This window comes from Enterococcus sp. AZ128 (assembly GCF_051714485.1).
Taxonomy (GTDB): domain Bacteria; phylum Bacillota; class Bacilli; order Lactobacillales; family Enterococcaceae; genus Enterococcus_A.
Genome location: NZ_JBIORZ010000003.1, coordinates 346029 through 403699 on the forward strand (window position 1 = coordinate 346029; position 57671 = coordinate 403699).

Below are 57671 nucleotides of genomic sequence, written 5' to 3' on the forward strand. Positions count from 1 at the left end.
TGTCCCGCACTTTTTGGCTTTTTATATTCTTTAAAACTGGGATTTCCGGTTGTGAAAAGAGCCATTGGTCTTGGTTCAGAGGCCTTTTTAGTTGGTGCCTTTGGTGCTTCTTTTACTTCTTCTTTTATTGCAGAAACAGTGCCTTCGCTGATTGGTTCGGCTGCTTGTGGTGTTACAACGGAACTTTCAGTACGCTCTGGAGCTTCAGATTTAAGCGCATTCATTCGTGTATCGGTCAGAACCACCCCTTCTGGTAATAACAATTTCACTAATTTCAGTTTTTCATCTTCCGTCATCGTACCGAAGTCAACGCTTGATACCACGTCGGTTTTTGGTTGAACTGGTTTGCGTGGTTCGGTCTCCTCCACGATCTCGCCTTTTTTGACTTTGGGATGGCGGGTGCAGTTTTGGATATCAGAGTTTTCTAGTTTAACAAAGCGGCGAATGCCGTCCCTCTCGAAGATCGTTAAGGAACTCAGCAGCTCTAAAACCGCGTCGATTTTCATTCCTGACGAATGAAGATCCGCATCCCGCAAGCTCCATGTGTGAATTTTCCCTACCGCGTCCTCAAAGGTCGACATTAGTTTATATTGCTGGCCATCGGTTTCTTCTACTGGCGTTGTTTCGGTGAATAAATACTTCTTGCAATCACTCAAACGATTATTGAAGCGGTGGTATTCGTTTTTATTCTTATATAAACGACGAAAAACCTGTTCCCATTCTTTTCCACCTTGAAAAGAATCACGGAACAAGGGACAAAGTTTACGCAGCACATCTGACGGCTCCGCAAAAAGGAAGATTTCCTTCACCAACTCACTGCAGAAATCAGAAAAATCACTGATACATAACGAGTGCCGGATCAGCACTGCCACAATGTATTGGATAACAGAATCCGCATCTGAGGAATCTGCGTATACCTTCGATATTCGACGCTCCAGATTTTCTTTTCCCATGGTAAATAGAGTGATTTGTGACACTGGTTTTGTTGGCATAAGTGTTCTCTCCCTTTAATTTATGAATTCTTATCTTCCTTCGATTGTTACCTTAGCTTCTTTATTATATAACAATGATAGCGTTCCAAATTGGTCAAGCTTTTTAATTTTTTTAAAGGATTTGAATATTTTATATCTAAAACAGATCTGCAGCCCCTTGCACAAAAGACTTTCCAGCCACTACACGACACCGGAAAATCAGCTCATTTTTTCTTGGAGCGCTAGTCATTATGTATGAAATAACTTTGTACAAAATAAAAAAACGAGAAATCTATAATACGCCTCCTAATACTTATCAATAAAAAATAAAAAAAATCACTCTTTTATTATTTAATTAATTTATCAGAAGAAATATAGTATTATTTAAGTACACATATATTCATTGATCTTTATTTCTAAACATTGGAAAGATGGAGGGGTTTTAATGAAAAAAAGTATTGGGGTAAAGCTGGGGGTTACATTTGCTGTCTTATTTAGCTTCTTATTTACGACACCGACACAACAGTATCAGGCAGAAGCGGCAAAAACAAAGACTGAGAAAAAGGTCAAAATCAAACGAACAGCGAACAAGAAAGTCACTGTTAAAGTTAAAAAGTACATTAACGGAGACACTACCCGATTCAAATTGAAGAATGGCAAGACAATCACCGCGAAATATTTATTGATCAACACTCCTGAAATCAAAAAGGACAATCCTTATGCACAAGAGGCCAAGGATCGAACAAGAGAACTGCTGAAGAACGCAGAAAAAATCCAGATTGAATACGATAAAGGGGCAAAGCGCGATAGTAAAAAGCGCGAATTGGTTTATATCTGGGCAGATGGCAAATTAGTGCAGGAAACGCTGGCCGATGAAGGACTGGCAGTTGTTCACAGCACAAAAGGAAAAAATACGAAATACCTCGATAAAATAAAAAAAGCAGAAAAACAGGCGCAAGATCAAAAACGAAATATTTGGAGTATCGAAAACTATGCGCACTCCAATAAGGGATACAACCAAACAGCCGCGGACGAGTACAAAAAGGCTCGCGTAGAAGCACTAGCCGCAAAAGCTGCGGAAGAAGAACGACAACAAAAAGAACAAGAAGCCAAAAAAGCGGAAGAGAAGCGAGCAGCTGAACAGGCCGAGGCAGCTCGAATAGCCGAAGAAAAACGGGCAGCCGAAGAAGCCGCAGCAGCAAAAAAAGCGGAAGAGGAACGGATCGCACAAGAGGCGGCAGCTCAACAAGCTGCTGCGGCACAGGCACAAGCCGAGGCAGAAGCACAGCAGCAGGCACAAGCAGACCAGCCAGCACAAGGGCAGACTGTCTATGTCACGCCAACAGGAAGCAAGTATCATACCCATAAATGCGGTAATGGTACCTATTCTCCTGCTACATTGGAACAAGCACAGGCAAGCGGATTAACACCCTGCGCGAAGTGCTACTAATAGAAAAAGGGATGCCGACATGGCATCCCTTTTTCTATGCATCGCCACCATCAACGGTCTCGAAGTTTTCAGCCCCTCCTAGATTATCGATCTGGAAGACGGATTCGTCTTCGTCATAGCGCAGCGTAGCTTTCTTGTAACGGAAAACTTGGTTCACATCGTCAGTCTCATCGGCGTAGACCGTATCGTAATAAATCAAGTATTGAACAGTATACGTATCCTTACCCGTCATACTGATAGACTCCACCTTCGCTTTGGCATTGATCCGCGATTTTTTATCACTGGTGCGAAATTCATTGATAAATTTCTCGAAATCCTTTTCATCTGTATTGCTCAATCCATTGACAAAATACTCCGCTAAATCGCTCTTTTCAGCTGCGCCAAAATCGCTGTATTTAGACGAATAGCCTGACAAATCACTGTACAAATTATCCAGGAAATTCTGCACATCCGTTTTTGATTGGACACTATCAAAGTTTAAATTAATCTCTGAAGCATAACTGTCCGCCTTGTAGTCAGCGGCTGAAAATTCACTCGCCGCGATTTGATACGTCTCGCTGTTTAGCTGATCACTGGCTGTTTTAAAGGTCAGCTGAACCTCCATTCCTTGATGCCAAACAACGTCTTTAACCTCTGCTTGTCCATTTTCGATCGTTCCGACTGTTTTGTCATTCAGTAAAACCTTCGCTCCATCAATATTCGATGTGACTTTGAAAGAAATCTTGTGCAGATTGATCGCTACGTGGCTATTCGTCTCGAATTCAGGATTATGATAGCGGATCAACGCTTGTTTAGAAGCGGATTTTTCACTGTCTAACTTTCCTTCGACCTGATAGCTCCCAGGTGTCAAAGGGCCCCATGTTGTCTGATAGTTGGTGCCTTTGGAGGTGGCCAATTTCTTATCATCCAATGACAGCTCCATCCCCGCTTGATCCGTCGTCACCGTCAGATAGACCGGCTGGATCACTAGTTGATAACGTGGAAATAGGCCCAGATGTTTTCCCTTTGTTTGGATCGAGAAGTCCTCTAACTCACTCGGATTGTTTTTTAAATCAGTCAAAAAATCAGTGAAATCAGCTTTATGATTGCCTTCTTGATAATAGCTGACAAATTTTTTCAGATTTGCGGCGGACACTTTATAATTCGGATCTTCTGATGTAACGACGGCCGCGATTTTTTCGGGATCTTGTGTTTTGAAGGTTCGTTCCCAACGACTTAATTGTTGCGGATAACTGTAATAATAGCGGCCAAACATCAAACCGCCGATCAGCAGTACAACTGCAGCCAGACCAGCACCCAGCCCGATTTTCTGTTTCTTTGATAGCGGTTTTCTCATAGGTGCTTTCGGTTTCATCGCTGTTTTTAACCGCTGACCGCAATTCGGACAGAATTCTGCATCAGCCGGGAGCGCTTCTCCGCAATTCGGACAAAAACGTTTATTTTCTGGTCTCTCATTCTTTTCCTCTTCTGCCAAAATTTCCGGTTCTTCAGAAATTTCCATCATAAAAGAATGCCCGCATTCTTCGCAAAAACGAGCCTCTGCCAAATTTTCATGACCACAATTCGGACAATTTTTCATTTGTATCCTTCCTGTTCTATCAGCGTTGATACTGATTCATAAGTCTTTATTCTCTATTGATTGTAGCAAAAATAACAATAAAAAAGGACAGTAATAAAAAAATCAGCGGTAAAAAACAAAAAGCACTTCCTCAAATTGAGAAAGTGCCATGAACGTTTCTGCTTAAACGATTGACATTCCGCCGTCAACGACGATAAATTGACCATTCGTGTAGCTTGATGCGTCACTTGAGAAATAAAGGATCGTTCCATTCAATTCCCCGTGTTTTCCTGGACGGCTCATTGGATTCAAACCTTGATATAGATTTAAGAAATCTTCTGATTTGAACAAGGTATCTTCTGTCATTTCAGATTCGAACAAGCCTGGTCCAATCGCGTTGGTCGTAATATTGTATTTTCCATAGCTGGCTGCCATCCCTTTTGTCAATCCTAAAACCGCCGCTTTGCTGGCATTGTATGAATGACGGATAAATACATCTTCTTTATCAGCCATGACCGCATTGATTGAAGCCACATTGACGATTCGGCCATAATTATTGTCCATCATGTGTTTTACCACATATTTACTAACGAGGAAGATTCCTTTCACATTAACATCCATCGATTTATCGAAGTCTTCTACTGTTAAGGAGTCGACACCGCCGCGTACAGCGATTCCCGCGTTGTTCAATAAAATATCCAGATGACCAAAGTGATCATAGGCTTGTTGGATTCCAGCTTTGACATTCGCTTCATCCGTCACATCCATTTTGATCGCTAAGACATCACGGCCCATTTTCTTGATCTCTTCAGCTACTTCCTCTAACCGTTCCAAACGTCTAGCCAATAAGACCACGTCTGCACCGGCTTCCGCATAGGCGAGTGCTGCATCCCGGCCCAACCCGCTGCTGGCACCTGTTACTACTGCTACTTTTCCATTTAAATCAAACATTGTACATATCTCCTCCTTTTTTTGTTAGCGCATTCACTGTTGCTATACTAACGGTACCTAAGTTGGTAGGGGGATGTCAATAGCTTGTGTAAAATGACAACTAAAACTATGCGCTTCTCGTGGAAAAAACCTCTTTGGCTATCGCAATCGCGTTTAAGACTTTGGGGAAGCCGACATATGGGATACAGTGGGTAAACACCTCGATGATCTCTTTTTCTGTGATCCCAACATTCAGCGACCCATTAATATGGACGATCAACTGATTTTGAGTATCTCCTTGCGTCAGCAGACTAGTGATGGTGATGATCTCCCGTTCCCTAAAAGACAACGTATCCTTATTGTAAATATTACCAAAGGCAAACTCCAAGATGTACGTTCCAACATCTGGCGCAATGTCTTGGAGAGACTCGATTACCCGTTCTCCCGCTTTCCCATCAATTTCCTTCAAATTCTTGATCCCTTGTTCCATTCTTTTATCACTCATAGCAGTTCCTGCCTCCTTTATGGTAAAGTACTATAAACTATCAAGTGGGCTTTACAGCAAGGAGATTTATAAAAAAACCGACGCCAATAAGGAGCGAGACAATGTATAGAATCAGTGAAGTCGCCAAAATGACTGGCTTCAGCATCCCAACACTGCGTTATTATGAAGAATTAGGGATCAGCGCCCCTGCTAAAAACAAAAGCGGTTATCGTGAATACAGCGATGCGGATATTGACTGGCTGCAATTCATCCATCGCTTAAAACAAACCGGCATGCCTTTAGAAACGATCAAGAAGTATTCGAAGCTGAGAAGCCAAGGTGACCAAACGATTGAAAAACGAATGAAGCTTTTGGCTACTCAAAGAAATCGTTTATTAACAGAAAAAAGAACAATCGATGAGCACCTGACCTTTTTAGAAAACAAACAACAGACCTATAAGGAGCTTCTGGCTGACAGAGATGACTGATCTGCTGGAAACTATAGTTTCTCTTTTACTGAAGAAACAGGTTCGAACCTGCCTTCTTGGCTTTTTTTGAAACAATCATTTCAAATTTGACGCTCAGCCCTTTTATCATTCTATAATGATAAAAAAGGAGGAGTTAAACTATGTGGACATACCGAAGTGAAGTTTTAGAAACATCCGTGAAATGGTTTAAGGATAGTGCCAGTGTGGATGATTTGGAGCAGTTAGATGATTTAATCAATAGTCGTACAAACGAAGGCTGGGAGTTCGTGACCCATTCTTATATGCCGAATGTCATTGCCTCAAGAAGCGCGATTCTAGTTACATTTAGAAAAGAAAAATAACATACTTTATTTAAAGACTGGGAAAAACTTCCTAGTCTTTTTTGTTTGGCAGCTAAATTCATCCTTACACAATTGTTCAATATAAAATCTATCATAAATCTCCTCAATACAAACCCCATGATAGTAAGTTAATTTATCCATCCCCTGTTGAATGTTGTCATTTTTAATAAAAAAAACGTTTAAAAATAACTTGCATTTGTTTTACTTTTCACCTAAACTTTATAATCAGGAAGAATGAGAATCATTATCAATTAACAGAGGAGTGAGTAATTGAAAAGGAAGGGAATTGTTCTTGTTTTAATTTTGTTAAGCGCTCTCTCTCTTTTTATCGGAGTAAAAGATTTGATGTTGCAAGCTTTATTTCAAGGAGATTCAGAACAGTGGCTGATCCTTGCCGCTACACGTGTACCACGTACCGTCAGCTTGATATTGGCTGGCGCAACGATGAGTATCTGCGGTCTGATCATGCAGCACCTCACACAAAATAAATTCGTTTCACCAACAACCGCCGGCACAATGGATAGTGCTCGTTTAGGAATTTTGTTGGTCATGCTCTTTTTGCCTAACGCCCCTACCGCCATTCGAACCTTGGCCGCCTTTATTTTTGCTTTTATCGGGACGATGGTTTTCTTGGGGATAAGCCGGCTGCTTCCAACAAAAGATCCGATATTTTTACCCTTATTGGGGGTAATGTTCGGGAATATCGTCGGATCGGTCGCTACTTTTTTTGCTTATCAGTTTCAATTGATCCAAAATATGTCCTCTTGGCTGCAAGGCAATTTTTCATTAGTGGCTAAAGGAAGCTACGAGCTGCTCTATCTGACGATTCCATTATTTTTTATTATTTATTTATTTGCCTATTACTTCACGATTGTTGGCTTAGGTGAAGATGTCGCCGTCAATCTTGGAATCAATTATCGTTTAACCCAGATGCTGGGGATCGGCTTAGTTGCAGCCGCCAGCGGATTGGTTTTGATCATGGTAGGCACAGTACCTTTCTTAGGAGTGATCGTCCCGAATATTGTTTCGCTGATTTACGGCGATCATGTAAAGCAGAATCTATGGATTACCGCATTGAGCGGCAGTCTATTTTTAATGGCCTGCGATATTCTTTCACGAGTCGTTATCGCACCTTACGAGGTCCCGGTCAGCTTGACTGTTGGGATTTTAGGCAGTCTGATTTTTATTTACTTACTGGTTAGGAGGAAATGTGCATGAACTTCTCTCTGCCAAAAAAGGAGCTGCTGCTGGTCGGACTCACGGTCCTCGCATTGCTCTTATGCGGGCTTTATTTGACCTATAATACCTATGGAAATTTCCAGTTTGCCTTGATACTGAGGGGGAAGAAGGTTGCGGCCTTTTTACTTGTCACCCTCGCAACTGGAATGGCGACCGTCAGTTTTCAAACCCTGACTCAAAACCAGTTTTTAACGCCGAATATTCTAGGTTTAGATTCCTTGTATGTGTTGATCCAAACTTTGCTGTTCTTTATCGTGGGCGGTGTCAACATGCTGTCACAGGAACAGACCTCTACCTTTTTGATTAGTATTCTTTTGATGGCACTATTGAGTCTGCTACTGGCTAATGTCTTGCTAAAGCGGCAGCAAAACGATTTATTCATTCTGCTGATGCTGGGAATGATCTTCGGCACCTTATTCAGCAGCACAAGCAATTTCCTGCAAGTGATGATGGACCCAAATGAATATGACTTGCTGCAAGGCCGGCTTTTTGCCAGCTTTGGCAATGTCAATACGACTCACTTGGGTCTAGCAGCGGGAATCATCCTGCTAGGTTCTTTCGTTTTGTTGGCGGTCAACCGTTATCTGGATGTCCTTCATTTAGGAGGCGATCAAGCTACGAACCTTGGAATCTCACTAAATAAATTTCAGATTCTGATTTTATTTTTAGTCAGCCTCTTAACTGGAACAGCTACCGCATTAGTCGGTCCGATCACCTTCTTAGGATTTATCGTCGCCAACATCAGCTACCAGTTGATGCCGACTTATCGTCACAGCTATCTCTTTCCTACCGCAATTTTGTTAGGAATCATCTTTTTAGTCGGAAGTCAGTTTTTAGTGGAGCACGTTTTTCAATTAAAGACAACAGTCAGTGTGGTGACCCAGTTCATCGGCGGCGTGTACTTCATTTGGAAAATTATTTATGAGAGGAGACGGCAAAGATGATCGATATCAGAGAAGTATCAAAAAATTACGGCGCGAAAAAAGTCATCTCCGAGGTCTGCCTGCCTATCGCGGAAGAAAAAATGACGGCTTTTATCGGACCAAACGGCGCTGGAAAAAGTACCTTACTATCCATGATCAGCCGCTTGATTTCCATCGATGCAGGGCAAATTTATCTTGATCACAATGAGGTCAAGGCTTGGCGCTCCAATGAATTATCGAAAAAATTATCGATCCTAAAACAAAGCAACGGCGTTAATCTGCGAATCACGGTCCGCGAACTTGTCAGCTTTGGCCGCTTTCCCTATTCAAAAGGCCGGCTGACTGGCGATGATCAAGACTTGATCGATTACGCCTTAGAAAAACTCGGTCTAGACGAAATGGCCGACGATAGGATCGATACCTTATCCGGCGGTCAGCTGCAGCGGGCCTATATCGCGATGATCTTAGCGCAGGATACCGAATATATTCTCTTGGACGAACCCTTGAATAATCTGGACATGAATCATTCTGTCCAATTAATGAAGACCCTGCGGCGCTTAGTCGAAGAAGAACACAAGACTATCCTGCTGGTGATTCACGATATTAACTTCGCGGCGACTTATGCTGATGAGATCGTTGCGATGAAAAATGGCGCGATCTTCGCCCACGGAACGATGGAGGAAATGATTCAGCCCCATGTATTGAACGCGTTATACGAAATGGATATAAAAATCTGCGAATTAGACGGTAAACGATTTTGTATGTATTTCAACTAAAAATGGTGTTTAGACTCATTTAACAAATGAGGTCTTTAATTATAAATTAGGAGGAAACAGAAATGAAAAAATATATTGTTGGCTTATCAATGGTAGTACTTGGTTTAGGCTTAGCCGGCTGCGGTTCGACAAATAATGAAGGAAGCAGTGATTCGACGAGCAAAGCCGCGACAAGCAGCGTTGCCAAAGAGGAAACACTTGAAGTGAAGGATTCTAACGGAAAAGTGACTGTGCCAAAAAATCCTAAAAAGGTTGTCGTTTTCGATAATGGGTCTTTAGACACCTTGGATGCTTTAGGCGTAGGCGATAAAGTCATAGGTGCAGCAACGGATAATTTGCCTGCTTACTTAGAGGACTATAAAAAGGTCGATTCAGCTGGCGGAATCAAGGAACCAGATTTAGAAAAAATCAATCAAATGAAACCAGATTTGATCATTATTTCTGGTCGTCAAAGCGACTTTTTAGAACAGCTAAAAGAAATCGCCCCAACAATGTATCTAGCAGTAGACACTTCTGATACCTGGAATTCGATTAAGCAAAATGTTGAGACCTTAGGACAAATCTTCGGCAAAGAAAAAGCTGCCGAAAAACAATTAGCAGCACTTGAAACCAGCATCAAAGAAACCAAAGACAAAGCAACCGAAAGCAAAGATAAAGCACTGACTGTTCTAGTTAACGAAGGACAATTATCTACTTATGGAAAAGATTCACGCTTCGGGATCATTTACGATACTTTCGGTTTTGCGGAAGCCGACGATGCCATCAAAGCATCTACTCATGGGCAAAGCGTCTCTTATGAATATGTCCTAGACAAAAATCCAGATGTATTATTTGTCGTTGACCGGACAAAAGCAATCGGCGGCGACGACAGCAATAATAATGTTGCTGACAACGAACTAGTTGCTCAAACAACTGCCGGCAAAGACAAAAAAGTCATTTCATTACAGCCAGATGTTTGGTACCTAAGCGGCGGCGGATTAGAATCCGTTAAAATGATGCTGGAAGATGTCAACAAAGCATTTGAATAAACACGGAAAGGACCTGTGACAAAAGTCTTGTCACAGGTCCTTTTTCCGAACAAGATGAAAGTGATCGCTGTTTTATGTCCTATTATTTTTTTCTGATACATCATTTTTCTCACTCCTCTTCTTTTCATTCTCAGTTTACAAAGATCACCGTGAGAAAGAATTGATTAGTATCAAGAAGCCAAAAAAAGAGCGATCAAATTTGCGATCGCTCTTTTTTAGACCTTATTTAGTTTCTCCATCTAGCAAACGATTCTGGCCTTCGATGGCTTGGATTTCAGTGATATCCTGGGTGACTTCTAAGCAGCCCAGGTATTCACCCGCTTCGTTTTTTAGTGCAAAATAGCGGATATAGATTTTTTTACCACGCATATCAATCCAAAAATCGGCTTCTGAACGGGTCCCCGAACGGAAATCATCTAAAATCTGCTGAACGATATGCATACTCTTTGGCGGATGACAGTTTACAACTTCTCGGCCAATAACTGATTTTGTACGAGGAAAGACTCGACTTTTTCCTTCTGAGAAAAAGCGCACGCGGTCTTCCTGATCCACAAAGGTCAGATCGACTGGCAGTACTTGAAACAGTGCGATCATTTCTTCCATCTTCAATGTCCCTGTCGGCAGTACTACCGTTTCAGCGGATACCTGATTTTCCCAATCATAATGCTCCTCAACGGAAGCTTCGTCAGCTTCTGCCGCCAGCCCCGCCGCAATTCCTTCTGTCGTTTCTTTTGCCTGCTGAATCGCCAACTGGCGCGCCGGCTCACGTTCCAATTCCTTTTCTAAAGATGCCGCGCTAGGCTTCCAGGGAAGTGGTTCCGGGATAAAAGCAAAACCGATATCAAAACTATCTTCAGCAATTTTTTCCCAATCCTTTAAACTGAAAACATCTAATGTCATGGGTGCCATGATTTCTTCTTCTTTAAAAATCATTTCTTCAATTTCATTTTTCGCCGTTTCCCATTTTTCGGCAATTTGATTATAGGCGACTTTTTCCGAACGTACTAATTGAATCAAGGCTTTGACTTGATCACGGATATCATCGTCAACACCCCACATTACTTTAGGCGGTGCTGTAATCCCGTATTTTTCCATATAAGAAAAAATCAAGGTCTCTTTGCGCGCATAATGCTTATCGAGCTGCAGCAAATCTTCCAACGCATGAAGCAGACGGTCCTTTTGCGACCAATCTCCAGCCTTGATTTTGTTCAAAAGTCCGTCGACCTCATCTGTCAATAAAGACTGCACTACTTGATTTTCTAATTTCATGGTGTGGATCGGATGTCCCGGCTGCTCATGTTCTAGATTAGAGCGGTGGATTTCATTGATTGAGCCCTTGAAGACAGCGGCATGGATATTACATAATTTTTGAATCTCCTGCGGGTTCAAGCCGCTCTGGATCAGCGCTTTTTCTGCAGCTGTGATCTCTGTCACATCGACCCCTTCAAATTCTTGATTAAATAAATCTTTGGCCTCTTCAAAGGAACCGCCCTTATGCAGCAATGACAAAATTTCGACGATTCTTTCTTGGCGTTCTTCTCTCGTTCGTTCCATTATCTCGTTCCTTTCACAGTAAACCCGTTTGCTTCAAACATCTCGACTATTTGTTCCAACGGAATGTGCTTCATTTTCGCTCCCTTTGGAATCGTCATGTACCGTCCTGCGGTTTGCAGCATTCCTGGTTTTGTAATCGCGTCAAAACCTAATTTATACATCAAATCCTTGATCTCAGGATAAAGAGTGACTAATTCGAACAAGGATTTAGATAAATCTAGTTCCTTCATTTTACAGCTCTCCTTTAGTAGTTGGTGTTCAATTATTATACGTTCAAAAGAATGTTTTGACACTGCGGATGAAACATTATGATGGTTATCTAATGATTTAAAGCAACATACAAAGGAGCTAGCTCCTCCATCGTTTGAACAGTCGTTTCAACGATATTTGGGAGCGTTGCTGTTTTGAAGTACAATTTCCCCAGTTGGAAACTGCGGTCCTGCATCGCATGCATCAGCTTCTCAGGCTGTGCATTATCAGCTAGAAACGTCGATAATAGAAGATGATCCTCCAATTCATGCTCGACCTGCGGCCAGATATAATAATCCTTGATAGCTATCCCCTTGCTCCATTCGTTCAAAGTCGTCAGTAACTGATTGTACGCCGCTAGACTTCCGCTTCGTTTATCGCTTTTATAATGCTGGAACATCAAATAAACTTGAAACTGCTTTTTATTTAACAGAACGGCCAGACAGGCATTCTGATTCTCGTGCTTTGGATCACGATATGCACTCCAAAAATGAGTCCGCAAATTCCAGCCGTTGGTCCAGCTTTCAATTTTAGGTTTTTCCATATGAAACGACTCCGGCAATGATCGCGCGACTGTCTGCTGCAGCACTTTCCACTTTTGCCAGTGTTCTTTATAATTTTGCTTTATTTGTTCTAGTTCCTCGTTTGAATACACTTCCTTCAACTGCTTGAAAGTAAAGAAATCACGTTCGAATAATTGAAAATCATCCATCGTTACGTCCATCAAATCGCCTCTCTTCGTTCAATCGTCCTTATTGTAAACAGCCCTTGCCATTTATTCAAACAAAATCCATCGACAAAAAAGACACCCTCTCACGTTGAGAAAGTGTCCTGAAATATTTTTATATCATTTAGCGCGCTGAAACGTTAGTCAGTCGGCATCACCTGTGACAGCTGCTCCGCAAATTGCCACGTCTCGCCATTATCGGAAGAACGGTACAAGCAGGCAAACATTTTTCCTTGATCAATACCGCTCTTTTTCAGCAAATAAAATTTAGTCTCTAGCTGATTGGCACTGACCTGAGTCACTTCGTTAGGTGATTGAAAAAGATCGAGCCCACCAGTTTGATACTCTGCCGGAATCGTCACGACCGCTTCCTTAAAGGAACTGCCCCCATTATTTGTGTAGTACAGCTGCTCTCTTGTCGAAACGAAGCCTAATGTCGGGTTAACAAAACTGACATTTTGAACGGGTTGACCGATCGTAGTACCATTGCTTCTTGACCAAGTTTTGCCTCGATCATTCGTCTGATAGATTTCCAGACCTTCTGATGAAACCTCTGGCGATGCGCTAGAATACACTAGCACCCCGCTGCCATCAGCGAAAAACTGGGCTTTTCGATAACGCATTCTTTGAGCCATTTCAGAAATGAGCGATTGATGCCATGTCTTTCCATTATCCATAGAGAATAGGAAAAATAGCTCCTTCTCGTTCTCCGAATAGATGAACCAAGAGAACTCCTTAGAAACATCATAGCTTTTATCCATCCAATAGCCCATCGGAATCTCACCGCTAGTCAGCAAATAACTGCCGGATCGCAACCATTCAGGCTTCAATGGTACAAACGACCACGTCGTTCCGCTGTCCGTCGTCAGGTAAAGTTCATTGGTCTGTCCATTTAAATCCAACTGGTTGGTCTGATTCACCTTTTTGGTTGGAGCCTCTCCCTGTTGTGTCAGCAGTTCATCACTCGTCAACGATGCTGCTTCACTTGACGTCGTCGAAGGTGACGATTCTGAAGTACCACCATAAAGGGTTTGCCTTCGGATCAGCCCATCATAAGCAAAAACCCCCGCTCCGCCAAGAAAAACCAAGCTGATCATCAACAATGACCACTTTCGATTAACGCCTTGTGTCTTCGGAAACGCTACAGGTAATAGCGGTGCTTCATCATTTAGTACAAATAGTTGAATAGACGTAACTCCCCAAAACTCTTGGCAATCCCCTAAATAGATCGTTGCGCCATCAAACGTTGTGGTCAATTCAAGACACTCTGACTTCACTAGACGAAACGCCGGCTTTTGCGCTTCTTCCGCTAAGTAATAAGCCTCACAATCCTGATAAACAATCGGATACTTCAACGCTTTTCTTACATGCCGTTCCAAAAAACGTTGAAATGAACGCCGCAATAAAATTCCCTGAAGGATATTCACGAGAAAAAACAGCCCGACCACCGTTACACTCAAAATCCCCAGAACCAATGAAAAATGGTGGCTTCCCCGTAGCCATTCCCCGCTGTCGATCGAGTGTACTCGCAGCGCTAAACGTTGATAAACAAAACTTCCAACGCCGAAAAACAGCACACAGGCTCCAATCAAAAATAGAAAAGCCGAAATCATATTTTTTTGTCGATTTTTTCGTACTCGTTTATAAATCGCCTCACCAGCAGAAAGCAGGTCGATGATGAATGATTCCTGATCCATAATGTCTCCTATCAGTAAATTCTTTCACTTATTATCCACTAAAAACCAGCGAGTGAACAGATCGATTCCATTAATTTAAAAAAAGCCCTAGAGATTTCTCTCTAAGACTTCTTCAAGCTGCCTGCAACCTCGTGCATTCCTTTACGTATGTAAGTGACTCCTGAATAAAGAACCACTACAATCACGATCCAAGTTAAAACAGTCATATTTAAACCGGTAACGAAACGCGTCGCGATGATCACTCCGATAATCCCGCCGACTGTAATCCCTAAGCTGACTTTACGGGAATAATCCCCCGATTTAATAAAGTTGGTTCCCGCAACAGGCATTAGACCCGCACAAGAAGCCATCATGATTGGAAATGCGACTAATGGACTCAAACCCAGCATGTAAACCATCGCCATACACGGCGCGTACAAGCCAACACCGATCGTCATTAACGCTCCTAAAATAAAATTCCCGACGATTCCGATGATCAATTTTACTCCAGTCAAGCTGGTCAAATGATTTCCCGTTCCCAACAAATCAAGCAGACCCAATTGTTTCAACGCCATCAACGCCGCAGTAATAATCAATGCGATCCCCATATAAAATTGCACTTTTTTCTCAGGCAGCTTACTAACGGTTTTCGAACCGACGTAAGAGCCGACGATCGCTGCGATCACTAATGAGAATAATGTCAGCGGTGCTACTTTTACTACTGTGATAAAAATAAAGGCTTCAATAATTACCGGAACGGTATGAGAAACATTTAATGTTCCTGGCAATTGACGATCATTGTCTAATTGCTTCGTCGTTTCCAACAGCATCGTCGTCGGTGCGAAGCTTCCGATTCCTAACGTATCCATCGCATCTGTAATAAAACCGATCACACCAGAAACAAAGAAATTTCCGCCGCCCCAGTTCCCCCGTTCTGCAATCAAATCGCGAACAAAATAAAAAAGATAATAAACCAATAGGACACCTAGCAGTCCCAACAAAATTTGAACCATAATACTCTCCTCTAAAAAAATTAATCAATGAAAGCTCTTTTTCCTCTTAAGATAATACAACAATTCACAAGGATTTTGACTTAAATCCAGTAACAGTTTGATGATATTCATCATATAAACAATAAAGGATTCAATGAGTTTCCCCAAAAGCCAGCTCTTAACCAAGGTTGCACTTTCATACACATATCCTCTCGCTAAGCTGTTGGATCATAAACAGAGACAAATTAGTGTTGGCCCGGCTTTTCTTAAATACTGCAAAAAGCGCGACTGACAAAAAATAACCTTCAATTACTTGAAGGTTATTCACTTAAAACAAAATAATTTTCTTCAGGATCTGCAAAATTAAACAGCCGTTTGCCGCCCTGTTCCATAATAGGATTCACTTTGGGGCTAAGTTTTTGTAATCGGATATAATAATCATCTAAATTCGACACGTTCAATAGTAATGAAGGGACGTTATCAACCACCTCTGGTGAAACCTCTTCAATAAATTTGCGATCGAACAATACTAAATGCACTGACTCGAATAATTCTAGTGTGACCTGCAAAGAATCGTCTGGCATTGTTTGCTGCGAAACGATTTTTCCATCTAACCCTTCCTGCCAAAAAGCCGCTTCTCCTGCAACATCGTTGACATATAGCATAAGCTCTAGTCCTTTAAGCATTTTTCTCCACCACTTCCTTCAGACGAAAACGAACCATTTCGGTGATCAATTCAGTCGGCAGCTTCTTTGTATAGGGAATCTGCAAGGCTCCTTTTGACGTTTTATAATCTTTCAGCTGGTTCTCGAAAGCTGTCATTGCACTAGGAGTTGGATAGAATCCCAGATGCTTTTTCATGGCACCAAAGTGAACCAAATTCTCCGTTAAATAGAAGGTTGGCATGCCATAAGATAGTTTTTCTGTTGTTTCTACTGGAACCATTTCTTTGATAAGTTGATAGATTTCCTTCAACATTGGCTGCTGATCTTTTTCAGCGTCGTTGATGTATTCTTCGATCGGTGACATCGCTTCACGCCCTTTTTTTCTTTTTAGTCTAGCGGAAATAGCTGAAAAGGTATACAAACTTGCTCTATTCGTCCTTCAAGAGCTCTCTCAAAGAAAAACCATCGAAGGTCTCGCCGTCATAATATTTCAACAATTGATCCGCTGTTAATAACGATGACGTCATCTCTTCTTCTTTATCTTCCTCTTTGTTCAATGCCGCATATTCTTGATATTGCTCCGCCAGCTGACGGTATAGCACCTTTTTCGAAGGCCCTTCTCCCGTGATAAAAGGCAATTCTTTGATATGCCCTCGATACAGCGGCAACTCATCCACCCATTCGATCGGCTGCTCAACAACGGTTAAGTGAACTTCGGCAAAAATATCTTCATACATTAGTTTTCTTCCTCTCGCATTTTTCGATACTGACGCGGTGTGACTCCTTCGATCTGCTTGAAACGTTTGTAGAAAAAAGCTTTGTCCTTATAGCCCAAACGCTCCACGATCGTTTGAATGGTCAGATCGGTTTGCACCAAATAGCTTTTACAATGGTCAATTCTTCGGAACAAGACGATTTCGGTAAACGAATGTCCGGTCTTTTCCTTCAATAAACTCGACAAGTAATTCGGATGAAAATGAAATTTTTGTGCAACTTCTTCTAGAGTCACTTGTTCCAAACGGGCATCAATATAGGCTAGGATTTCCTCAGTCAACTGACCATTAGACACAAAGCTGTCTTTGGCGATTAGCCGTCTAGTATCCGCTTGACTGATCTCGACAATCAAAAGTATAAACGCCGATTTAGTAACCTTATTATTGAAATACGCCATCTTCACGACTTGTTTCAATAACAGCAAGGCGTAAAAATGCACGTCGGTCACCTCCGCAAAATCATAAACCAGAAAACGTGCGATCCCTCTATATTCGTCACTCAAAGCCTCCACAAAAAAGCGGTAAAGCAACGGTTCTTCAAAAAACTGACCCAACAGCGATTCCGTAAAGTAGCTGGGTTTGAAATAAAAGGCGATGGCCTCCGTCTCAAGATCTCCGTGATACGAAAGCTCTGCCGCCCCATTCGCAATGACCAGACCGCCCGTATCCAGCGTTTTATCTAAACCATCGATTCGAACAGCGGCAGTTCCCTTCATCACATACAACATTCGAATAAAATCAGTTGGAACCTCGATCCGTTCACTCGTTCCTTTCGTTACGAATGCCGCGATTTCCCGCTGAGAGCTATCAGAAAAACGCTGAACCTCATTAATCATTTGTCCATCATCATCCAAGTAACAGTCTAATGTTTTGAGAAATTGATAGAAGCTGACATATTGCGTTGCCGTTACATCCATTTAACCACCACCTTAGAATCAAACACTTTCTTCTTTATCTACACTATTTTAAATACATCCTATTCGGCATATAATTTCTTTATTGATTGTACCATGTTTATGAATTTTAGACATTTGATTCAAACACTTTGCAAGTTCCACTAATCGTATGCGTACGAATATGTGAGCTAACTCAATACAATAGCTGGAAAAAGGAGAATTTACTATGAAAATCGGATTTATCGGTGCCGGTAATATGGCATCTGCAATTGTTGAAGGAATGGTTCAAAAAGGATTCAGCAAACCAGAAGACATTTATCTATATGATATCTCAACAGAAAAGGTCCAAGCCTTTGCGGAAAAAGTCGGCGCACATGCATTGAATGATCCGCAAGAAGTCATTAAAACAGTCGATACTCTAATTTTGGCAGTCAAACCTAACATCATTAAAGGTGTACTGCTGGAAGCAAAAGACGCGATTCTGCAAAATGATCCATTGATCGTCTCCATCGCTGCTGGAACAAGTACCGAAGCAATCTATGATGTGTTCGAAACAGATCAGCCGATCCGAATCGTTCGGGTAATGCCGAATATGAATGCGATGGTCGGTGAAGGTGCGGCGGCTGTTTGCGGAAACCCAAGTGCCAAAAAAGAAGATATCGCGACAATCATTGATCTATTTAATGCAGTCGGTAAAGCTTGGCCGCTAGAAGAAAAGTATTTCTCGATCTTCACAGCGATCGCTGGAAGCTCACCTGCTTATACCTTCCTATTCATTGATTCAATCGCGCGTGCAGCGGTGAAAAATGGCTTGCCAAAAAATATCGCGTTAGAAATGGCGACCCAAGCTGTTTTAGGTAGTGCCGAAACCTTGGCTTACAGCAAAGAAAATCCATGGGAATTGATCGATCGCGTAAGTTCTCCCGGAGGTACGACCGTTGCTGGTATCGTTGAACTAGAGGACAACGCCTTTATCTCAACAGTCATCAAGGGAATCGATGCAACGATCCGGAAGGACGAAGAATTAGGAAAGAAATAACGCAAATAAAAAGGAACTGTGACAAAAGTCTTGTCACAGTTCCTTTTTCCGAACAAACGGTGTGTCAGAAGCAGCTTCTTCTTCGCAAGCTACGCATACAGTTACTGCTAAGTTTCACTAAGCAGAGCTAGCATTCGGAAATAAGCCGAAATTTCTTGAAGCTGACCACTTCTGTCACAACCTCATTTTAACTATACTTTGAATTGTCTTTATTGTTAGCTATAGCCTTTTTCCTACATATGAATCGGCAGCCCTAACCCAACTTCACAAGCATCCATCACCATTTCTGATAAGGTTGGATGCCCATGGATCGTCAGTGAAATATCTTCCAATGTCAGATAAGATTCAATCGCCAAAGTGATCTCAGCCACTAGATCACTTGCATTGACTCCGACGATTTGGGCACCTAAAACTAGTTCCGTCTCCGCTTCAAAAACTAACCGGACAAATCCTTCCGTCGCATTCAACGACAGTGCACGCCCGTTTGCCTGCATCGGAAAATTCGCCGTCTTGGCTTTGATCCCTTCCGCTTTTGCTTCCGCCAATGTATAACCGACTGTCGCTACTTCCGGATCAGTGAAGCAGATCGCTGGAATCGCGCGATAATCCTTCGCCACATTTTTCCCGCCAATCACTTCAGCCGCAACTTTCGCCTCATAACTTGCTTTATGGGCAAGCGCTAACCCTTCGACAATATCGCCGATAGCAAAAATGCTTTTCTGAGAAGTCCGATATTGTTCATCAACCTTGACCAAATTTCTTTCGCTTAATTGAACCCCGGCTTTTTCCAAGCTTAAGTTTTCAGTATTCGGTCTCCGGCCAACCGTCACCATTACGTAATCCCCTTCAATCGTCTGGGTCTTGCCTTTTACTTCAAACTCCACAGCAACCCCAGCAGCCGTTTCTGTCGCTTTTTTGGCTTTAGCATTCGTATAGATTTCTACGCCGTTTTGTTTGAACTTTTTCGCAACCAGCTGTTGAATGTCGCTTTCAAAATTCGGAACGATATTTTCCGCACCCTCAATGATCGTTACCTCTGAACCAAGATTGCGGTACGCACCGCCAAGCTCCGAACCAACGATCCCGCCGCCAATAATGATCAGCTTCTTCGGAATCTCCTTTAAGTTCAAGCCGCCAGTAGAATCTAATACACGTCCGCCAAAGGCAAAACCAGGAATTTCGATTGGACGACTGCCCGTTGCAACGATTGCGTGCTTGAATTCTACTTTTTCTTCGCCGTTTTTCGTTGCGATCGTCAGACTTTTCGGCCCTGTAAATTTAGCCCGGCCCATAATAACTTCTGCGCCATTCTTCTTCAAAAGCATGCCTACACCTGAAGTCAGTGTTTTAACGACTTGCTGATCTTTCCATTGCTGAGTCTTTGTAAAATCAAGCTGCGCTTCCTTGACACTCAGTCCAAGAAAATCAGAGTGCTGCGCTTCTTGATAGCGATGACCAGCAGTGATCAAAGCTTTCGAGGGAATACACCCAACATTCAAGCACACCCCGCCAATATGTTCAGCTTCTACCACGGTCACTTTTTGTCCTAATTGTGCTGCCCGAATCGCTGCTACATAACCGCCAGGTCCAGCACCAATTACGACAGTATCTGTCTTTTTCGTCATGTTCAGCCTCCTCTACAGCAACAAGCTCATTGGATTTTCCAACAGTTCAACGATCATACTTAAGAATGCTGCAGCCGGTGCGCCGTCAGCAACTCGATGATCAAAGGATAGACATAGATTTAATGCTGTGATCGTTGCGACCTGTAGCCCTTCTGGCGTATCTTCGACCACTAATTTATCATAGCTTCCGCCAACTCCTAGGATCGCGACTTCCGGCAAATTGATGATCGGATTGAACGTTTGAACCTTACTGCGCCCCAACGAGCTGATAGTAAAGGTTCCCCCACTCATTTCCGCCGGCATCAATTGACCCTCCCGTGCTTTTTTCGTCACAGTTTTCACTGCTTTCGTCAAATCACTTAATCCTTTTTGATCCGCTTGTTCTACAACCGGAACCACTAGACCATCAGCGACCGCGACCGCAACGCCAAGATTGATATGATTAAATTGTTTGATTCCCTCAGCATAAGCATGTGCATTGAATTCCGGATAAGCCTTTAACGCAACCATCGCTGCCTTCGAAATAATTTCTAAGAAAGATAACCGTTCGTCTGTACGTTCCTCCACCATCGGTAATAACTGTTTCCGCAACTCGATAACTTTAGTCAAATCAACTTCGGCATTCATTGTGACATGCGGGATCGTCTGCTTGCTCTCCGACATCTTATCTGCAATTGCTTTACGCATACCGCTCCAAGGAATCAGTTCGCCTTCATCGGCTTTTGCCGCTGGTTTTGATACCGTTGGTGCTTGATATTCCTTCACATCCAATGCTTGCACTCGGCCTTTCGGACCTGAGCCCTGAACCTTTTGTAAATCGATCCCTTTTTCCCGCGCGATTCGTCGGGCTGCAGGCGTTGCTCGAACTTTTGTTGTCGCAACGATTGTTTCTTCGACGGGTTCAACTACTGCTGGTGTTTCTTCAGCCTTTGTTTCTTCCGACGCTTCTATTTCAGCCCCAGGCATCTCCGCAGGAACGTCTTCCCCAGCCTCGCCAATGTAGGCAATCACTGAATTCACTGGTGCACTGTCACCGTCGCCGATATATTTTTTAAGTAAAATTCCTTCATCATAGGCTTCCACTTCGATCGCGATTTTATCGGTCATCACTTCAAAAATTGCTTCCCCAATCTCTACGGAATCGCCTTCATTTTTCAGCCACGTCGTGATCGTTCCAACATCCATCGTGGAACTTAACTTCGGCATCAATACTTCATTCGCCATTTTTATTTCCCCCTTATGCCATCAATCCACGACAAGCTTCAACAATATCCTCCACTTGAGGAACTGCTTTCTTCTCAAGCTCTGGATGATAAGGCATCGGGATCTCCTTGCCAGCTAGACGAATGATCGGTGCATCTAAGAAATCAAAACATTCTTCTTCTGCGATCACACTAGCTAGTTCCGCGCTGAATCCGCTGCGCTTCACTGCCTCTGTTACAACGACCGCTTTACCAGTTTTTACAACTGAATCAATGATCGTCTGCTTATCTAACGGTACCAAAGTACGCGGGTCGACGACTTCGATCTGAATACCTTCCTCCGCTAAAATGTCCGCGGCTTCCAATGATTTGTGAACCATGATTCCTGTCGCGACGACTGAAATATCCGACCCTTCTCGTTTGATATCCGCCACACCGATTGGAATCGTATATTTTCCTTCTGGCACATCCGAACTCGTCCGATAGCAAAGCTTATGTTCATAAAACATAACTGGGTTATTATCTTCGATTGCTGCATGCAGCAATCCTTTTGCATCATAAGCCGTCGCTGGTTGAATGACCTTCAGACCAGGAACGTGTGCAGTCCAGTTTTCCAAGCTTTGCGAGTGCTGTGCTGCCGCTCCTGTTCCGGAGCCGCCAGGAGTTCGCATAACCAATGGAATCTTCGCTTTTCCGCCGTACATATAACGAATTTTAGCCGCTTGGTTAACAATTTGATCTAATGCGATCGTAATGAAATCTGAAAATTGAATTTCAAAAATCGGACGCATTCCTGTCATTGCTGAACCGACAGCCGCTCCTGCAATCACTGATTCAGAGATTGGCGTAGAACGAACCCGTTCTTCACCAAATTCTTCTACCATGCCGCGACTAACACCGAAAGCGCCACCATAAACACCGATGTCTTCGCCTAACATGAAAATATCTTCATCTTCTCGCATCGCTTCGGACATTGCTTCTCTGACCGCTTCCGCGTACGTGATTTCTCTCATTTTTTTGCTCCTCCTATTTCGTATTAAAGTATTTATTTTTCTAAACGAAAAATAAGTATGGTTCTCACCACGCTTACCATTCCTCTTATGTGCTAAAGCCCATAGAGGAACTGGCATCCTATTTCGTATTAAAGTATTTATTTTTCTAAGCGAAAAATAAGTTTGGTTCTCACCACGCTTACCATTCCTCTAATCTGAATAAACGTCTTCGTACATGCTTTCTAGCGCTGGCATTGGGCTTTCTTCCGCGAAGGTCACTGCATCCTCAATCGCTTGCTTAGCCGCTAATCTGATTTCTTCCGCTTCTTCTTCCGTGAAGAGTCCTGCTGCTACAAATTTTTCGCGAGCCAATTTGATTGGATCGTGGTTCTTGCGCCAGTCTTCTTCCTCTTCCTTCGTGCGGTATTTCTTCGCATCCGATTTTGAATGGCCCTTCCAGCGATAAGTCATCGCCTCGATCAATGTCGGTCCTTCACCGCGCCGTGCTTTTTCTACTGCATCGTACGTCGTATTGATCACTTCAATAATGTCGTTTCCTTCGATGGTGATACCTTCGATGCCATAAGCTTTTGCCCGTTCAGATAAGCGATCCACATTCATCATCGTTTTAAATGGCCCGCTCATTCCATATTGATTATTTTCAATAAAGAAGACCACTGGTAAATCCCAGATAGAAGCCAAATTTAATGACTCATGGAAACTTCCCTCATTTGTCGAACCATCCCCTGCATAGGCCAATGCTACCGTGTCATTTTTCTTTAATTTTGAGGTTAATGCCGCTCCCGTAGCAATCGGGAAGCCGCCGCCAACGATACCATTTGCGCCAAGATTGCCTGTATCAAGATCGGCAATGTGCATTGAACCGCCCTTACCGTTATTCGTACCCGTTGTACGACCAAATAGTTCCGCCATCATTTCATTGATATTGGTCCCTTTAGCGATCGTCTGTCCGTGTCCGCGGTGAGTGGCAGTAATCCAGTCCGTTTTCCGTAAGACTGCACCGCTGCCTGCCGCTGTAGATTCTTGACCAACAGCCAAGTGCGTCGTACCGTGAATCAAACCTTTTGCAAATAACTGATCCACTTTCTCATCAAAGAAACGAATTTCCCACATTCTGCGATAAAGCTCTACCAAGTTTTCATCCGTCAAACCTGCTCGATTCGGAATCGAGATGTTTTTCGTTGCTGCCATCATTTATGCGCCTCCATTTTTATTTATCTTCATCTAATAATGTCTTTGCTGTTTCTTCATCGGTAATCAAAACGTTGACTAACTTTCCTTTTAGTGCTGCTCGGATTCCGCTGACTTTTTCTTTACCCCCAGAGATTCCGATACGCTTTGGAATCTGCTTTAACTCCGATAGACCGATTGCTAAGACTCGATCATTCCACGTACAATCTGTTAATTTGCCCTCCTCGTCAATAAAGTTGTAACAAATGTCTCCCGACACATTGCCGGCAGACAATTCCTTTCTCAGTGGTACCTCTTCATTCGGCAGATAAGCTTTAGTCATCGTGGAATACGCGGGCAACCCGCCGATCCCTACTAATGCGATATCCGCCTTTTTTCCTTTATCGAAAACGTTCTTGATAAAAGACTGTGCCATAAAGACTTTTTTAGCTTCAGCGGAATCTACCGTAATCGGTGCATGCAATTCTAGTACAGAACCGCCGCTTTTGCGGGCGAAAATCTCACAAACCACATTGGCTTGCAGCGCCGTATGCTCTTGCCCTAAGCCGCCAACCAAAGGGATAAAACGAACATTTTCCATTTGATTTTTTGGTAAAAAATTTTGTGCTGCCTCATGGACGACCATTCCTGCCGAAACGCCAACGGTTTCATTCCCCTTTAAAATTCGCGACAAATATTTTCCAGCTGCGATGCCGATGCGTTTATTCAACATTTCAGCTGCCGCTGGTGCTATGCAAATCACCTCTGTCAATCCAAATTTCTCAACCAATTTTTCTTCCAATAGACGATAGGGATGAACAAGATCATCATGAATAATAATTTCTACTAATCCTAAGGAACGTGCCTTCGCTAAATACTTAGAAACGAGTGAGCGGCTGATATTGAATTTTTTAGCAACTTCCGATTGTTTGGCGCCTTCTTCGTAATACATTGAAGCAATCTCCGTCAGTAATCGTGCATCGTCGGAATAACTCATTTTTTTATTCCCTCCTACGGCGAATCTTTCTTAGTTGAGTCCAGCTATTATCATATGTTCTTATATTTACCATATGTTACACTGTCATCATAAAAGCCCTCGCTCCAAGTGTCAACGCTTTCATCAAATGATTTCATTCACAAGACCATCTTTATAAAATGTTCCAACGACGCCATTTTCGGAACAAATGTTACGATGCTTCACAAATTCTTTTACCTCCTTCGCTTATCAAAGAACAGATAAAAAAATTCATAGTGAAAACCATAAATTATTGGGAGCTCATAAACAGACCAATAAGGAGGATTTTCACTATGACTTTTCTGATTTCTTTGGAACATATGATAAAAGCCGGTTCACATCTAAATTTCAAACCTGAAATCATCGATTTATCAAACAGCGAAACAATTGGCTATTTTGAGAAGGATGCTTTTAAAGATTCCGGTTCCTCCTTATCTCTCATCCTCATCATAATAAATTCCTATCCTTGTTTAAAGACATCCTTTTTTCATCATTAATCATGAAAGAACGACTTCAACAGAACGCTTGAGCCGCTTCCCTCAATTGAAGCTGTTCACGTCTTTTACATTTTCTCTAGTAATTGTTCACAGCAGGTATCCATATTAAATTTCGTAATGAACGGTGTCCCATCAATAATGGGAATATCTGTTGTAAACTGAGGCTGCCCAATGGCTACAATCGCGGAAATATCTTCCGCAACCTCCGTCACATCGTAGATGCTTTTACCTGAAACTTCGACCTCGGCCCCTTTGCTCTCCATAAACTCTGCAATATAGTTCACTGCAAAATTCCGTTTATTGTCTGACGTCCCCGTAACGACTAAAATTTTTTTCATACGCTCTCCTTTAATAAGTTCGTCCGCCGTCTGCCAACATAATCTGTCCATGAATATAAGAACTCTCCGGACTTGCTAAAAATAATGCTAGATTCGCGATATCCTCTGGCTGTCCAATTCTACGCAATGGAATCTTTTTCAGCAATTCCTCTCGACTTGCCTCGTCAGGATAAAGAGTATCTAGTATGTCGGTCTGGATCACCCTCGGAGCAATCGCATTGACATTGATCCCCCGCGGTCCAAACTCTTTCGAAGCCGCCCGCATCAATCCGTGCTGCCCTGCTTTTGATGAAGCATAATGCATCCCGCCGCCAGTTCCCGTAATTGCGGAACCAGAGGTAATAAAAATTACCTTTCCTGCGTGCTCTTCAAAATGATCGCAGAAGGCCTTTAATGTATAGAATGAACCGTCCAGATTAATCCGCAGGACACGTTGCCATTCTTCAATCGAAATTTCGTCAATCGAATGCAGATAACTGATTCCCGCATTGATCACCAAAATATCCACTCGATGAAACTGTTCCAACACTTGATCACTTGCCCGCTTCAATGACTCTGGATCAGAAACATCCGTTTGAATGAAGACGGACTCCGAGAAAGCGTCAGAAAGCTCCGCCGCCGTTTGTATGCCACTCTTTTGATCAAAATCCAAAATCACTGTATACGCACCAGCCTCCGCAAATTTTCGTGCAATCGCTTTGCCGATTCCTTTAGCCGCTCCAGTGACTACCGCAACTTTTCCTTTCATGGATCTGCTCCTATTCATATTTATTTACCTAAAAATGTGAGGAATCGTCATTCGTATACGATTCCTCTCACCTGTTAAAACAGAAAATAGAATTCAAATCGATTAACTCAAAATATCAACAATTTTTTGTACATCGGCCTCAATTCCAATTCCGGTCAGAAATGATAATGCACGGATCACCGGAATATCCTCGCTTTCATAAGCTGTTGTCGTTACTACTAAATCGGCGCCATGGATTTTCGATGGCAATTCTGCAACTTTACATTGCTCAACAGTTGCTGGAATATTGTTTTTCTCCAACTCTTCTTTCACTCGCATACAAACAACCGTCGAAGTCGCTACACCCGTTCCGCAAGCAATTAAAATATGTTTTTTATTCATTCATCTCAGCTCCTTTGGTGGTTTTATCTGAATCATTTTTACCAATAGGCAACCCATATTGTTTTTTAATGTCATTGCGTGTCCAGAACCATAACGCGCCATACATTACTAAAGCAATGGCCCCTGCCATAAAGGCTGGCAAATTCGATGGATCGATCAATTTCAGCATAATCCATAAGGTGATATGAGAGCTCATATCGATCCCCGAAATCATAGTGGCTCCTTCTGGAAAGGCAAATCCTACCGCATGGGCCATCGTAGTTGTCAACGCGCCTAAGTTCGTTGCAATGAAGAAAACAATACAAACCGACACGATCGAGTTCAGAAGTCCTCTAAAAATATTCCCTTTTGAAGCTGCGACTGACCAAATAACTGTAAATGGCAATACCGCCAAATCGGCAAATGGCAACAGACGGTTAAATGGCAGAATAGCTGCCAACAGAATCGTAATGGGTACCATCAACAACGCTACCGTAATAATCGCTGGATGCGCCGTCACGACAGCTGCATCTAATCCGATATATACTTCTTTTCCTGGGAACCGTTTTTGAATGAAAGCTTTCGCTCCCTCAGCAATCGGTGATAGACCTTCCATAAGTAAGGCCACCATTCTTGGCATCAAGATCATAACAGCTGATGTTTGAACTCCTAATTGAATAATCGCTTGCGATTCGTATCCCGCCAACAAGCCCATGCCAACTCCTAATACCAGTCCAATCATCATGGGTTCTCCGAAAATTCCTAAGCGCTCTTTTAAATTTTTAGCATTGATGTCAATTTTGTTGATGCCTGGAATTTTGTCCCAAATCCGATTTAAGGCATAGGTCAGCGGAGCAAAGTTTACCGTCTCACCATGCGGCAGCGAGATTCCCGGCAGACCAAAGAAATGCTCTACTGCTGGTGCCGTCCAATCCGCTAGTTTGAAAATGACAAACGTATTAATCAAAGAACAAATAATCGCGATCCAAATCGAGTTTGTTGCATAATAGATCATTGCTCCTGGGAAAATCAGATGCCAATAATTCCATAAATCCACATCCATTGTTTTCGTTAGGTTAAATCGCAGCAAAATCATATTAAAAATGAAAATGACTGGAATCAAGATAACTGCGATCGGTGTTGCAAAAGTAATTGCCGCTCCGATTGGCCACCCAACGTCCAAAATATCTAATTGCAAACCTAAACGTTCAATCATCGCTTGCGATGATGCTCCGATAGAATCCGAAAGCAAGCCGATAACTAGATTCAACCCAGTAAAACCAATCCCAACAGTCAACCCAGCCCGAAAAGATTTACTTAATTTTTGCCCTAAAACTAGACCAAAAACAGTTAAAATGATCGGTAACATCGCCGCTGCACCAAGATCCAAGATATAATTAACTCCCGCTTTAAGCATATCTAACATAGTTTTCTCTCCTTTTTCCTTTGTATGAATGAATTTTCTAAAAAGCAGAAAATTCTCTTAGGTTCAAGCCGTATACCATTCCTCTATACATCCCTAACTTTTTATTCCCTTTACTCTCCATCTGTGTGGTTCTAAACTCTTCTTCTGGGAAAAGAGGAACTGCCATCCTTTTTCCTTTGTATGAATGAATTTTCTAAAAAGCAGAAAATTCTCTTGTGTTCAAGCCGTATCCCCTTTTACTAACCTGCTAAAGCAAGAAGTAAGACTGGCAGCTTATCTATTGGATCGTGTTTAGTAACCGTTCCACCTCGACAACCTTCTTTTTTGATTTCAGCAACTGTAAATTTTTTTCATCCTGACACAACAACATCAATTTTTGCAGCATTACCAATTGATCTTCCGGCTGCTTAATCGCCAACATAAAAATAAGTTCTACATCAAGGAAAACATCCTTACTGGCCATCATTTCAAATGTAATCGGCTGCTCTAACACCCCCACTAAAAAACCTTCTTTTTTTACATGGATCGAATCTGTATGCGGGATCGCCACATTAATTCCCTGAGTCGGCAATCCAGTTGGAAAGACCCGTTCCCGTTCAATCACGGCATTCGTGTAGCTTTCGTGAACAAAACCCGCGTCAATTAAAACCTCGCTCATTCTAGTAAGCAGTGCCTCTTGCTCATTTTCATCGAAGGCATAATACAGAAATTTTTGATTTTCATTATTCAGTAGTTTATTCATAAGGAAACCCCATCACTTTATCTTCTAATTTTCTTAACTGAACCATTACCTCTTGTTCGGAACGACACTGATCCATTATTTCTAAAAAATTCTCCGTTGCTAAGATTTCAGTAAAATAATAAAGACAGGTTCCGATTGAAACACCTTCCGGCAAAGAGAAAGCGATTACAAATTTTACCGGATCATTTTTTTTATGATTGAAATTTATCGGCTGGGCTAACCGAACAAAACTCGCACCGATTTTCTTTGCGCCGTGAGAGAATTCCGCATGAGGAATAGCTACTCCGGGTGAAATAACGATATACGAATCATTTTCGACAACTAATTGAATCATCCCTTGAATGTAATCAGCTGTAATTAAATCATCTGCCATTAATAAATGCCCTGCCGCTTCAATCGCTGATTGCCAATTTTCACATTGCTGATCCAATTGGATTCGTTCAATGGTCAAGATCGAGGTCAGACGACTAACCTCTTGTGTCTCCGCTGTTAATCGCTCATTCAGACGATTAAACGATTCAATATCACTTAAAAAATTTTGATATTCGCCTACATCAATATATTTCTGAATAATCGGCAAAAAATTTTCAATCATCGATTCCTCTTTGGTGATCAAGTATTCTTGGTCAATGAAGTGACGCGGCTTGATTTTGTACAAGGCCTTTTGAATTCGGACAATATCTTGCTCGGTTAAAATCGGATTCACTAGAACAACAGGTGATTGATCAAACTTTAAAGGAACGGTGCTGACAATCAAATCCTGATCATCTGGTCGAACCTTTTGCAGCGCATGAGAGGAGTCCACGGAAATCACTGATATCTGAGGAAAAGCCGATAGTAATTTCACTTTGATCAATTGGGCCGTTCCACTGCCAGAATTACAAACAATTCGTAAACGTATCTGTCCTTTCGAATGAGTATTGCTTCGGTTCTCTAAAATAGCCATCGCATACATGACGATAAAGGATAGCTCATTGGGTTGAACTTCAATCTCCAGATAATTTTCAATCTTCCGCAAATTCCCTTTCACCATGTCAAACATTTCTGGATACGACTGATAAATTTCATCAAATAGAACATTCACAACACTATCATTTAAAGAAAGTCGATAAATCAACAACTTTAAATGATTTTCTAGCAGGTCAAATAGATCACTGTTCAAGTAATATTTGATATCCATTTCCTTCGCCAAATTAAAGATAAATTCATTAATCAAGATTTGGATCTCAATGGAATCGATTTTGCGTCCATTATTTTTGATGTAGCTTTTCCTGCGTAAGATTGAGATCAGGTAGCCCAACTCCCCTTCTGCAGCCTCAATCGAATACGCTTCTTCTATTTTTTTGAGGATCGCCTTGGCAAAACTCGATTTAGAACTATCCAGCATTTCATTCAAGCTTTCAGAGGATTCAATATAGTGGCTAAACTTGATTCGCTCGATCAAAATGATCAAATAGCAGATCATTTCCTGATAAGAAAAATCAGACAGTTGCAAGTTTTCTTCCTTTTCCGCCTCCATCAACAATTGACTGACCGTTTGATAACGATTGTCTGAATCAATAATGTCCAACAAGAGATTTTGAAAGATGTTGTTCTCCCATCCCAAAGCGTAATCATATCCATAATCAAACAATCCATTGAAAATAATTAGTTTGGTCATTGCTTTTCGAATCTTAATTTCATCGCCAGCAACTTTGTACCCTTTTCCAATATGCGACAGTAAAATCAAATCGTTCTTAGCAAACCACTTTTTTAGTGCCTCTATATCACTAACTAACGTATTGCGGCTAACTAAGAGGTATTCAGAGAGATAGTAAGTTGTCACATAATCATGACTAGTAATCAGAAGTAGCGCTAAGATGGTACGGCGTTCGTCGAGTGTTAAATGATAGTGTTGAAAAGATGCGTAGGTTTTGAATAACTCCTTTAGATCCACCTCCTCTGGTATTTGCAAATACCCTTCTTCTAAATAAATTCCTTTATTCTCATCGCTGCTTTCCAATTGAAAGTTAATTTCTTTGACGTCATTGCGAATCGTTTGTTCGGAAACTTTAAACAATTTTGCATAATTGGCCAATGAATCTTCTTTTTCATGCAAAATATCCAATAAAATTTTATTGATCCTTCTGTTCATCACTATCACCTCTACACATTTAATTGTATCTCCCCTCTATTATTTCACAAGACCAATCCTTTTTGTTCATTTCTCAAAAGAATTGTGATAGATGCCGAATAAGTTTCTATGCTACGCTTGGCATACTATAAAAGGTTCATTTTTAATAACAAAATTACATACATAAAAGAAGAAGGAGGACATTGAATTGAAAGCATTAAGAAAAATAGCTAGTGGTTTTGGTAATATGGAATTATGCGATTTAGACACACCTTCACCTAAAAATGATGAAGTATTAATTAAAGTAGTCTTTAGTGGGATTTGTGGTTCAGACATTCATGCATTAAAAGGAGAATATAACAAAAAAATACCACTTACACTTGGTCATGAATTCATTGGTATAGTTCATAAAAAGGGGGATAAAGTAACATCACTGACCACCGGTGATCGGGTGGTTAGTGAGACTACCTATGAAGTTTGTGAAAAATGCGTCCACTGTTTATCGCAGGAATTTAATTTATGCAGCCATAGAAAAGGTCTTGGCACACAAGTAGATGGCAGCTTCGCGACATTTGTTTTGGCTAAAGCGGAGCGCTGCCATAAACTTCCCGACAGCATTTCAAATGAGGTGGCTGCTTTAATCGAACCACTTGCTTGCTGCATCCATGCAGTTATGGAAAAAACCAATATACAGCCCCATGAAAAAATCGCAGTATTCGGTCCTGGTCCAATAGGTGTATTGCTGGCACTAGTTGCAAAATCACTACAGGCAGATGTCACACTTATCGGCATCACCAAAGATGCTCATCGTTTGGCTAAAGCAAGAGAGCTAGGACTCTCTCACGTTATCGATAGTCAAACGATTGATTGGCCGACTGTTCTTAAGGAATCAACGAATCACTTAGGCTTCGATCAAGTGTTTGAATGCTCAGGCAGCCCGCAAGCTTTGCAGCAAGCACTAGAAATCGTTAAAAAGAAAGGGATGGTCATTCAGGAAGGTTTATTCGCAAAAAATCCAGTCCCTGTTGATATGAGTTTGCTTCTAAATAAAGAGATTCAGCTCATCGGTTCACGGACACAAAAAACAAGTTCTTGGCATAAAACAATCGAATGGCTCCAAACAGCCAATGTTGATTTAACTCCAGTCGTTACAAAAATTCTTCCGCTAACTCAGTGGGAGGAAGCCTTCCGTTTAGCGATGAATGGCGACGAATTGAAGGTATTATTAAAACCCGAATAGATAGAGCTTTCTCTCTGAACACAAAAATGCCTGTCTGCCAAAAACGGCAGACATGCATTGAGAGCTTACATTATCATAAGTTATCGCTAGTTAATGATTGACCTGACCATAATCTTTAAATACTTCAACAGCAGTTTGAATCTGCTCCCCGTTTAGTTTAGCGATATCTCCTCCGTAAGAATGAGCTACATATAATGTCTTAGCAGCTTCCTCCAAGTATACGGCAGCGTATAGTGCTTCCTTCAGGTTTTTACCTACAGTTACGACCCCATGATTTTTTAGCACTACGGCTAATTGCTCTCCGATGTGATCAACCACTGCGTAACCCATATCAATACTGGCAGCCGAACTATACGGAGCCACATTGACCGGACCTTTGGCTGTATTCGCAAGTGTTGTAACATCACAATCGATCTGATCAACCACTAAGCCAATCCCAGTAGCATAGGGTTGATGTGTATGAATGACCGCATTAACAGCAGGCATCTGCTGGAAAATGTAACGAATAGCGATCGTATCAACACTCGGACGACGCACGCCTTCAATTACTTTTCCTTCAATAGTCATCACTAAAACATCTTCAGGAACCATCTCTTCATACATCATTCCGCTGGGGGTAACTAGTAAGGTTTCCTGATCCACCCGTACACTCACATTTCCACCTGACAAAGAGATCAGTCCATAACGATCCAATTTTATTCCCGCAGCGATTATTTCTGCTTTTTCTTTTTCTAACATCAGCTAGCCTCTTTTTTCTTCTTGGCAAGAGCATTATACTCCGTATTCACTCTTCTAGCGCGAGCTTTCAATGACTCCGGATGTTTTTCATACTCCATATCCAGTAATAATCGGAACAACTCTTGACCATCATTATAATTTTTCGTATTCAACCAATAGCGCCCTTTAAGTACTCCGCCGCCATCCATTCGCAGAAACATTTTTCCTGCCGTTGGAAACTCGCGAATCTTAAAACTTTTCAGCTGAGCTAAATTGTAAGCATCTCTTCGGTTAAATGAACGCAAAGTCAGCATGTCTCCATCAACATTTATTTCTCTTGGCGTAACTTTTGCCACCAGCGCGTTCCAAAAGCTGTAAAAAGCAACAATCCCAACTAAGAACATCAACGCCGGTATGTGATTGGTGATGATTGCGCCAAGCGCGATGAGGAAAACAATCAACGAGACTACTCCTGTAACAGGGACATCGATAAAGTACAATGTTTTATCATACTCAAACCGTTTCATTTGTTCTTCCCCCTTTTCATACGAAAGAATTAAGCAGCTTCTCCTCCATCATGGAGCTGCGAAGCTTCTTTTTTGATCCGATTCCGGTTCCAGATAGCCATCGCCAAAGCAACAACTGCTCCAATTCCCGTACCAATATAACCGAGACCATTTAAGCGAACAAGCGCCCAAGTCAATGGATTCGCACCATCACAAATAGATGAAATCTGCGACGCGCCTTCCGGCATTTGGAAATTCACATTGTTTGCAGCAGTCGTGATCATCGGTGCTAAATCTGTAGCGATCCATAGACCAAAAACTAAAACAATCAGCCCTACAATCAACCCTCTAAAGCCGTTCTCTTTTACGATAGGGGTGATCAAAACGAACATCCATGGAATAACAGCCAAATCAGCAAACGGCATTACTGTATTTCCTGGTAAGACAACCGCCAAGAAAATCAACAATGGTACTAAAATGAATGAGATCGCTAATGTTACCGGATGTCCCACACCGACCGCAGAATCTAAACCAATATAGATTTTCCCACGATTTTGGAATCTTCCTTGGATAAAATCACTAGCGGCATCACTAATCGGAATCAGACCTTCCATCAACAAGGCAGCCATTTTAGGAATCAAGACCAGAACCGCTCCTAATGAAACCCCTAGTGTCAATACTTGCGTCACATCATAGCCTGCAATGATCCCGATAATTATCCCTAGGAAGGTCCCTACTAAGATTGGTTCGCCAAATACACCAAATCTTCTTTGAACGGTATCCATGTTGATATCGATATTTCTTACCCCTGGAATCATATCGATCAATTTATTGATCACCATCGCAATTGGAGCATAGGCTGTTGTAAAACCGTGAGGGAGTGAAACCCCCGGAAGATCTAGTGATTTTTCTACCTCTGGAGCGGTAACGTCCCCCAGAACCATAATGATGACCATATTGACAACGGCCGCAAAAATCCCTAACCACAAAGTATCCGTGATAATGGCTACTAAAGCACCAGTAAAGGCGAAATGCCAGTAATCCCAGATATCTACATCAACCGTTTGCGTGGTATTTGTCAGCAGCATCACGATGTTTACCAATAAGCCTAACGGGATGATGATTAGTCCAACCGTTGAACCCATTGCGATCGCCGCAGATGCCGGCCATCCCACATCGATCGTTGACAAGCTCAACCCGTAACGATCAACCATCGCCTGTACAGCTGGCGAAAGACTAGTCCCTAATAACGAATTGATGACCAAGTTCAAACCAATGAAACCTACCCCTACTGTCAAACCTGCTCGAAGACTCTTACCCACACCTGTTCTAAAGGCACAACCAATAATAAAGATCACGATTGGCATTACTACGGATACACCCAAGCCCTGAATAAATTGAAACACTTTGATAATAGCATCCATGATTATTCCCCCTCTTTACTCGTACTCTTAAACACCGATTACATTTCCATCAATTCAATAATTCTATCGATTGTCGGTTGTGTATTGACCCCTGTCAAAAAGCACACGCCCGAAACAGACTCACAGTCCAAATCTTTAGGTATCACAGTTGTAGAAATTAAAAAATCATAATTCGAAGCCTTATTAGGAGCCTCTGAAATTTTACATTGAGTGATTTTATACTTTCCTTTATACCCGTTTTCATCCAAAATTTTTGAAATTTTTCCGTTTACTGCTGTTGATGTTGCAATTCCTGAACCACAAGCTAATAAAATATTTTTCATCTTTTCCACGTCCTCATTTTAAATTCTGTTTCATTTTTTTTACGGCTTCCGTTGCCGTTTTGGCTTGAATAATTGCTAAGACTTTTTCATCTGTTTGAAACATATCGATCAATGCCTGTAAAAATTCTAACTGTTTCTTAGGCTCCTTGATCGCCAGCATGAAAATGATTTTTACCGGAACTAAGACTTCCGGTGAGCCCATCATTTCAAACATCACTGGATTCTTCAGAATACCAATCGCCATCGACTGTTTAAACACATACTCCGAATCCGTATGGGGGATCGCAACCCCGACGTGTTCTAGAGGCAAGCCTGTTGAAAATTCTTTTTCTCGTTCTTGAATTGCTCGACTAAACGCCCCATTCACACACTGATTTTTTTCCAGACGATCGGCTAATACCGCCAATGAAGAAAAATTATCTGCTTCATCTATTTCTAAATCTACCAAATATTCATCTAAGTACATTTCATCCCAAAAGTCAGCCACCTAGATTGCACTCCCTTCCCCCATCACTAATTCCAAAAGTGTCTGTTTATCCGTTACTTGAATCAGCTTTTCAACATTCTCCTCCTTCTCGATAAATTCAAGTAAACCCGTGATCTTACTCTTTGCCGTATCAATGTCTGTATCCGAAATAGCGAAAAATAGAATCACATTAACATTGTTGATCCCCCAATTTATTTTCTTATCCAACGTCATGATTCCAATCGACGTTTGGTTGACCTCGCTAGGATCCGCATGGGGAATCGCAACACTGACAGAAAAACTGGTATCTCCTAATTTTTCTCGAACCCAAACAGATTCGCCAAAATGTTCTTTCGCAATTCCCAGTTCCTGATATTTTTCAATCATAAAATTCAAACACTCTTCCTTGTTCTCCACATGCTGCTGCAGGAAAATAAGATCGGGATTGATCCATTGATGCCGAACTTGAGAATTTTCTTTTGCAGATGCGTTATAACGTTTGTAGTAAGTATGGACGATTCGACTGATCTCCTCGTCCTTGATCATTGGAGAGATGTATACGACATTTCTTGCTTTTAAGGTATTATCTGTAGTCACTACAACATCATGAAAATTCAGTGCCACTTGCTCAAATTCTTTCGTAGTTAATTGAATTACTTTGTCTGTATGAGGAATGATTCGGCGAATTTTTGTATAAATCAAATCACCCGTGATTAAGCCCCGCGAAAGAACCACATAGATATTGCGAAAACTCACCCCATACTTTCGTTCCAAAGAAACTTGGAAATAAATTACCAAGAAAGAAATCTCATCACCAGTGATTTCAATCGAAAAGCGCTGCGCTAAACTGCTCGTGGCATAACACATCATGGAATATAAGAGTAGATATCGGTTTTTTATTTCCTCCATAAAAGGATTTTTGATTAAGATATTGCGACGCAAACGATAAATCATCGGAACAATATGACTCATTAACGAATCATGCAGCTCTTGGTCGCCGGAAAAATCGATGTTCAATAAATTACCTAAATCTGCCGTCAACTCTTCTACAACTTCCTGATAGCAGCCGCTATAACTTTTGGTTGATTTATAATACGGCTTGACGTTCATAGCATATAGCGTTTCAGATAAATGATAAATGTCAGGATACCAAAGCTCGATCGAACTATTCGCTGAAATGAAGGCGCAAATTTCATAGGCTTGAGTATAGAGTGCCAAGTCCTCTAATTCATTCTTCTTTTTTTCTTCGATCGTCATATGGCAGCCCATTTCTGCTCGAGTAAGTAAACATAAAAATGTAAGAAAAATTGCTGAAAAATATTTATTTGAAATATCGCTGTAAAAGATATCCGAAAACTTTTCTAACGTATCCTTGACTAACTGAATCAAGGGCTTCGGAAAGTAATTGCTCAATTGAACCAACAGCTCGTCATTGTTTACAAGCAAGGTATCGGGAAATTTCGTCATCAAAAAGTTCTGATAGGACTGTTGGATATTGGCCTCGTTTCCTTTAAGAACCGCTTTTCCTTTGTTTTGACAAATCTTCACTTCAAAGTGGCGCAGATAGCGTTGCAGATAATCTAAATCTTTTTTAAGCGTCGAATCCGAGATAAAAAAATGCTTTTCCATAGCTTCTAGAAATTCGCCTGCCGGACGCATAAGTAATTGCCGCAGGATCGCTTCTCTCCTGCCTAAGACATCATAAACATCCACATCGTTCTCCAAAGAAATATCTCTGATTTGACTGATATTTCCATCAATTCCAACTAACTTGATTCCATGTCGAGGTACTTTGACGATCTCTATCTCTTTTTTTACTAATTCCTTATTCAAAAAATTAACATCATTCAAAATTGTTCTAGTTGAAACTTCCAATTTATCACTAAAATAATCCGTCGCTCTGTAATCGCTTTCAGAAAGAAGTAATGAAAGTAATTGATTTCGACGCCGCATACTTTTTTCCATTTTCACACCTCCTCGTTTAACATAGTAACTTTCCTCAAGAGAAAAAATTAGTTTGATTCGAATGTTGAACGGACATCCTCACTATCTCTTATATTTATCATAGTGGATTTTCCTCTTTGATAAAAGGCATCCTTTTTTCATCATTAATCATGAAAATGCTAACTAATAGGAATCATTCTTCTTTGAAAATATTTTTGAAACTCTTGCTTGCTGCTAAAAAAAATGCTGATCCTTAAGGACCAGCATTTTCTGCGTAGCTTATTTTTTCCACTCATCGACTTCTTTTTGATGCTCTTTGATCCACTCTTGCGCTGCTTGTGAGGGATCTTTTCCTTCATTAATGGCCAGCATGACGCTTTCCATATCTTTTTGGCTCCAATGGAAATTATCCAAGACCTTGTATGCTTCAGGCTGATCTTCCTTCAGACCTTTGCGCGCCATTGTATGGATGGCCTCTTCCGTTCCCATCGCGCCTTTTGGATCTTCCAAATACTTCAATCCATATTTAGCAAACATCCAGTGCGGTGACCAGCCAGTAATAACGATCGGCTGTTTCTTTTTGAGCGCTTGACCAAGTGCTACGGTCATGGCACCTGAAGATGAAGTTGAGACTTTCCAATCCGCTAAGTTTGGATAAGCCTTCAATGTATTTTCAGCAGCATTGACTACGCCGGCCCCTGGTTCGATTCCGGTGATCGTTTTGTTGGCTTGATCGGTTAAATCTTCTATGGAATTCACATCCATATAATCCGGAACGACGATCCCTACTTTTGCACCCTTTAGATTGACACCTAGATCATTGACTTGATCTTTGTATTGAGCGAATTGCGACTTATGGGTATTTGGCAGCCAAGCCGCAACCATCGCGTCAGATTCCCCTTTTGCGACAGATTCCCACATGATCGCATTATCCAGCGGTGTCATATTGACATTGTAGCCCATTTCTTTTAGAACCTCGCCAATTACATGGGTAGACGCAACTTCCGTATCCCACTCTACGTAGGTCAGGTTGATCGTTCCTTTGTCTTCTTTGGATGAACCTCCGAAACCAAAAGAAGCAAGTAGGACTACAGCAGCAATGACACCTGCCGCGATCCCGATTTTTTTCTTTTTCGTTTTCGGCATTTTTTCAGCCGCTTGTTGTTTTGGCTTATTGATATTCTGAGTAAAGCGGTCAATGATGATCGCTAGAATAACTAATGCCAATCCATTTACAAAACCATTCCCGACTTGAGCACGTTGTAATGCTGACAATACGCCGCGCCCTAGACCAGGTGCTCCGATCATTGACGCGATGACAACCATTGATAAGGCCAACATCGTTGTTTGATTGATCCCGGCCAGGATTGTACTTTTGGCTAAAGGTAATTCCAGCTTAAACAGTTTCTGTTTGCCGGTTCCGCCGAATGAATCGGAAGCTTCCACCAATTCTTTAGGAATTTGACGAATCCCCAAGTTGGTAAAACGTACAGTTGGCGGCAAAGCAAAAATTACCGAGGCGAACACGCCAGGGACCATCCCGATGCCAAAGAAGGCAACAGCTGGAATCAAGTATACGAACCCAGGCATGGTCTGCATAAAGTCTAAAATCGGTGTAATGATTTTTTTTGCTGTTTCATTTTTCGCCATTAAGATTCCCAATGGCACCCCAATAATAATCGATAATAGACTAGATAGAAGCACTAGTGTGACAGTACTCATCAAATCAGTCCACAGTCCTTGATTGTAAATAAATAGTAAGCCGATCAAGGTAAAACTCGTCAACCCCCATTTTTTATTAGAGATAAAAAAGGCGGAGACTGTTAAAACGAGAATCAATAATAATGGCGGAATCATCGTTAATAGATTGGTCATACCATCCATTAAAAATTGTCCTGCATGCTGTAAAGCGGAGAACAATCCTGAAAATGTTCCTGTTAACCAATCGGTAAATCCTTCTACCCAATCTGCTACGGGTAAAGCTTGCTGTAAAATATTAAACATTCATTTCCACCTCTTCTGTCTCTGTATCTGCCAACGCTTCTAACACACTACCGCGAATGACGACGCCGACTAAACGGTCGCCTTCCACTACAGCCAGCGGAGCAGGCGAATCAAAAATCAGATTAAAGATATCGGTAACCAGCATATCTTTAGGAATGCGGCGGACATTTTTATCAATGACATCCTTCAATGTTAAATTGTTTTTACGCGCTTCTAACGCCTTGTCAGCAGTTAAGCTGCCTTTCAATTTACGTTTACGATCCACAGCTAAAAGCATGCTGACTTCTTCTTTACGCATTCGGTTCAGGGCAACACTTGGACCATCAACTTCAATATTCGTAGTTAATGCCGGCACCATGATATTCTGTGCGGTCAAGACTTTCGAACGGTCTACGTCTTCAACGAAGTCCCGTACATATTGGTTCGCAGGGTGTGTCAAGATTTCTTCTCCTGTACCAATCTGCATGATCTGCCCATCTTTCATCAAGGCGATACGATCACCGATCCGCAAAGCTTCATTCAAATCGTGGGTGATGAAGATGATTGTTTTTTGTACATTTGATTGCAGATCTAACAGTTCATCCTGCATCTCGCGGCGAATTAACGGATCTAACGCCGAAAATGCTTCGTCCATTAATAAAATCTCCGGATCATTCGCTAAAGCCCGTGCTAAACCGACCCGCTGCTGCATCCCACCGGATAATTGATTAGGAAATTGATCTTTAAAGGTCAATAAACCTGAATTTTCTAATGCTTGTTCAGCCTTTGCTTGACGCTCTGCCTTCGGAACACCTCGGACTTCAAGACCATATTCTGTATTTTCTAAAATCGTACGATGAGGAAATAGTCCAAAATTTTGAAAAACCATATTGATTTTATGACGACGTACTTCTCGCAGCGCCTCTTTATCCATTTGGGCAATATTCTCTCCATCGATATAGATCTCACCAGACGTTGGATCGATCAAACGATTTAATAAACGAATCATTGTGGATTTTCCGCTGCCGGAAAGCCCCATAATGACGAAAATCTCTCCTTCATTGACTTCAAAACTTGCATCATATACACCAACAGTTGCACCTGTTTGTTCTAAAATATCATTCTTGTCGCGATTCTCTTGAATCATCGCAAGGGCTTGTTGCTGTTTCTTGCCAAAGATTTTAGTCAGATGTTCTACCTTAACTTTACTCAAAAATATATCCTCCTCATAAAAAGTGACCATACAACACTAACACCATGTGGTCACTTTGTCAAAAAAGATGCTGAAAATTTTCAGTAAATAAAAAAGGGAAAGCCGCAGCTTTCCCTTTTTCGAAAATTATTTATCTGGGTAAAACAAATGCTGCATCCGTTGCAGCACTAACTCATCGCCGACAAAAAACAAGGTATCCCCAGCACAAATTTTAGCGTATGGCCCAGGTGACAACAGCAATTCATCTTTTTGCTGAATCGCGATGATGGTTGCGCCCGTCTCATGCCAAATATTCAGGTCATTGACAGTACTTTCTAAGTGAGCTGCTCCCTCGGTTAACGTCAATTCGTATGGAACAAAAGGGGCAACATTATGAACACGTTTTGTTTGAGCTAGTAATTGGTTCAATAGCTGACTCACGTTATCCAACTCTTGCTTTTGTTTCTCAATGCTGCTTTGGATTTCATTTTTGATTTCTTGAACAGATTGCACATCTTGGTATTTCTCAAAATAGGCTTTCGCCTTTTCTCGAGAAAGTACATACGCACCGCTTCCATGACGTACTTCCATGATCTCGAGATCTACTAAGACATTGATTGCTTTTCGAGCCGTCTCAGGCGACACATTGAAATTACTTGCTAACGTCGAGCGTGCATGAATTTTTTCTCCCACTTGATAGCGTTTGTCAGCAATCCGCTCAGCGATTTCTACCGCCACTTGCTGGTAGCGCGGCAGCAAGATTCGCTTTTTGTTTTCCCCTTCCATTTCAATCCCTCTTTTTCTGCAGAATTCTTTTCAAGCATAGCATATTTTTTTTAGAAAAGCTGTAATCATTACGAGTTGGCAAAAATGAATTTGTTAGTGTTTTCCTTTTTAGAATTTATTCATAGAAACATTTTTTCCATAGCTATCCTTCGCATTTCTTTCTAAAAAAAGCTAAGCTGATTCAGATTATTTTTTTAGCTGAACGTATGAATAAACTAGGAGTGATTTTTTGCATTTTGTGATAGGTATTATTGGGTTGATCGGTGTTTTGGCGTTAAGTTTTTTGATCAGCAGTGATCGTAAAAGCATTCGCTATTCACCAATTTTGATCATGCTGATACTGCAAGTTTTATTGGGGTTCATTTTATTGCGAACTACTGTAGGTACGACCATCGTTGGCGGATTAGCTGGTGTTTTTGATGCGTTGTTGCGTTTTGCCGGTTCAGGTGTGGATTTTGTTTTTGGCGGGATCGCCAATAAAGGCAGCTTTCCCTTTTTCCTGAATGTCTTGATGCCGATCGTTTTTATCTCTGCGATCATCGGAATCTTGCGTTACATTAAGATTTTACCTCTTTTCATGAAAGGGGTCGGGCTTGTACTCAGCAAAATCAACGGTATGGGCAAACTGGAATCTTATAACGGTATTGCGTCAGCGATTTTGGGACAATCAGAAGTATTCATCTCCATCAAAAAAGAACTACCTACATTGTCTGAGCAACGTCTGGTTTCCATGAGTATCTCTGCGATGTCCACTGTTTCCATGTCGATCGTCGGCTCTTATATGGCACTGATTCAACCGCGCTATGTGATTACTGCGCTAGTTCTGAATTTATTCGGCGGATTCATCATCGCGTCAATCGTCAATCCCTATCAATTGGAAAATGATGCATTGGTAATCGAAGAGGACAAGGAGCAGACCTTCTTCCAGATGCTGGGGGAATATATCTTAGACGGCTTCCATGTCGCCGTGACTGTCGCTGCAATGCTGATCGGCTTTGTAGCGTTAATCGCGATGATCAATTTCATTTTTGTTAAACTTACTGGTCTGACCTTCCAAGAAATCTTAGGTTACGTATTTGCACCGATAGCTTTTATCACAGGTATCCCATGGAAAGAAGCGGTTGATGCCGGCAGCTTGATGGCGACTAAATTGGTCACCAATGAATTTGTCGCTATGACCGAATTAGCTAAAGGCGGCTGGGACTTCTCTGCTCGAACGACAGCGATCATTTCTGTTTTCTTAGTTTCTTTCGCTAATTTCTCATCCATCGGAATCATCTCTGGCGCCATGAAAGGCTTGAATGAAGAAAAAGGCAATCTCGTTGCCAAACATGGCTTAAAAATTTTGTTAAGCGCAAGCTTAGTCAGCTTTTTAAGCGCAATTATCACTGGGTTAATCTTTTAATGATGAAAAACAGCCGTCAGTATCTAATGGGATTACTGCCGACTGTTTTTCATCATTACTTAGTATGGCAGATCATCATAAAATCTTGAAAATTGGTTTGTTTTGAAAGCTTTTTTACTCGAGAAGCATCATTTAACATCAACACAAGTTCCTCAAACAGCTGTTCAAAAGAATCATCACGCTCTTCTTTAAGTGCCAATAATAAGACCAATTTAACTTTCTTTTCTTTCCATTGCAACGGCTTTTCCAGTGAACAGATTGCAACAGCATTTTTCTTAGCTTCCCGCTTAATCGCATGAGGTAGTGCATAATAATCGCCAAATGCTGTACTTGATAAAGCTTCTCGCTGCAATACCTTTTCGACATAATCTTTCTCGCAATATCCTTTTTTCCAGAGTTCCTGACAGAGAAAACGGATCACTTCATCTCTGCCCGGAAATTCTTTTTGCGGAAAAAATAGTTCTTCTTTTAAAAATGTCGCTAAAACTGAAGGTCGCTGATTTTCTTCGATCAAAAATTTTCGGATCTTTTCTAAGTCAGAAGCGGACAAAAATGATTCATAGTGATAGATTGGAACAGCAGTATCCAAATTCAATGTTTCTGTCGTTAGTATCAAAGACTTATCTTCCGTCATTTCATTGGTCACAGCAAAAATCGATTCCGCAACAGACAATTCAATATCAAACTCCTGAATCTTATTTAGTTGGCTCCTTACGACTCGCTGATTTCCCACACCATAAGGAGATACCAGTAAAATACCTTTTTTCTTATGCGCTCGGATATTTTCCAATGCTGAAAGAAAATGCAGAGAGAGATACGCAACTTCATCTTCAGGAAACTGGATATTCAACTTTTCTTGAAGAAAATCTGAAGCATACACACTCACATTATAGATGAAAGGGAATTTACTTTTGATTTCATCTAATAATGGATTAACCAAATATTGTTTGTGAGCGGAACGCTTATATAAAGCCGAAACATGCGTTAGTAAATAATCATTGATTTTTTCATCTTGAGTGAAATCAATAAAAAAGATCGAATCAATATTTGTCAATAATCCCTCAATAACTCCTTTTAGTTCTTTATCCGCCAAGTCTTCATCAGAAACGATCGAACCAGAATATAGCCGATAGATATAGGTGTATTCTTCTTCTGGAATCTCAACACCAAAACTTTCTTCTAGTTTCTCAACCATCGTTAAGGTCAATTTTCGACTGTTTGAGTCCTTCAACACAGCTTGAGTTGGATTCAAATAGCTTTTTTTACTTACCCTTTCTAGTAGTACTGCAAGATGCAAAATAAATGAGATCGTTGAGAAGTCATTAATGATAAAGCCTTCGTCTTGATGGATATTAAATACTACTTTGGATAATTTTGCTAAATCAATCTGGTCAAAGTAATCAGAATAATTGTCTAAACTTAACTTGTTTGTCTCGATTTCTTGGTTTAAAAATAACGTAAACACACGACGCTTAGCCGCTTCATCTCCTTCGATGAAAAGCTGATTATGTTTCCTTTTGATCAAAAGTTGTTGATCGTTTTTAGTAATCAATTCATTAAGCTCCTTGACCATCCTATCAAGTGTAGACTCACTGATAAAAAAATCGTCGGCTAACTCATAAAAATCACAGGATTTTTGGTCCAATAATCGCGTTAGTAATTCAAACGAAAGATTAGTAGACTGTCTATCACTCTTAGGCAAGTTAAACGGATGTTTTTCAGCGTTTAAATAGAATCCTGTCCCCGCTTTTGAAAGGATCATCGGCTGTTCAAAAAGATGATTTAGCTGTTGAATATCATTCCTGATCGTCTTTGAAGAGACGCCCAACTCTTTTGACAACTGACCAGCTGTTGAAGGTTGTTGTTCTAGGGACAATTTCTCTAGAATTTTTTCTTGTCTTTGAGAAATATTCATTATGATCCCCCTCTATAAATAAATGACTATTCATCCCAATAAAAGCATAGAAGTCCTTAAACTTCTACGCCTTATTATAACATTATACCGATTCTGTATCGCTCTCCTGTTCCAGCTTAACAAGATTTTTCTCATAGACTTTCAAGAAGGGATAATACAAAATTCCATCTAATACAATCAAAATTGCTACAAGCACGACTGCTCGCCAATCCATCGTAGAAAGAAACGCCCCAATCGGAGCCGGCATCTGCCAGGAAAAGACAGCAAACGTTTTGCCTACGATTCCCCACGACATACACAAATAAGTCACGATGCCATTCAATACAGAAGTGAAGATAAATGGAAAGAAGAAAATCGGATTCAACATCAAGGGTGTCCCGAATATCAGAGGCTCAGAAATACCAAAGAGAGAGGGGATCAAGCCGATTTTCCCAACAGTATTTAACTGTTTAGATTTCGATCGCATCATTAAAAATGCTAGTGCCAAAACTGAGCCAGAGCCGCCAATGATGACAAAATATGTCCAAAATGGTGTAGTAAAAATATTGCTAAGATCACTGCCTGCCATTTTCTCTGCGGCATTGATTGATAAGTTTCCATCACGAATCGGGCCTAAGATTCCTGCCAACGCCGCATCATGAATTCCAAAGAACCAAAATAAATGGATCAAAAAGACACTAATAATCGTAAATGGTAAACTGTCAGCCGCCTTGAAACTTGGTGCCATAATATTATATAAAAATTGGACTGCTGTCGTATCAAAAGCGTGGAAAATGATGAAAATTACCGAAAAGAAGGTCATCAAGATTAAGCCTGGTACCAAGGAAGCAAAGGTTTCTGAAAGAGAGGCAGGAACACTATCTGGCATCTTGATTCGGCCAATATTTCTTTTTCGCATCCAATGATACCCTTCCACCGTCACGATCGCGACAAAAAGTGAAAGAAGAATACCTCGTCCGTCCAAAAAGCTAATTTCAACTTCTTTACCATCCCAGCCCATTTTCAATGGCGTCAAAACCAGCATCAAGAATCCAACTAGAGAAAACATTATTGGTCGTAAAACATCTTCTTTATAGTGGCGACATAAGAAATAGGTCACACCCACACAGATAAACAAAGCCATCGCACTCAGGGTCACACCGCTGATCCAATTTAGAACTAAGCTGTTTTTCTCCGCAAAACTTGCCCAAGCCAACAAGAAACCATTTTTTGTATCCTCCGTCACTGGCGGCGCATTCAAAATAATGGGAATCGAACCAAACAAAGTAATCGGTAGCATCGACATAAAGGCATCCCGCGTAGCTTTCAGGTGACGCTGTTGACTCAATTTATTCGCTAAAGGGGAGATATATTTATCCATCGTATCGCTAAATGTACTAAATCCCATGACTACTTATCCTCCAATCAATTTTTTGATATCCTCATAAACACCTTTACCATCCATAATTCCGTATTTCATTGGAGAAATCGCCTCTACCGGAACGTCTACCGCTGCCTCGATCTGCGGTTTTAAGAATCGAATTTGCGGACCGATCAACACTAAATCGATCCCCTCTAGATAATCAGTATATTCTGATTCACTATACGCACTGACCTCTAATTTATGATCTGATGCTGCTTCGATTTTCTTCGCTAACATTCCAGTTGACATTCCTGCGTTGCATACCAACATGATTTTTTTCATTTTTTATCACTCCTTATTCCTATTAATGTATTTATTTTCCCTCCAGAAAAATAAATCTGAACTTCATACCGTGTACCATCCAACTATGCACTTATAGCTTTTTCTAGATTTTGATATCATTTTGCCACTCTGACTATATAGACTGCGAAAAGTTGGACTGGCATCCTTATTCCTATTCATATGACTTTCTTTGAATTTTTCCACCATTACTCTCAATGATGTCTTTGAACCAATAATAAGAGGCTTTTGGTTTTCTGATTTGTTCTTTTTCAAAATCGACAGCTACCAAACCATAGCGTTTTTCTACACCATTTTTCCATGAATACAAATCAAATGAAGCCCAAGCGTAATATCCTCGAATATCTACTCCACAATCCATCGCATTCATAATTGCATTTATATGATCATTCATAAATGAAATTCGATAATTATCATTCACTTGATCCACTGTCACGTCTTCACGTACGCCAACCCCATTTTCAGTCACATAGATTGGTAAATGATAACGATCCCACGCTTCAATCAATCCATCTTGCAAGCCTTTTGGATAAATTTCTGTATCCCAAGCAGTAAATTCGCTGCTTGGATCTTTGACTTGTTCAAACCAACCTTTTATGATTACTTTACTTTCACCTTTTTTACCTGAATGATTAAATACTAATTGTGTTTCGCCTTCGGTATACGGTTTCACTAATGCCCGAGCATAGTAGTTTAGTCCAATAAAATCGACGGTGTATTCTTTTATGATACTTAGTTCTGCCGTTTTCATGAAGCTGATATCATAATCTTGTGCCAACTTCGCAACTAAATCGATCGGAAACTCACCTAAAGCGGCAGTATCTAAAATCCAATTATTGCAATAATTATCCGCATAGCGCATCGCGATACGTGTTTCAATCGTATCATCCACTCCATTGATTGGCGTATAGCTGTGAACGATTCCAATTTTTCCCTGATAGTTTCCAGCTCTAAATGCTCGTACTCCTAATGCGCTGGCAAGCATCACATTATATGCTCCGATCATAGTTTTTTGTACATCTTGCAAGCCTGGCGGATAATTTCCGATGAAATAGCCATTTGCGATAAACCATTTTGGTTCATTGAATGTTGTCCAGTTACTAACTTTATTACCAAAGTGTTCGTAACAAACTTTTGCCAGATGTTCAAAAGCGTATGCTACTTTATTATTCAGCCAACCGCCTTCTTCTTCCCAGTATTGAGGCAGATCCCAATGATAAATCGTCACAAAAGGTTCGATCCCATATCGATAGCAAGCATCCAACAGCCGTTGATAGAAGGCGATTCCTTTTTCATTGATATCCCCATCTTTATTTTTGATGATCCGCGGCCAAGAAAGAGAGAAGCGGTAAGAATTCTGCCCACCTTCTTTCATCATTCGAATATCCTCTTCAAAATGGTGATAGTGATCGCTAGCGACATCCCCATTTTCAAGTTCATTTTCATGTAAATAACGATCCCACATTGATTCTACTTTTCCATCCTCATTCCAAGCACCTTCACATTGATAAGACGCTGTCGCGCCGCCCCATAAAAAATTTTTATCCATTAATAGTCTCCTTCCATTTATATAACTCTCCAAATTCACCAATCATATCAACCGCAATATCTGTTGATGTCAGATGTCCTTCAGCGTGAACAAGCAGTAAATCGATTTCATCCATACGCTCTTCGGTAGAAAGCCTACGAAGCATTTCCGCATGTGCTTTGTGTGCCATTCTAATCTCTCTCTTGGCAGATTGAAATTTTTCTTCAAACGTTTGAATATCTCCATTTTTTACTGCCTGTAATGCTTCATACGAGTCACTTTTCGCATTGCCAGCATGTAAAATGATCGCCATTGAATCCATTTCCGTTCCAATTTTTGCGTTTCCCAAGTAAACTCCCTCCTCTTTTCTTTTTCTATGGTTCAACTATAAAACGTTCTCCGAATTAATTAAATTTTTTATTTTCCACTTTGATGTGGAAATTCCATTCAAAAAGAGACTATATTATGAAATTTGCCATAAAAAAAGAGCCGCACACTTGTGCGACTACGCTTTACATGGTTTTTATTAATTTTAACTTGATAAAATGCCCTTCGGCAGATTCGATGACTTGTTCTATTTTATAATGAGGGACAAATTTTGGTTCATCTACTTCCAATAATGTTACTTCTTTTCCAAAACCAGGTACCCCCACAACTAGGTTCTTTGTTTCTAAATGGAGTTGCATCACATTTTGCAGCTGTCCGGATATGTCCAACAATGCTTTCCTATCCTTACTTTGGCGCCAATTATTTTGATGCAACAGTCGTAAACCACTCCACAAGATTGTATTTTGAACAGTCTTTTGTCGAATGACTTCTTTCCACACGAGCGGCTTCCTAGGCGGCCTTCTCTTCAACTGTCACAGTCACTCTAACACCTAATGCTCGACCGGCATCAATTAGCTGCTCTGCTACTTCCGTTGGACAATCTAAATAAAAGACGAATGCTGAATAGTCTTTTGCGAATTTATCTAAAAAATGTTTTCCCTCGTCTAGTAATGATTTGCCTGTCAGACTTTCATAAAAAATAACTTGTTTATTACGCAAGAAGGTTTGTGGCAATTGCTTTTCTACCCCAACAACCGCTACTTTCTCCCCCTGATATTGACGTTTGATATGATTCCATATTTGTTGCTCTGGTTCCGCTTTCTTTTCAAGAATAAACAATTCATTAACTTCCTTTCAGTTTTAATTCATTGCTTGCAGGAAATAGCCCTGCTGCTAGTCGATCATGCAAGACCATCACCTCCCATTCTTGCTAAAAAATAACAAACCATATTGTATCTATCATACCAGCTTCTATTTTTAAAGCAAGTAAAAAAAAGACCTTCAAGTTTTATAAACTCGAAAGTCATTACTATCAAAGCTGTTCGTCTTCAACAACTTCATATTCGTAAGGCGAACCTTCATAAAAAAATTGGGTTGAGACAGTCGCTTCATTGTCCATAGCGATCAATTCTTTATGAAACGGAAATCTGACCGAATGGCCTTTGATTGTATCTTCACCAGGTAGGATGTAAGACAAGTTATCATCCGGTGTTGGTTTGTTTAATTGCGCCATCACGTTATCAATCACCTGCTGCTGATCAATCGTCGCGGCTTTTGCGACTTTCTTATAATCCGCTAAAAATACAGTCTGTCCTTCAAAATATGTTCTATCCATTTTCTTCACCCTTTCAGTTTTACACTGTTAGCTATCGTCGTTTTTTGAGCTAAGTCGTTTATTCAATCAAATCAAGACGACCGGCTTCTGTTTGAAGTAGCGGCCAGCTGCCGGTAAGTTCCATCCTAATCAAACTTAATTCAGGATATTTTTGAACCGCTCTTCGCACCGATTCAATCAATTGGCTTTGTTGTGCCAGATGTTCCTCTAATGGCAAAAGCTTGTCTTGATCCAAAATTTCACGATATGCACGATTCTCTTGAACCACCTCGTGAAACGACGCTTTAAATACACGTTCTGTTTTCCGTGCGAATTTCGCTTCATTTTCAGTTGTATAGGCCACCTGTGATTTCTCTGCCAAAAAAGTCAGATAGATCAACGGTACAGTTGAGACCGGCTTCACTGGTGACACATAATAAAAAGCCTCTTCCAAAATATCTAATGAAATGGTCAGCTTCATCACTTGTCCTTCTTCCTAACATAGATCCTGTTTCCTCTTAGCATGTTTTGATTATAGCATTGACCAGAGAATTCTGGCCGTGATTTACCTTAGATCAAAAAAAGCTGCCATAAGCGGCAGCTTTAGATCATCACCGTTATTGCGGCAGCTGCTAAAATCAGCACCAATCCGACAATCGTAATAGTCATTTCTTTTTTTGTTTTCTTTTGTCCTAAGAACCAAATGCCGGTCAAGGTGGCTAGAACAACTGACGTTTGAGATAAGATAAACCCCGTTGCTAACCCGTTCATATCCGGCTGTGCTGAGATTAAATAGGTCAATGCAGCGAAAGCGAAAAAGAACCCAGAAAAAATATGTTTATACGATACTGCTTCGACTAAAGCAGATTTCTCTTTGTCCTTCACGCTTAAAACTACGGAATAGACAAGCGCCACTATAAGCATACCGATCGCTTGCGGCAAGAAGGCATGCATGCCGTCAATACTGGTAGCTTGCGGTGCTGCTGAGTAAGCCCAATAACCTATTTCTCCAACTGCCAACAATAATACCGCTTTTTTCAAAATACTAGCTTTTTCTTGCGTTTTTTCTTCTGTCCAAACAGTCATCCAAGCGCCCAAGATAATCAAAACTAAGGCAAATCCGCCTAATAACTTAGCGCTAAAACCTGGCCAATCACCTAAAGCAAAGACACCCCACAACGAAGCACCTAATAATTGAAAAGCGGTCGTAATCGGCATCGCCCGAGATGAACCAACCAATGTGAAGGATTGGAAGGTAATAATTTGTGCGATTGCCCAACCAACACCTGAGAGGATCGAAAAGACCAGATCCATTCCTGTTGGAAAGCTCATTCCATTGATTCCTGCAAAAATTAAAGCAAAGATCAACGTACCTAAAGTCGATCCCACGATTTGATTAACCGGACGTCCGCCGATTTTTGATGCGATGGTGGGATAAAGCCCCCAACCAAGTAACGGTCCTAATCCAATCAAGATCGCTGTTGTATTCATTCTAATTCCTCCTTATTCGTTATAAAGCACTCAACTAACGTACGAAGTGAACCTCGCAAACTGATATTCTTGTAACAACGTCTAAAATACAACGCCGCTCTCTAATAGAATATTGGCGTATGGGGTCATTTCACCCGTCCGGATAAAGGCTTTGCTGTCGTGCAACGCAGCTTTCATCTCACTATGAGGAATAAATGTCACAGGGGTTTCAGGTAAACATTCTTCTATTTTCTTCAACATTTCAGGATTTTCCGTTTTGATTTCCTCTGCAAAATAGATCCGTTGAACAGCCAATTCTTCTAACACATTGTTCAATACATCCATAAAACTAGGAATGCCGTTGTCTACAGCTAAATCAATTTTTTCTGTTGTCATTGGAACCGGCATACCGGCATCACCAATACTTAATTGATCAAAATGGCCCATTTGTGCGATTACACGTGAAATATCTGAGTTGATGACTTTACTTTTTTTCATGATAAAAATCCTTTCGTTACTTCAATTCATTTTTGTATGGAATAGATGGTTGTGCACCAAATCGTTGAACAGTAAGAGAAGAGGCTTTATTTCCATAGTCGATAGCTTCTTCCAAGTTGCTGAAATCTTTGGCTAATACGCTGCTCATAGCACCGATAAATGTATCCCCCGCAGCTGTGGTATCAACCGCGTTGACCTTAAAAGCGGGAACAATTCCGCTGCGGCCTTGTACATCATAAAATGCGCCTTTGCTTCCGATCGTAATGATCACCGCTTCGATCCCTAATTGATGTAAATGAGCTGCCGCGGCTTTTAAGCTGGCTTCATCGGTCACTTTGATCCCCGTCAGAATTTCTGTTTCTGTTTCATTCGGAATGATCATGTCCGTGACTTTCAAAAGTTCTTCTGGAACATTTTCCAAAGCTGGCGCCGGATTCAAAATCGTCTTAACACCGGCTTCACGAGCGATTGAAAAAGCTTCGGTCGTACTTGCTAAAGTGCTTTCAAATTGCGCAACAACGAAATCGCTAGCCTTGATTAAATCCGCATGCTCTTGCACTTGTTGCGGTGTAAATGCGTTATTGGCTCCTGAATGGATCATGATACTATTTTCGCCTTGGTCATCAACAATGATGTAGGCTTGACCTGTTGCTTGCTTATCTAAGGTTTGTACCCCTGATAATTCGATCCCTTCTTCTGATAACAGTTCTTGCATCATTTCACCGGCAGCGTCATTCCCGATCGCCCCAATAAAATTCGTATTTGCCTCAGAACGTTTCGCCGCAACAGCTTGATTGGCCCCTTTACCTCCGCCAGCAGAAAAAATCTCTTTCGTATGCATCGTTTCACCAGGTTTTGGCATTTGTTTCACACGAATCGTACGATCAAGATTGATACTCCCAATAACTGTAATCGTATTCATTTTGTTCACTCCATTTCTCATTCTTTAGAATCGGTTATTTACTTTTTGATTAAAACGTTTTATTAAAACGTTTTAATTTGACATCAAAAATATAGCACAGCTTGAAAGCTATTTCAAGTGTGCCGTTGAAAAACGTTGAATTAGTTGAACAGGCAAAGTCTTTTCTTCCCAATCTTTCTCTGGCTGCTCGACTCTTTCCAAAAGTAAATTCGCCGTCGTTTGCCCTAGCTCATAGATTGGTTGAGCGATCGTAGTCAATTGCGGCGTCACATATTCACACATATCAATATTATCGTAACCAATCACACTGTAATCGTGTGGTATTTTTTTATCCAGATCAGCCAACCCTAGATACAACCCAAAGGCCAGCTCATCATTGATCGCAAAAATTGCCGTTGCTTCTGTTTTAACAACCTCTTTCGCGGCTTCGCGTCCACCAGCTTTGGTTAATTCTGCATCAATCAATGTTGCGTTAGGATAAATTTCTTGAAAGCCAGTCAAGCGTGTTTTGATATTTTCTGTCGCATCTTCTGGTAAAACAACCGCCACTTTTTGATGCCCTAATTGACTCAAATGTTCCCCTGCAATTTTCCCGCCAGAGAAATCATCGGTTAAAACCGCATCACTGAACCCTTCTGTTTTTTTTTGATCCAAAACGATATACGGCAGATTTTTTTTCCGCAGTGTTTCATTGATGGCTTGATTCGAAATCGCGGAGCTAGCGATGATATAACCATCGACGCCTCTGCGACTCAGTTCTTCTAAATAATCCGTCTCTTTTTTTGTATCCAAATCAGCATTGCATAGCATCGTTACAAAATTTTCGCGGTATAAAACACCCTCGATTCCGCGAACCAATGTACTAAAAAACGGATTGGTGATGTCGGGAATCAACACTCCGATCGTTTTGCTCTTTTTCATGATCATCCGACGTGCAAAATAATCCGGTTCGTAATTTAGTTCTGTTTTCGCCGCCAGCACCTTCTCTACTGTCTTCGGGCTGAATTTTTGATCATTGCCGTTTAAAATCTGGGAGACCGTTGCGATCGAAACCCCAGACTGTTTAGCGACGTCTTTGATAGTGATTTTCTTATTTTTCATCTGATCGCTCCTCCCTCATAGTAAGATAATGATTTTTTTACAAAAATCAGTTTTATGTTTGCGACGCTTATCATTCTGTTAAAGTGTTCGTGCTCCAAACTCTGCTACATTTTCTCATGGATAGCTGATCCTGTAAATACACCTTTCAGCAACTTGCTATGAACTAGGATTTTTTTTATACTGCTAATGATATGTTTATAGGAGGAAAAAATGAATAAATCAACTAAAATCATTCTAGGTATCATCTTAGTTTTAATCGTTGTCCTAGTCGCGGCTGGAAATTATTTCTATTCCTATGCCGTTGTTCCAGCCAAAAAAGATTTTTTGGCTGATAGCTCAAAGAAAAAATCCGCTGAATTGATTACTGCTGAAAATTGGTTCGAGGATGAAAATAATCGCAGCGATTGGCAGCTGACATCCGCTGATGGACTGAAATTATCAGCCTATTATTTGCCAGCGGAAAAGGACCAACATAAAACAGCTATCATCGCTCATGGTTATATGGGGCAGGCATCTGATATGCCGCAATACGCAAAAATCTATCATGATCTCGGTTACAATGTTTTGATGCCAGATGCTCGCGGCCACGGAAAAAGTGAAGGCAACTATATTGGTTTTGGTTGGGATGAACGAAAAGACTATCTTCAATGGATCGACCGTGTCGTCAAAAAAGATGCGCAATCAGAAATCGTTCTTCATGGCGTCAGTATGGGGGCTGCGACAGTTATGATGACTAGCGGGGAAAAGTTACCAGAGAATGTCAAAGCTTTCGTGGAAGACTGCGGCTACAGTTCAGTAAACGGGGAACTAAGTTATCAGCTGAAACAAATGTTTAATTTGCCATCATTCCCGTTGATCCCAGTCACAAGTCTGGTGACAAAAGTTCGTGCAGGATACTTTTTTGGCGAAGCGGATACCCTCAAACAATTGAAGAAGAATCAGCTTCCGATGTTGTTTATCCATGGTGATAAAGATGACTTTGTACCTTACTCGATGCTAGCGGAAGTTTACAATGCTACTAAAGGACCAAAAGAAAAATATGTCGTTCATGGTGCCAAACATGCCGAAGCGTTGAGTAATAATCCGAGCATGTATCAAAAAAAAGTGACAGAATTCATACAGAAATACGTCCCTTAACTCAGATGGAAACGCAAAAAAACGAGAACTCAAAGTGTCTCGTTTTTTGCTTGTTCTAATAAATATTCCGCCAAACTATCTGTTACTGTGATATGCGTAAAAATTTTCGTCTTCGTACCTACATACAACACATCTTTTTTACTTTCCTCATAACAAGCAACCCCTACATTCGAAATCTCACGTACATCCTCAACACCTAATCCAATAACGTTTTCGTTTATTTCGCAAGCAACTTCACGTCCCGCCTGGTCAATAAACTTCGAATTAACATCTCCGATCACGCCAAGTTTTTCCAGTTCATCAATGTCCTGCTGATCGACATAACCGATCTCTGTCATCGTATTATTTTTAGAAAAGGGACTGGCGATGCCAACCAAAGCAAAATCAACATTCTTTCCTGCTTCTAATACATCGTGAATGCCGTCGTTTTCGATCAAACTTTTTTTGATAAAATCATTATCCACCAATGCTGGCGCATACAGATATTTACATTTTGCTCGCAATTTTTTAGCTAAATCATACGCTAATTGATTGGAATGGACATCCACCATCTCAGACCCTAACCCGCCGATTAGAGGAATGATGGTCGCATCCGAATGGTTCTCATAAGGGAATTCATCAACGATTCCACGAAGCATCTTCCCCCATGAAAGCCCGATCGTTTTAGCCTTCGCGATTTCTTTCTGAAAAGCCGTAATCGCTGTTTGAACTAATAAACGTTCGATTTCATCCTTTCTCAAACTACTGGTATCCAGTACCGCAGCCTTTTTCAACCCGAATGTTTCTTCTAAGGAAAGCTCTAACTCAATCGAATAAGCGCTTTCACTTTTAATAAAAATATCAACAATACCTTCATTTTTTGCGTCATTCAAATATTTTGAAACCAGTGAACGAGAGATTCCTAAATGTTTAGCGATCTCCGACTGTTTCAAATTCTTTTTGTAATACATCGTAGCTACTTTTACGATGTCACGGTTATGTTTTATAGCCATTTTGATCCCATCCTCTGAATAACTTTTGATTTTCATTCACTATACGGTTGATTCTACATGTGCGCAAGTAGAACTAGCGGGACAAAATTCATTTTTCGCAGCTAACGTAGATCCACAAAAAAATTTTCCTGTCGCAAAAATTCACTTCTTTTCATTCATAACATTCTGATTCCTAGCTCTCTTTTAGGAAAATCATTGGACGCCTACAATCCTTGTCCAGTATCATTTAATTAAAAAACTCATCTGCTAAAGTTAGACCACAAACGAGGATGCACCTATATTCGGCACATCCTCGACTTTTGTTCTAAATAATCTCGATCACGCCACCGACTTCAAAGCTTGGAAAAACACCCGGACTGACAATAATTGCACCCGGTAAAATCTCTCCGATCGCGTTACGAAAATAAATCGAAATATGTCCTAACTCCTCAAAATTCGCATTCGCTTGTGATCCTACTTCTTCGATCGTAAACTCTTGATCGCCAAATTTGACTTTCCCACCTACCTTTAAGGCATCTTTAGGGCGATCTTCAAATTCATGGATCACACAAATATCTCTCAATTCTGCTGTGGCAGAAGGGCCAAACAAAATAATTAAACGTTCTTCCTCAAAAGCTGGCACCATACTGCCGATTTCAATAATTTTAGATTTTACCATTCATCCATTCGCTCCATTCAAACAGTTTTTAATACATTCCAAAACTAGCTAACCAAGCTAGAATTACAGCAGTAAAACCAGTCAGCATCCGACCGTATAAAATTGCGGGTACGCCGATCGCCACAGTTTCTGGTTTCGCTTCCCCTAATGATAAACCGACTGGGATAAAGTCACAACCTACGTGAGCATTAATCGCAAACAGTGCTGGCAACGCATATTGTACAGGGATCGAACCATTGGCAATTTGAGTACCGATCAACACACCAATAACCTGTGAAATTACCGCACCGGGACCTAAGATTGGAGACAAGATCGGAATACTACAAATCAAAGCCAATACAATCATTCCTGGCAATGAACCCGCCAAAGGTGAAAGAACTTTAGCTAACCAGTCACCAACACCAGTGTAGTTGATGATCCCAACGATCATACTGATAAAGGCCATAAACGGAATGATATTTTTTAATAGCATGTCTAACGCATCACGACCAGATTGATAGAACGTACTCATCACTCCACCGATTCCACGAGAGAAACGGACTAAGAAACTATCTTTTTTCGCTTGTGTTTCTTTATGTTCTTCTTTGATTTTCGAATATCTTTCTTTAAATTCCTCTTCGGATTCTCGTCCTTCAGTCACAATCTTTTCTGTAGCTGCCGCAGATTCTGCATCTTCTGCATGTGCATGATTGATCGCCGCCATTTGACGATCTTCAAGATTCGCATCTTCTCTTAATTCTACATCTTCTGGACGAACACCTGAAACAAAGATATCTTCAGTAATATGCTTTGATAAAGGTCCTGAAGGAGAAGAAGGAAGTACGTCTACTGTTGGAATCCGTTTCATCGGATACACACCGATTCGTGCTGTTCCGCCGCAGTCAATAACGGCACATAATGTTTCTTCTTCTGGAATTGAATTTTTAAATCCATCACAAGCGATCCCGCCAGTTAAGTCGGCGATCTGTTGTGCTACTGGATGGATTCCGCCGCCAGTAACTGAAACGACTTTATTTTTCTGCTCATTCGGTGTCAAGGTTAAACCAACACCCCAGCCTTTATTACCCGGTTTTACAAATACTGTTTTGTACATCGTGCTTCCTCCTTTACGC

61 protein-coding genes (2 of these 61 cut by a window edge) are annotated in these 57671 nt (G+C 41.1%); 11 read left to right on the forward strand and 50 right to left on the reverse strand.

All coding sequences use genetic code 11. From position 1 onward, the window contains the following. Positions 1 to 992, reverse strand: partial view of a glycosyltransferase family 1 protein gene (locus tag IGI38_RS20465; protein WP_438733744.1) — the 5' portion only. 106 nt of this gene lie to the left of the window's left edge; 992 of the gene's 1098 nt are visible here — the first part of the coding sequence; its start codon is at positions 990 to 992; its stop codon lies beyond the left edge, outside the window. 424 nt (positions 993 to 1416) lie between these two features. Here IGI38_RS20465 and IGI38_RS20470 point away from each other — a divergent pair, with 424 nt between their 5' ends. Continuing rightward, entirely contained in the window at positions 1417 to 2421 is a 1005-nt protein-coding gene (locus IGI38_RS20470) for a thermonuclease family protein (protein WP_438733745.1), read from the forward strand. Between the two features lie 34 nt (positions 2422 to 2455). Here IGI38_RS20470 and IGI38_RS20475 read toward each other — a convergent pair whose 3' ends face one another. From IGI38_RS20475 to IGI38_RS20485, 3 genes are all read right to left on the reverse strand, one after another. Continuing rightward, positions 2456 to 4000, reverse strand: a complete 1545-nt coding sequence (locus IGI38_RS20475; protein WP_438733746.1) for a zinc ribbon domain-containing protein — start codon at positions 3998 to 4000, stop codon at positions 2456 to 2458. A gap of 162 nt (positions 4001 to 4162) precedes the next feature. Continuing rightward, the gene (locus IGI38_RS20480; protein ID WP_438733747.1) at positions 4163 to 4930 is read right to left on the reverse strand and encodes an SDR family NAD(P)-dependent oxidoreductase; all 768 of its coding nucleotides are present in this window, start codon (positions 4928 to 4930) and stop codon (positions 4163 to 4165) included. 106 nt (positions 4931 to 5036) lie between these two features. Further along, positions 5037 to 5414: a carboxymuconolactone decarboxylase family protein gene (locus IGI38_RS20485; RefSeq protein ID WP_438733748.1), complete on the reverse strand. Its 378-nt coding sequence runs from the start codon at positions 5412 to 5414 to the stop codon at positions 5037 to 5039. A 101-nt stretch (positions 5415 to 5515) separates the two neighbouring features. On the opposite strand from IGI38_RS20485, the gene IGI38_RS20490 reads away from it, so the two are divergent. From IGI38_RS20490 to IGI38_RS20515, 6 genes are all read left to right on the forward strand, one after another. Then, positions 5516 to 5881, forward strand: a complete 366-nt coding sequence (locus IGI38_RS20490; RefSeq protein ID WP_438733750.1) for a MerR family transcriptional regulator — start codon at positions 5516 to 5518, stop codon at positions 5879 to 5881. Positions 5882 to 6021: 140 nt separating this feature from the next. Further along, a complete protein-coding gene (locus IGI38_RS20495) occupies positions 6022 to 6222 on the forward strand; it encodes a DUF4177 domain-containing protein (protein ID WP_438733751.1) in 201 nt (66 codons plus the stop codon). A gap of 270 nt (positions 6223 to 6492) precedes the next feature. Next, positions 6493 to 7440: an ABC transporter permease gene (locus tag IGI38_RS20500; RefSeq protein WP_438733752.1), complete on the forward strand. Its 948-nt coding sequence runs from the start codon at positions 6493 to 6495 to the stop codon at positions 7438 to 7440. After that, positions 7437 to 8405 carry an iron chelate uptake ABC transporter family permease subunit gene (locus tag IGI38_RS20505; protein ID WP_438733753.1) on the forward strand — a complete coding sequence of 323 codons (969 nt, stop codon included), beginning with the start codon at positions 7437 to 7439 and terminating at the stop codon, positions 8403 to 8405. Before IGI38_RS20500 ends, IGI38_RS20505 begins: the two co-directional genes overlap by 4 nt. Further along, the gene (locus IGI38_RS20510) at positions 8402 to 9160 is read left to right on the forward strand and encodes an iron ABC transporter ATP-binding protein (RefSeq protein WP_438733754.1); all 759 of its coding nucleotides are present in this window, start codon (positions 8402 to 8404) and stop codon (positions 9158 to 9160) included. Before IGI38_RS20505 ends, IGI38_RS20510 begins: the two co-directional genes overlap by 4 nt. Positions 9161 to 9222: 62 nt before the next feature. Next, complete coding sequence (locus tag IGI38_RS20515; RefSeq protein ID WP_438733755.1) at positions 9223 to 10188, forward strand: siderophore ABC transporter substrate-binding protein; 966 nt, start codon at positions 9223 to 9225, stop codon at positions 10186 to 10188. Between the two features lie 222 nt (positions 10189 to 10410). Here the strand turns inward: IGI38_RS20515 and IGI38_RS20520 are convergent, their stop codons facing one another. The 9 genes from IGI38_RS20520 to IGI38_RS20560 form a co-directional block, all read right to left on the reverse strand. After that, a complete protein-coding gene (locus IGI38_RS20520) occupies positions 10411 to 11742 on the reverse strand; it encodes a DUF438 domain-containing protein (protein WP_438733756.1) in 1332 nt (443 codons plus the stop codon). After that, entirely contained in the window at positions 11742 to 11972 is a 231-nt protein-coding gene (locus tag IGI38_RS20525) for a DUF1858 domain-containing protein (RefSeq protein ID WP_438733757.1), read from the reverse strand. Before IGI38_RS20525 ends, IGI38_RS20520 begins: the two co-directional genes overlap by 1 nt. An 89-nt stretch (positions 11973 to 12061) precedes the next feature. Further along, on the reverse strand, positions 12062 to 12715 hold the full coding sequence (locus IGI38_RS20530; protein ID WP_438733758.1) for an HI_0552 family protein: 654 nt from the start codon (positions 12713 to 12715) through the stop codon (positions 12062 to 12064). A gap of 143 nt (positions 12716 to 12858) precedes the next feature. Further along, positions 12859 to 14415, reverse strand: coding sequence for a WD40/YVTN/BNR-like repeat-containing protein (locus IGI38_RS20535; protein ID WP_438733759.1), 1557 nt, complete (start codon positions 14413 to 14415; stop codon positions 12859 to 12861). A gap of 101 nt (positions 14416 to 14516) precedes the next feature. Then, positions 14517 to 15407: a sulfite exporter TauE/SafE family protein gene (locus IGI38_RS20540; protein ID WP_438733760.1), complete on the reverse strand. Its 891-nt coding sequence runs from the start codon at positions 15405 to 15407 to the stop codon at positions 14517 to 14519. A 299-nt stretch (positions 15408 to 15706) separates the two neighbouring features. Further along, complete coding sequence (locus IGI38_RS20545; protein ID WP_438733761.1) at positions 15707 to 16072, reverse strand: VOC family protein; 366 nt, start codon at positions 16070 to 16072, stop codon at positions 15707 to 15709. Continuing rightward, a complete protein-coding gene (locus IGI38_RS20550) occupies positions 16065 to 16415 on the reverse strand; it encodes an iron chaperone (RefSeq protein WP_438733762.1) in 351 nt (116 codons plus the stop codon). Before IGI38_RS20550 ends, IGI38_RS20545 begins: the two co-directional genes overlap by 8 nt. Before the next feature lie 64 nt (positions 16416 to 16479). Next, positions 16480 to 16788 carry a hypothetical protein gene (locus IGI38_RS20555; protein ID WP_438733763.1) on the reverse strand — a complete coding sequence of 103 codons (309 nt, stop codon included), beginning with the start codon at positions 16786 to 16788 and terminating at the stop codon, positions 16480 to 16482. After that, entirely contained in the window at positions 16788 to 17741 is a 954-nt protein-coding gene (locus tag IGI38_RS20560; RefSeq protein ID WP_438733765.1) for a helix-turn-helix transcriptional regulator, read from the reverse strand. Before IGI38_RS20560 ends, IGI38_RS20555 begins: the two co-directional genes overlap by 1 nt. A gap of 205 nt (positions 17742 to 17946) precedes the next feature. On the opposite strand from IGI38_RS20560, the gene proC reads away from it, so the two are divergent. Further along, positions 17947 to 18759: a pyrroline-5-carboxylate reductase gene (proC, locus tag IGI38_RS20565; protein ID WP_438733766.1), complete on the forward strand. Its 813-nt coding sequence runs from the start codon at positions 17947 to 17949 to the stop codon at positions 18757 to 18759. A 233-nt stretch (positions 18760 to 18992) separates the two neighbouring features. Here the strand turns inward: proC and lpdA are convergent, their stop codons facing one another. From lpdA to IGI38_RS20620, 11 genes are all read right to left on the reverse strand, one after another. Beyond that, positions 18993 to 20384: a dihydrolipoyl dehydrogenase gene (gene lpdA / locus IGI38_RS20570; RefSeq protein WP_438733767.1), complete on the reverse strand. Its 1392-nt coding sequence runs from the start codon at positions 20382 to 20384 to the stop codon at positions 18993 to 18995. A 12-nt stretch (positions 20385 to 20396) separates the two neighbouring features. Beyond that, a complete protein-coding gene (locus IGI38_RS20575; protein ID WP_438733768.1) occupies positions 20397 to 21608 on the reverse strand; it encodes a dihydrolipoamide acetyltransferase family protein in 1212 nt (403 codons plus the stop codon). Between the two features lie 13 nt (positions 21609 to 21621). Next, a complete protein-coding gene (locus IGI38_RS20580) occupies positions 21622 to 22599 on the reverse strand; it encodes an alpha-ketoacid dehydrogenase subunit beta (RefSeq protein WP_438733769.1) in 978 nt (325 codons plus the stop codon). Positions 22600 to 22788: 189 nt separating this feature from the next. After that, positions 22789 to 23793, reverse strand: coding sequence for a thiamine pyrophosphate-dependent dehydrogenase E1 component subunit alpha (locus IGI38_RS20585; protein WP_438733770.1), 1005 nt, complete (start codon positions 23791 to 23793; stop codon positions 22789 to 22791). Positions 23794 to 23809: 16 nt separating this feature from the next. Next, positions 23810 to 24766, reverse strand: coding sequence for a sugar-binding transcriptional regulator (locus tag IGI38_RS20590; protein WP_438733771.1), 957 nt, complete (start codon positions 24764 to 24766; stop codon positions 23810 to 23812). A 580-nt stretch (positions 24767 to 25346) separates the two neighbouring features. Beyond that, complete coding sequence (locus IGI38_RS20595; protein WP_438733772.1) at positions 25347 to 25619, reverse strand: hypothetical protein; 273 nt, start codon at positions 25617 to 25619, stop codon at positions 25347 to 25349. A 10-nt stretch (positions 25620 to 25629) separates the two neighbouring features. After that, positions 25630 to 26367: an SDR family NAD(P)-dependent oxidoreductase gene (locus IGI38_RS20600; protein ID WP_438733774.1), complete on the reverse strand. Its 738-nt coding sequence runs from the start codon at positions 26365 to 26367 to the stop codon at positions 25630 to 25632. Between the two features lie 102 nt (positions 26368 to 26469). After that, on the reverse strand, positions 26470 to 26748 hold the full coding sequence (locus IGI38_RS20605; protein ID WP_438733775.1) for a PTS sugar transporter subunit IIB: 279 nt from the start codon (positions 26746 to 26748) through the stop codon (positions 26470 to 26472). Further along, the gene (locus IGI38_RS20610; protein ID WP_438733776.1) at positions 26741 to 28153 is read right to left on the reverse strand and encodes a PTS galactitol transporter subunit IIC; all 1413 of its coding nucleotides are present in this window, start codon (positions 28151 to 28153) and stop codon (positions 26741 to 26743) included. The genes IGI38_RS20605 and IGI38_RS20610 overlap by 8 nt, the downstream gene beginning before the upstream one ends. A gap of 277 nt (positions 28154 to 28430) precedes the next feature. Further along, positions 28431 to 28895, reverse strand: coding sequence for a PTS sugar transporter subunit IIA (locus tag IGI38_RS20615; protein ID WP_438733777.1), 465 nt, complete (start codon positions 28893 to 28895; stop codon positions 28431 to 28433). Next, complete coding sequence (locus IGI38_RS20620; RefSeq protein WP_438733778.1) at positions 28888 to 31029, reverse strand: BglG family transcription antiterminator; 2142 nt, start codon at positions 31027 to 31029, stop codon at positions 28888 to 28890. Before IGI38_RS20620 ends, IGI38_RS20615 begins: the two co-directional genes overlap by 8 nt. 187 nt (positions 31030 to 31216) lie before the next feature. On the opposite strand from IGI38_RS20620, the gene IGI38_RS20625 reads away from it, so the two are divergent. Then, positions 31217 to 32248, forward strand: coding sequence for a zinc-binding dehydrogenase (locus IGI38_RS20625; RefSeq protein WP_438733779.1), 1032 nt, complete (start codon positions 31217 to 31219; stop codon positions 32246 to 32248). 90 nt (positions 32249 to 32338) lie between these two features. On the opposite strand, the gene IGI38_RS20630 is transcribed toward IGI38_RS20625, so the two are convergent. The 9 genes from IGI38_RS20630 to IGI38_RS20670 form a co-directional block, all read right to left on the reverse strand. Further along, the gene (locus IGI38_RS20630; protein WP_438733780.1) at positions 32339 to 32986 is read right to left on the reverse strand and encodes a class II aldolase/adducin family protein; all 648 of its coding nucleotides are present in this window, start codon (positions 32984 to 32986) and stop codon (positions 32339 to 32341) included. Further along, on the reverse strand, positions 32986 to 33492 hold the full coding sequence (locus IGI38_RS20635; RefSeq protein WP_438733781.1) for a hypothetical protein: 507 nt from the start codon (positions 33490 to 33492) through the stop codon (positions 32986 to 32988). Before IGI38_RS20635 ends, IGI38_RS20630 begins: the two co-directional genes overlap by 1 nt. 29 nt (positions 33493 to 33521) lie before the next feature. Then, a complete protein-coding gene (locus tag IGI38_RS20640) occupies positions 33522 to 34895 on the reverse strand; it encodes a PTS galactitol transporter subunit IIC (protein WP_438733783.1) in 1374 nt (457 codons plus the stop codon). Positions 34896 to 34933: 38 nt separating this feature from the next. After that, positions 34934 to 35218, reverse strand: a complete 285-nt coding sequence (locus IGI38_RS20645; protein ID WP_438733784.1) for a PTS sugar transporter subunit IIB — start codon at positions 35216 to 35218, stop codon at positions 34934 to 34936. Positions 35219 to 35231: 13 nt separating this feature from the next. Continuing rightward, the gene (locus IGI38_RS20650; RefSeq protein WP_438733785.1) at positions 35232 to 35705 is read right to left on the reverse strand and encodes a PTS sugar transporter subunit IIA; all 474 of its coding nucleotides are present in this window, start codon (positions 35703 to 35705) and stop codon (positions 35232 to 35234) included. Then, a complete protein-coding gene (locus IGI38_RS20655; protein ID WP_438733786.1) occupies positions 35706 to 37649 on the reverse strand; it encodes a BglG family transcription antiterminator in 1944 nt (647 codons plus the stop codon). Between the two features lie 258 nt (positions 37650 to 37907). Beyond that, positions 37908 to 39632, reverse strand: coding sequence for an ABC transporter permease/substrate binding protein (locus tag IGI38_RS20660; RefSeq protein ID WP_438733787.1), 1725 nt, complete (start codon positions 39630 to 39632; stop codon positions 37908 to 37910). Beyond that, on the reverse strand, positions 39625 to 40824 hold the full coding sequence (locus IGI38_RS20665) for a quaternary amine ABC transporter ATP-binding protein (RefSeq protein WP_438733789.1): 1200 nt from the start codon (positions 40822 to 40824) through the stop codon (positions 39625 to 39627). The genes IGI38_RS20660 and IGI38_RS20665 overlap by 8 nt, the downstream gene beginning before the upstream one ends. Positions 40825 to 40950: 126 nt before the next feature. Continuing rightward, positions 40951 to 41589, reverse strand: coding sequence for a GntR family transcriptional regulator (locus tag IGI38_RS20670; protein WP_438733790.1), 639 nt, complete (start codon positions 41587 to 41589; stop codon positions 40951 to 40953). Between the two features lie 229 nt (positions 41590 to 41818). On the opposite strand from IGI38_RS20670, the gene IGI38_RS20675 reads away from it, so the two are divergent. Continuing rightward, positions 41819 to 42994, forward strand: coding sequence for a NupC/NupG family nucleoside CNT transporter (locus tag IGI38_RS20675; RefSeq protein WP_438733791.1), 1176 nt, complete (start codon positions 41819 to 41821; stop codon positions 42992 to 42994). A gap of 55 nt (positions 42995 to 43049) precedes the next feature. Here the strand turns inward: IGI38_RS20675 and IGI38_RS20680 are convergent, their stop codons facing one another. From IGI38_RS20680 to rbsR, 13 genes are all read right to left on the reverse strand, one after another. Continuing rightward, complete coding sequence (locus tag IGI38_RS20680; RefSeq protein ID WP_438733792.1) at positions 43050 to 44909, reverse strand: BglG family transcription antiterminator; 1860 nt, start codon at positions 44907 to 44909, stop codon at positions 43050 to 43052. An 82-nt stretch (positions 44910 to 44991) separates the two neighbouring features. Beyond that, positions 44992 to 46296 carry a PTS sugar transporter subunit IIC gene (locus IGI38_RS20685; protein WP_438733794.1) on the reverse strand — a complete coding sequence of 435 codons (1305 nt, stop codon included), beginning with the start codon at positions 46294 to 46296 and terminating at the stop codon, positions 44992 to 44994. Positions 46297 to 46302: 6 nt separating this feature from the next. Next, positions 46303 to 46593, reverse strand: coding sequence for a PTS sugar transporter subunit IIB (locus IGI38_RS20690; protein WP_438733795.1), 291 nt, complete (start codon positions 46591 to 46593; stop codon positions 46303 to 46305). Positions 46594 to 46765: 172 nt separating this feature from the next. Then, positions 46766 to 48160, reverse strand: coding sequence for a glycoside hydrolase family 1 protein (locus IGI38_RS20695; RefSeq protein ID WP_438733797.1), 1395 nt, complete (start codon positions 48158 to 48160; stop codon positions 46766 to 46768). Then, a complete protein-coding gene (locus IGI38_RS20700; protein ID WP_438733899.1) occupies positions 48153 to 48461 on the reverse strand; it encodes a PTS lactose/cellobiose transporter subunit IIA in 309 nt (102 codons plus the stop codon). The genes IGI38_RS20695 and IGI38_RS20700 overlap by 8 nt, the downstream gene beginning before the upstream one ends. A gap of 190 nt (positions 48462 to 48651) precedes the next feature. Then, a complete protein-coding gene (locus IGI38_RS20705) occupies positions 48652 to 48966 on the reverse strand; it encodes a hypothetical protein (RefSeq protein WP_438733798.1) in 315 nt (104 codons plus the stop codon). A gap of 10 nt (positions 48967 to 48976) precedes the next feature. After that, a complete protein-coding gene (locus tag IGI38_RS20710; protein ID WP_438733799.1) occupies positions 48977 to 49306 on the reverse strand; it encodes a hypothetical protein in 330 nt (109 codons plus the stop codon). 193 nt (positions 49307 to 49499) lie between these two features. Continuing rightward, positions 49500 to 49802, reverse strand: a complete 303-nt coding sequence (locus IGI38_RS20715; RefSeq protein WP_438733800.1) for a DUF5960 family protein — start codon at positions 49800 to 49802, stop codon at positions 49500 to 49502. A 58-nt stretch (positions 49803 to 49860) separates the two neighbouring features. After that, complete coding sequence (locus IGI38_RS20720) at positions 49861 to 50262, reverse strand: hypothetical protein (protein ID WP_438733801.1); 402 nt, start codon at positions 50260 to 50262, stop codon at positions 49861 to 49863. A 122-nt stretch (positions 50263 to 50384) separates the two neighbouring features. After that, positions 50385 to 51272 (reverse strand): ribose/proton symporter RbsU, encoded by an 888-nt coding sequence (rbsU, locus tag IGI38_RS20725; protein ID WP_438733802.1) that lies wholly within the window; start codon positions 51270 to 51272, stop codon positions 50385 to 50387. A gap of 81 nt (positions 51273 to 51353) precedes the next feature. After that, the gene (rbsD, locus tag IGI38_RS20730) at positions 51354 to 51749 is read right to left on the reverse strand and encodes a D-ribose pyranase (protein WP_438733803.1); all 396 of its coding nucleotides are present in this window, start codon (positions 51747 to 51749) and stop codon (positions 51354 to 51356) included. A 16-nt stretch (positions 51750 to 51765) separates the two neighbouring features. Then, positions 51766 to 52671, reverse strand: coding sequence for a ribokinase (gene rbsK / locus IGI38_RS20735; RefSeq protein ID WP_438733804.1), 906 nt, complete (start codon positions 52669 to 52671; stop codon positions 51766 to 51768). A 108-nt stretch (positions 52672 to 52779) separates the two neighbouring features. Then, positions 52780 to 53772 (reverse strand): ribose utilization transcriptional repressor RbsR, encoded by a 993-nt coding sequence (rbsR, locus tag IGI38_RS20740; protein ID WP_438733805.1) that lies wholly within the window; start codon positions 53770 to 53772, stop codon positions 52780 to 52782. 210 nt (positions 53773 to 53982) lie between these two features. On the opposite strand from rbsR, the gene IGI38_RS20745 reads away from it, so the two are divergent. Then, positions 53983 to 54909, forward strand: a complete 927-nt coding sequence (locus tag IGI38_RS20745) for an alpha/beta hydrolase (RefSeq protein WP_438733806.1) — start codon at positions 53983 to 53985, stop codon at positions 54907 to 54909. Positions 54910 to 54938: 29 nt separating this feature from the next. Here IGI38_RS20745 and IGI38_RS20750 read toward each other — a convergent pair whose 3' ends face one another. The 4 genes from IGI38_RS20750 to srlA form a co-directional block, all read right to left on the reverse strand. Then, positions 54939 to 55901 (reverse strand): sugar-binding transcriptional regulator, encoded by a 963-nt coding sequence (locus tag IGI38_RS20750; RefSeq protein WP_438733807.1) that lies wholly within the window; start codon positions 55899 to 55901, stop codon positions 54939 to 54941. A 304-nt stretch (positions 55902 to 56205) separates the two neighbouring features. Next, on the reverse strand, positions 56206 to 56559 hold the full coding sequence (locus IGI38_RS20755; RefSeq protein WP_088934041.1) for a PTS glucitol/sorbitol transporter subunit IIA: 354 nt from the start codon (positions 56557 to 56559) through the stop codon (positions 56206 to 56208). 28 nt (positions 56560 to 56587) lie between these two features. Then, a complete protein-coding gene (gene srlE, locus IGI38_RS20760; protein ID WP_438733809.1) occupies positions 56588 to 57652 on the reverse strand; it encodes a PTS glucitol/sorbitol transporter subunit IIB in 1065 nt (354 codons plus the stop codon). A gap of 13 nt (positions 57653 to 57665) precedes the next feature. Further along, on the reverse strand, positions 57666 to 57671 hold the 3' end of the coding sequence (srlA, locus tag IGI38_RS20765; RefSeq protein WP_438733810.1) for a PTS glucitol/sorbitol transporter subunit IIC. Its footprint extends 528 nt past the window's final position; the window shows 6 of its 534 coding nt (coding positions 529–534); the start codon falls outside the window, past its right edge — the gene reads right to left on this strand; it ends in the stop codon at positions 57666 to 57668.

What these genes read in the sequence shown, in the direction of transcription:
- IGI38_RS20470 (WP_438733745.1), top strand. Translation starts at nt 1,417, where the DNA reads ATGAAAAAAAGTATTGGGGTAAAGCTGGGGGTTACATTTGCTGTCTTA.
- IGI38_RS20475 (WP_438733746.1), bottom strand. Translation starts at nt 4,000, where the DNA reads ATGAAAAATTGTCCGAATTGTGGTCATGAAAATTTGGCAGAGGCTCGT.
- IGI38_RS20480 (WP_438733747.1), bottom strand. Translation starts at nt 4,930, where the DNA reads ATGTTTGATTTAAATGGAAAAGTAGCAGTAGTAACAGGTGCCAGCAGC.
- IGI38_RS20485 (WP_438733748.1), bottom strand. Translation starts at nt 5,414, where the DNA reads ATGAGTGATAAAAGAATGGAACAAGGGATCAAGAATTTGAAGGAAATT.
- IGI38_RS20490 (WP_438733750.1), top strand. Translation starts at nt 5,516, where the DNA reads ATGTATAGAATCAGTGAAGTCGCCAAAATGACTGGCTTCAGCATCCCA.
- IGI38_RS20495 (WP_438733751.1), top strand. Translation starts at nt 6,022, where the DNA reads ATGTGGACATACCGAAGTGAAGTTTTAGAAACATCCGTGAAATGGTTT.
- IGI38_RS20505 (WP_438733753.1), top strand. Translation starts at nt 7,437, where the DNA reads ATGAACTTCTCTCTGCCAAAAAAGGAGCTGCTGCTGGTCGGACTCACG.
- IGI38_RS20510 (WP_438733754.1), top strand. Translation starts at nt 8,402, where the DNA reads ATGATCGATATCAGAGAAGTATCAAAAAATTACGGCGCGAAAAAAGTC.
- IGI38_RS20515 (WP_438733755.1), top strand. Translation starts at nt 9,223, where the DNA reads ATGAAAAAATATATTGTTGGCTTATCAATGGTAGTACTTGGTTTAGGC.
- IGI38_RS20520 (WP_438733756.1), bottom strand. Translation starts at nt 11,742, where the DNA reads ATGGAACGAACGAGAGAAGAACGCCAAGAAAGAATCGTCGAAATTTTG.
- IGI38_RS20525 (WP_438733757.1), bottom strand. Translation starts at nt 11,972, where the DNA reads ATGAAGGAACTAGATTTATCTAAATCCTTGTTCGAATTAGTCACTCTT.
- IGI38_RS20530 (WP_438733758.1), bottom strand. Translation starts at nt 12,715, where the DNA reads ATGGACGTAACGATGGATGATTTTCAATTATTCGAACGTGATTTCTTT.
- IGI38_RS20535 (WP_438733759.1), bottom strand. Translation starts at nt 14,415, where the DNA reads ATGGATCAGGAATCATTCATCATCGACCTGCTTTCTGCTGGTGAGGCG.
- IGI38_RS20540 (WP_438733760.1), bottom strand. Translation starts at nt 15,407, where the DNA reads ATGGTTCAAATTTTGTTGGGACTGCTAGGTGTCCTATTGGTTTATTAT.
- IGI38_RS20545 (WP_438733761.1), bottom strand. Translation starts at nt 16,072, where the DNA reads ATGCTTAAAGGACTAGAGCTTATGCTATATGTCAACGATGTTGCAGGA.
- IGI38_RS20550 (WP_438733762.1), bottom strand. Translation starts at nt 16,415, where the DNA reads ATGTCACCGATCGAAGAATACATCAACGACGCTGAAAAAGATCAGCAG.
- IGI38_RS20555 (WP_438733763.1), bottom strand. Translation starts at nt 16,788, where the DNA reads ATGTATGAAGATATTTTTGCCGAAGTTCACTTAACCGTTGTTGAGCAG.
- IGI38_RS20560 (WP_438733765.1), bottom strand. Translation starts at nt 17,741, where the DNA reads ATGGATGTAACGGCAACGCAATATGTCAGCTTCTATCAATTTCTCAAA.
- proC (WP_438733766.1), top strand. Translation starts at nt 17,947, where the DNA reads ATGAAAATCGGATTTATCGGTGCCGGTAATATGGCATCTGCAATTGTT.
- lpdA (WP_438733767.1), bottom strand. Translation starts at nt 20,384, where the DNA reads ATGACGAAAAAGACAGATACTGTCGTAATTGGTGCTGGACCTGGCGGT.
- IGI38_RS20575 (WP_438733768.1), bottom strand. Translation starts at nt 21,608, where the DNA reads ATGGCGAATGAAGTATTGATGCCGAAGTTAAGTTCCACGATGGATGTT.
- IGI38_RS20580 (WP_438733769.1), bottom strand. Translation starts at nt 22,599, where the DNA reads ATGAGAGAAATCACGTACGCGGAAGCGGTCAGAGAAGCAATGTCCGAA.
- IGI38_RS20585 (WP_438733770.1), bottom strand. Translation starts at nt 23,793, where the DNA reads ATGATGGCAGCAACGAAAAACATCTCGATTCCGAATCGAGCAGGTTTG.
- IGI38_RS20590 (WP_438733771.1), bottom strand. Translation starts at nt 24,766, where the DNA reads ATGAGTTATTCCGACGATGCACGATTACTGACGGAGATTGCTTCAATG.
- IGI38_RS20595 (WP_438733772.1), bottom strand. Translation starts at nt 25,619, where the DNA reads ATGAAAAAAATTTTAGTCGTTACGGGGACGTCAGACAATAAACGGAAT.
- IGI38_RS20600 (WP_438733774.1), bottom strand. Translation starts at nt 26,367, where the DNA reads ATGAAAGGAAAAGTTGCGGTAGTCACTGGAGCGGCTAAAGGAATCGGC.
- IGI38_RS20605 (WP_438733775.1), bottom strand. Translation starts at nt 26,748, where the DNA reads ATGAATAAAAAACATATTTTAATTGCTTGCGGAACGGGTGTAGCGACT.
- IGI38_RS20610 (WP_438733776.1), bottom strand. Translation starts at nt 28,153, where the DNA reads ATGTTAGATATGCTTAAAGCGGGAGTTAATTATATCTTGGATCTTGGT.
- IGI38_RS20615 (WP_438733777.1), bottom strand. Translation starts at nt 28,895, where the DNA reads ATGAATAAACTACTGAATAATGAAAATCAAAAATTTCTGTATTATGCC.
- IGI38_RS20620 (WP_438733778.1), bottom strand. Translation starts at nt 31,029, where the DNA reads ATGAACAGAAGGATCAATAAAATTTTATTGGATATTTTGCATGAAAAA.
- IGI38_RS20630 (WP_438733780.1), bottom strand. Translation starts at nt 32,986, where the DNA reads ATGTTAGAAAAAGAAAAAGCAGAAATAATCGCTGCGGGAATAAAATTG.
- IGI38_RS20635 (WP_438733781.1), bottom strand. Translation starts at nt 33,492, where the DNA reads ATGAAACGGTTTGAGTATGATAAAACATTGTACTTTATCGATGTCCCT.
- IGI38_RS20640 (WP_438733783.1), bottom strand. Translation starts at nt 34,895, where the DNA reads ATGGATGCTATTATCAAAGTGTTTCAATTTATTCAGGGCTTGGGTGTA.
- IGI38_RS20645 (WP_438733784.1), bottom strand. Translation starts at nt 35,218, where the DNA reads ATGAAAAATATTTTATTAGCTTGTGGTTCAGGAATTGCAACATCAACA.
- IGI38_RS20655 (WP_438733786.1), bottom strand. Translation starts at nt 37,649, where the DNA reads ATGGAAAAAAGTATGCGGCGTCGAAATCAATTACTTTCATTACTTCTT.
- IGI38_RS20660 (WP_438733787.1), bottom strand. Translation starts at nt 39,632, where the DNA reads ATGTTTAATATTTTACAGCAAGCTTTACCCGTAGCAGATTGGGTAGAA.
- IGI38_RS20670 (WP_438733790.1), bottom strand. Translation starts at nt 41,589, where the DNA reads ATGGAAGGGGAAAACAAAAAGCGAATCTTGCTGCCGCGCTACCAGCAA.
- IGI38_RS20680 (WP_438733792.1), bottom strand. Translation starts at nt 44,909, where the DNA reads ATGAATATTTCTCAAAGACAAGAAAAAATTCTAGAGAAATTGTCCCTA.
- IGI38_RS20685 (WP_438733794.1), bottom strand. Translation starts at nt 46,296, where the DNA reads ATGGGATTTAGTACATTTAGCGATACGATGGATAAATATATCTCCCCT.
- IGI38_RS20690 (WP_438733795.1), bottom strand. Translation starts at nt 46,593, where the DNA reads ATGAAAAAAATCATGTTGGTATGCAACGCAGGAATGTCAACTGGAATG.
- IGI38_RS20695 (WP_438733797.1), bottom strand. Translation starts at nt 48,160, where the DNA reads ATGGATAAAAATTTTTTATGGGGCGGCGCGACAGCGTCTTATCAATGT.
- IGI38_RS20700 (WP_438733899.1), bottom strand. Translation starts at nt 48,461, where the DNA reads ATGGATTCAATGGCGATCATTTTACATGCTGGCAATGCGAAAAGTGAC.
- IGI38_RS20715 (WP_438733800.1), bottom strand. Translation starts at nt 49,802, where the DNA reads ATGGATAGAACATATTTTGAAGGACAGACTGTATTTTTAGCGGATTAT.
- IGI38_RS20720 (WP_438733801.1), bottom strand. Translation starts at nt 50,262, where the DNA reads ATGAAGCTGACCATTTCATTAGATATTTTGGAAGAGGCTTTTTATTAT.
- rbsU (WP_438733802.1), bottom strand. Translation starts at nt 51,272, where the DNA reads ATGAATACAACAGCGATCTTGATTGGATTAGGACCGTTACTTGGTTGG.
- rbsD (WP_438733803.1), bottom strand. Translation starts at nt 51,749, where the DNA reads ATGAAAAAAAGTAAAGTCATCAACTCAGATATTTCACGTGTAATCGCA.
- rbsK (WP_438733804.1), bottom strand. Translation starts at nt 52,671, where the DNA reads ATGAATACGATTACAGTTATTGGGAGTATCAATCTTGATCGTACGATT.
- rbsR (WP_438733805.1), bottom strand. Translation starts at nt 53,772, where the DNA reads ATGAAAAATAAGAAAATCACTATCAAAGACGTCGCTAAACAGTCTGGG.
- IGI38_RS20745 (WP_438733806.1), top strand. Translation starts at nt 53,983, where the DNA reads ATGAATAAATCAACTAAAATCATTCTAGGTATCATCTTAGTTTTAATC.
- IGI38_RS20750 (WP_438733807.1), bottom strand. Translation starts at nt 55,901, where the DNA reads ATGGCTATAAAACATAACCGTGACATCGTAAAAGTAGCTACGATGTAT.
- IGI38_RS20755 (WP_088934041.1), bottom strand. Translation starts at nt 56,559, where the DNA reads ATGGTAAAATCTAAAATTATTGAAATCGGCAGTATGGTGCCAGCTTTT.
- srlE (WP_438733809.1), bottom strand. Translation starts at nt 57,652, where the DNA reads ATGTACAAAACAGTATTTGTAAAACCGGGTAATAAAGGCTGGGGTGTT.